Origin of the sequence: Sedimentibacter acidaminivorans (assembly GCF_017873955.1) — a bacterium.
Taxonomy (GTDB): Bacteria; Bacillota; Clostridia; order Tissierellales; family Sedimentibacteraceae; genus Sedimentibacter; species Sedimentibacter acidaminivorans.
In genome coordinates, this window is record NZ_JAGGKS010000005.1 from 230,686 (window position 1) to 288,356 (window position 57,671).

Annotated in this window: 56 protein-coding genes, 3 riboswitches and 1 other annotated feature (2 of these 60 only partly in view); of the genes, 40 read left to right on the forward strand and 16 right to left on the reverse strand. The window is 30.3% G+C overall.

Translation table 11 applies throughout. From position 1 onward, the window contains the following. The 18 genes from J2Z76_RS09905 to J2Z76_RS09990 all read left to right on the forward strand — a co-directional run. Nucleotides 1-77 carry the final stretch of a cob(I)yrinic acid a,c-diamide adenosyltransferase gene (locus J2Z76_RS09905; RefSeq protein WP_209511882.1) on the forward strand. Its footprint begins 472 nt before the window's first position, so 77 of the gene's 549 nt are visible here — the last part of the coding sequence; its start codon lies beyond the left edge, outside the window; the stop codon is at nt 75-77. A gap of 154 nt (nt 78-231) precedes the next feature. Continuing rightward, the gene (locus tag J2Z76_RS09910; protein WP_209511883.1) at nt 232-1,167 is read left to right on the forward strand and encodes an LCP family protein; all 936 of its coding nucleotides are present in this window, start codon (nt 232-234) and stop codon (nt 1,165-1,167) included. A 154-nt stretch (nt 1,168-1,321) separates the two neighbouring features. Then, nucleotides 1,322-3,043, forward strand: coding sequence for an ABC transporter ATP-binding protein (locus tag J2Z76_RS09915; protein ID WP_209511884.1), 1,722 nt, complete (start codon nt 1,322-1,324; stop codon nt 3,041-3,043). A gap of 5 nt (nt 3,044-3,048) precedes the next feature. After that, entirely contained in the window at nt 3,049-4,872 is a 1,824-nt protein-coding gene (locus tag J2Z76_RS09920; protein ID WP_209511885.1) for an ABC transporter ATP-binding protein, read from the forward strand. Between the two features lie 102 nt (nt 4,873-4,974). Beyond that, a riboswitch (cobalamin riboswitch) is annotated at nt 4,975-5,150 on the forward strand. Between the two features lie 127 nt (nt 5,151-5,277). After that, the gene (locus tag J2Z76_RS09925; RefSeq protein WP_209511886.1) at nt 5,278-6,348 is read left to right on the forward strand and encodes an ABC transporter substrate-binding protein; all 1,071 of its coding nucleotides are present in this window, start codon (nt 5,278-5,280) and stop codon (nt 6,346-6,348) included. A 24-nt stretch (nt 6,349-6,372) separates the two neighbouring features. Then, a complete protein-coding gene (locus J2Z76_RS09930; RefSeq protein ID WP_209511887.1) occupies nt 6,373-7,377 on the forward strand; it encodes a FecCD family ABC transporter permease in 1,005 nt (334 codons plus the stop codon). A gap of 1 nt (nt 7,378) precedes the next feature. Further along, a complete protein-coding gene (locus J2Z76_RS09935) occupies nt 7,379-8,161 on the forward strand; it encodes an ABC transporter ATP-binding protein (RefSeq protein ID WP_209511888.1) in 783 nt (260 codons plus the stop codon). 215 nt (nt 8,162-8,376) lie between these two features. Continuing rightward, nucleotides 8,377-8,553: riboswitch (cobalamin riboswitch) on the forward strand. Nucleotides 8,554-8,659: 106 nt separating this feature from the next. Further along, nucleotides 8,660-9,901, forward strand: a complete 1,242-nt coding sequence (gene hemA, locus J2Z76_RS09940) for a glutamyl-tRNA reductase (RefSeq protein WP_209511889.1) — start codon at nt 8,660-8,662, stop codon at nt 9,899-9,901. Further along, complete coding sequence (locus tag J2Z76_RS09945; RefSeq protein ID WP_209511890.1) at nt 9,898-10,530, forward strand: precorrin-2 dehydrogenase/sirohydrochlorin ferrochelatase family protein; 633 nt, start codon at nt 9,898-9,900, stop codon at nt 10,528-10,530. The genes hemA and J2Z76_RS09945 overlap by 4 nt, the downstream gene beginning before the upstream one ends. Before the next feature lie 10 nt (nt 10,531-10,540). After that, on the forward strand, nt 10,541-11,440 hold the full coding sequence (gene hemC, locus J2Z76_RS09950; RefSeq protein WP_209511891.1) for a hydroxymethylbilane synthase: 900 nt from the start codon (nt 10,541-10,543) through the stop codon (nt 11,438-11,440). After that, complete coding sequence (gene cobA / locus J2Z76_RS09955) at nt 11,433-12,917, forward strand: uroporphyrinogen-III C-methyltransferase (RefSeq protein WP_209511892.1); 1,485 nt, start codon at nt 11,433-11,435, stop codon at nt 12,915-12,917. The genes hemC and cobA overlap by 8 nt, the downstream gene beginning before the upstream one ends. 14 nt (nt 12,918-12,931) lie before the next feature. Then, the gene (gene hemB, locus J2Z76_RS09960) at nt 12,932-13,897 is read left to right on the forward strand and encodes a porphobilinogen synthase (RefSeq protein ID WP_209511893.1); all 966 of its coding nucleotides are present in this window, start codon (nt 12,932-12,934) and stop codon (nt 13,895-13,897) included. A 2-nt stretch (nt 13,898-13,899) separates the two neighbouring features. Further along, entirely contained in the window at nt 13,900-15,189 is a 1,290-nt protein-coding gene (gene hemL, locus J2Z76_RS09965) for a glutamate-1-semialdehyde 2,1-aminomutase (RefSeq protein WP_209511894.1), read from the forward strand. A gap of 16 nt (nt 15,190-15,205) precedes the next feature. Then, nucleotides 15,206-15,967, forward strand: a complete 762-nt coding sequence (locus tag J2Z76_RS09970) for a sirohydrochlorin cobaltochelatase (protein ID WP_209511895.1) — start codon at nt 15,206-15,208, stop codon at nt 15,965-15,967. 33 nt (nt 15,968-16,000) lie between these two features. After that, complete coding sequence (locus J2Z76_RS09975) at nt 16,001-16,726, forward strand: energy-coupling factor ABC transporter permease (RefSeq protein ID WP_209511896.1); 726 nt, start codon at nt 16,001-16,003, stop codon at nt 16,724-16,726. Then, nucleotides 16,704-17,021 (forward strand): energy-coupling factor ABC transporter substrate-binding protein, encoded by a 318-nt coding sequence (locus J2Z76_RS09980; protein WP_425347562.1) that lies wholly within the window; start codon nt 16,704-16,706, stop codon nt 17,019-17,021. Before J2Z76_RS09975 ends, J2Z76_RS09980 begins: the two co-directional genes overlap by 23 nt. A 60-nt stretch (nt 17,022-17,081) precedes the next feature. Continuing rightward, a complete protein-coding gene (gene cbiQ / locus J2Z76_RS09985) occupies nt 17,082-17,783 on the forward strand; it encodes a cobalt ECF transporter T component CbiQ (RefSeq protein WP_209511898.1) in 702 nt (233 codons plus the stop codon). A gap of 32 nt (nt 17,784-17,815) precedes the next feature. Further along, nucleotides 17,816-18,601, forward strand: coding sequence for an energy-coupling factor ABC transporter ATP-binding protein (locus tag J2Z76_RS09990; RefSeq protein ID WP_209511899.1), 786 nt, complete (start codon nt 17,816-17,818; stop codon nt 18,599-18,601). Between the two features lie 49 nt (nt 18,602-18,650). On the opposite strand, the gene J2Z76_RS09995 is transcribed toward J2Z76_RS09990, so the two are convergent. The 8 genes from J2Z76_RS09995 to J2Z76_RS10030 form a co-directional block, all read right to left on the reverse strand. After that, on the reverse strand, nt 18,651-18,866 hold the full coding sequence (locus J2Z76_RS09995) for an alpha/beta-type small acid-soluble spore protein (RefSeq protein ID WP_209511900.1): 216 nt from the start codon (nt 18,864-18,866) through the stop codon (nt 18,651-18,653). 164 nt (nt 18,867-19,030) lie between these two features. After that, nucleotides 19,031-19,348, reverse strand: a complete 318-nt coding sequence (locus tag J2Z76_RS10000; RefSeq protein ID WP_209511901.1) for a hypothetical protein — start codon at nt 19,346-19,348, stop codon at nt 19,031-19,033. A gap of 91 nt (nt 19,349-19,439) precedes the next feature. Further along, nucleotides 19,440-20,189 (reverse strand): 4Fe-4S dicluster domain-containing protein, encoded by a 750-nt coding sequence (locus J2Z76_RS10005; protein ID WP_209511902.1) that lies wholly within the window; start codon nt 20,187-20,189, stop codon nt 19,440-19,442. Beyond that, nucleotides 20,186-22,000 (reverse strand): NADH-quinone oxidoreductase subunit NuoF, encoded by a 1,815-nt coding sequence (locus J2Z76_RS10010; RefSeq protein WP_209511903.1) that lies wholly within the window; start codon nt 21,998-22,000, stop codon nt 20,186-20,188. The genes J2Z76_RS10005 and J2Z76_RS10010 overlap by 4 nt, the downstream gene beginning before the upstream one ends. Further along, nucleotides 22,001-22,498, reverse strand: coding sequence for an NADH-quinone oxidoreductase subunit NuoE (gene nuoE / locus J2Z76_RS10015; RefSeq protein WP_209511904.1), 498 nt, complete (start codon nt 22,496-22,498; stop codon nt 22,001-22,003). A 75-nt stretch (nt 22,499-22,573) separates the two neighbouring features. After that, nucleotides 22,574-24,412, reverse strand: coding sequence for an aldehyde ferredoxin oxidoreductase family protein (locus J2Z76_RS10020; RefSeq protein WP_209511905.1), 1,839 nt, complete (start codon nt 24,410-24,412; stop codon nt 22,574-22,576). After that, complete coding sequence (locus J2Z76_RS10025; protein ID WP_209511906.1) at nt 24,412-24,891, reverse strand: 4Fe-4S dicluster domain-containing protein; 480 nt, start codon at nt 24,889-24,891, stop codon at nt 24,412-24,414. The genes J2Z76_RS10020 and J2Z76_RS10025 overlap by 1 nt, the downstream gene beginning before the upstream one ends. A 139-nt stretch (nt 24,892-25,030) precedes the next feature. Next, nucleotides 25,031-25,140: riboswitch (molybdenum cofactor riboswitch) on the reverse strand. 6 nt (nt 25,141-25,146) lie between these two features. Further along, entirely contained in the window at nt 25,147-25,371 is a 225-nt protein-coding gene (locus J2Z76_RS10030) for a MoaD/ThiS family protein (protein ID WP_209511907.1), read from the reverse strand. Nucleotides 25,372-25,658: 287 nt separating this feature from the next. Here J2Z76_RS10030 and J2Z76_RS10035 point away from each other — a divergent pair, with 287 nt between their 5' ends. From J2Z76_RS10035 to J2Z76_RS10060, 6 genes are all read left to right on the forward strand, one after another. Then, the gene (locus J2Z76_RS10035) at nt 25,659-26,870 is read left to right on the forward strand and encodes a sensor histidine kinase (RefSeq protein ID WP_209511908.1); all 1,212 of its coding nucleotides are present in this window, start codon (nt 25,659-25,661) and stop codon (nt 26,868-26,870) included. Next, the gene (locus J2Z76_RS10040; RefSeq protein WP_209511909.1) at nt 26,845-27,492 is read left to right on the forward strand and encodes a response regulator transcription factor; all 648 of its coding nucleotides are present in this window, start codon (nt 26,845-26,847) and stop codon (nt 27,490-27,492) included. The genes J2Z76_RS10035 and J2Z76_RS10040 overlap by 26 nt, the downstream gene beginning before the upstream one ends. A 126-nt stretch (nt 27,493-27,618) precedes the next feature. After that, complete coding sequence (locus tag J2Z76_RS10045) at nt 27,619-28,611, forward strand: hypothetical protein (protein WP_209511910.1); 993 nt, start codon at nt 27,619-27,621, stop codon at nt 28,609-28,611. 15 nt (nt 28,612-28,626) lie between these two features. After that, nucleotides 28,627-29,556: an ABC transporter ATP-binding protein gene (locus J2Z76_RS10050; RefSeq protein ID WP_209511911.1), complete on the forward strand. Its 930-nt coding sequence runs from the start codon at nt 28,627-28,629 to the stop codon at nt 29,554-29,556. Nucleotides 29,557-29,566: 10 nt separating this feature from the next. Then, on the forward strand, nt 29,567-30,949 hold the full coding sequence (locus J2Z76_RS10055) for an ABC transporter permease (protein WP_209511912.1): 1,383 nt from the start codon (nt 29,567-29,569) through the stop codon (nt 30,947-30,949). Continuing rightward, nucleotides 30,912-32,078, forward strand: a complete 1,167-nt coding sequence (locus J2Z76_RS10060) for an ABC transporter permease (RefSeq protein WP_209511913.1) — start codon at nt 30,912-30,914, stop codon at nt 32,076-32,078. The genes J2Z76_RS10055 and J2Z76_RS10060 overlap by 38 nt, the downstream gene beginning before the upstream one ends. A 19-nt stretch (nt 32,079-32,097) precedes the next feature. Here J2Z76_RS10060 and rlmH read toward each other — a convergent pair whose 3' ends face one another. Beyond that, entirely contained in the window at nt 32,098-32,577 is a 480-nt protein-coding gene (gene rlmH, locus J2Z76_RS10065; RefSeq protein WP_209511914.1) for a 23S rRNA (pseudouridine(1915)-N(3))-methyltransferase RlmH, read from the reverse strand. Nucleotides 32,578-32,597: 20 nt separating this feature from the next. Then, nucleotides 32,598-32,861, reverse strand: a complete 264-nt coding sequence (locus tag J2Z76_RS10070; RefSeq protein ID WP_209511915.1) for a hypothetical protein — start codon at nt 32,859-32,861, stop codon at nt 32,598-32,600. Between the two features lie 186 nt (nt 32,862-33,047). On the opposite strand from J2Z76_RS10070, the gene J2Z76_RS10075 reads away from it, so the two are divergent. After that, nucleotides 33,048-34,424 (forward strand): S-layer homology domain-containing protein, encoded by a 1,377-nt coding sequence (locus J2Z76_RS10075; RefSeq protein ID WP_209511916.1) that lies wholly within the window; start codon nt 33,048-33,050, stop codon nt 34,422-34,424. Nucleotides 34,425-34,655: 231 nt separating this feature from the next. Next, nucleotides 34,656-35,360 carry a hypothetical protein gene (locus tag J2Z76_RS10080; protein ID WP_209511917.1) on the forward strand — a complete coding sequence of 235 codons (705 nt, stop codon included), beginning with the start codon at nt 34,656-34,658 and terminating at the stop codon, nt 35,358-35,360. Nucleotides 35,361-35,405: 45 nt separating this feature from the next. On the opposite strand, the gene J2Z76_RS10085 is transcribed toward J2Z76_RS10080, so the two are convergent. Next, complete coding sequence (locus tag J2Z76_RS10085; protein ID WP_209511918.1) at nt 35,406-35,921, reverse strand: cob(I)yrinic acid a,c-diamide adenosyltransferase; 516 nt, start codon at nt 35,919-35,921, stop codon at nt 35,406-35,408. After that, nucleotides 35,914-36,783: a DegV family protein gene (locus tag J2Z76_RS10090; protein ID WP_209511919.1), complete on the reverse strand. Its 870-nt coding sequence runs from the start codon at nt 36,781-36,783 to the stop codon at nt 35,914-35,916. The genes J2Z76_RS10085 and J2Z76_RS10090 overlap by 8 nt, the downstream gene beginning before the upstream one ends. Nucleotides 36,784-36,902: 119 nt before the next feature. Beyond that, nucleotides 36,903-37,100: a binding site (T-box leader), on the forward strand. A gap of 216 nt (nt 37,101-37,316) precedes the next feature. Between J2Z76_RS10090 and trpS the strand changes: the two genes are divergently transcribed. The 3 genes from trpS to typA all read left to right on the forward strand — a co-directional run bounded on the left by trpS (nt 37,317) and on the right by typA (nt 41,628). Further along, on the forward strand, nt 37,317-38,324 hold the full coding sequence (trpS, locus tag J2Z76_RS10095; RefSeq protein WP_209511920.1) for a tryptophan--tRNA ligase: 1,008 nt from the start codon (nt 37,317-37,319) through the stop codon (nt 38,322-38,324). 84 nt (nt 38,325-38,408) lie between these two features. Then, complete coding sequence (locus J2Z76_RS10100) at nt 38,409-39,584, forward strand: amidohydrolase (protein WP_209511921.1); 1,176 nt, start codon at nt 38,409-38,411, stop codon at nt 39,582-39,584. A gap of 220 nt (nt 39,585-39,804) precedes the next feature. Beyond that, a complete protein-coding gene (gene typA, locus J2Z76_RS10105; protein ID WP_209511922.1) occupies nt 39,805-41,628 on the forward strand; it encodes a translational GTPase TypA in 1,824 nt (607 codons plus the stop codon). Between the two features lie 65 nt (nt 41,629-41,693). On the opposite strand, the gene J2Z76_RS10110 is transcribed toward typA, so the two are convergent. Further along, a complete protein-coding gene (locus tag J2Z76_RS10110) occupies nt 41,694-42,173 on the reverse strand; it encodes an S-ribosylhomocysteine lyase (RefSeq protein WP_209511923.1) in 480 nt (159 codons plus the stop codon). Between the two features lie 188 nt (nt 42,174-42,361). Here J2Z76_RS10110 and J2Z76_RS10115 point away from each other — a divergent pair, with 188 nt between their 5' ends. The 8 genes from J2Z76_RS10115 (at nt 42,362) to orr (ending at nt 52,064) form a co-directional block, all read left to right on the forward strand. Next, on the forward strand, nt 42,362-43,759 hold the full coding sequence (locus J2Z76_RS10115) for a sigma-54 interaction domain-containing protein (protein ID WP_209511924.1): 1,398 nt from the start codon (nt 42,362-42,364) through the stop codon (nt 43,757-43,759). 294 nt (nt 43,760-44,053) lie between these two features. Then, complete coding sequence (gene ord, locus J2Z76_RS10120; protein WP_209511925.1) at nt 44,054-45,112, forward strand: 2,4-diaminopentanoate dehydrogenase; 1,059 nt, start codon at nt 44,054-44,056, stop codon at nt 45,110-45,112. A gap of 212 nt (nt 45,113-45,324) precedes the next feature. Beyond that, on the forward strand, nt 45,325-45,630 hold the full coding sequence (gene ortA, locus J2Z76_RS10125; RefSeq protein WP_209511926.1) for a 2-amino-4-oxopentanoate thiolase subunit OrtA: 306 nt from the start codon (nt 45,325-45,327) through the stop codon (nt 45,628-45,630). Continuing rightward, on the forward strand, nt 45,623-47,023 hold the full coding sequence (gene ortB / locus J2Z76_RS10130; RefSeq protein ID WP_209511927.1) for a 2-amino-4-oxopentanoate thiolase subunit OrtB: 1,401 nt from the start codon (nt 45,623-45,625) through the stop codon (nt 47,021-47,023). The genes ortA and ortB overlap by 8 nt, the downstream gene beginning before the upstream one ends. Before the next feature lie 44 nt (nt 47,024-47,067). After that, nucleotides 47,068-47,418: an ornithine aminomutase subunit alpha gene (locus tag J2Z76_RS10135; protein ID WP_209511928.1), complete on the forward strand. Its 351-nt coding sequence runs from the start codon at nt 47,068-47,070 to the stop codon at nt 47,416-47,418. Nucleotides 47,419-47,430: 12 nt separating this feature from the next. Continuing rightward, nucleotides 47,431-49,626, forward strand: coding sequence for a D-ornithine 4,5-aminomutase subunit OraE (gene oraE / locus J2Z76_RS10140; protein WP_209511929.1), 2,196 nt, complete (start codon nt 47,431-47,433; stop codon nt 49,624-49,626). Next, nucleotides 49,626-50,981 carry a GlmL-related ornithine degradation protein gene (locus tag J2Z76_RS10145; protein WP_209511930.1) on the forward strand — a complete coding sequence of 452 codons (1,356 nt, stop codon included), beginning with the start codon at nt 49,626-49,628 and terminating at the stop codon, nt 50,979-50,981. Before oraE ends, J2Z76_RS10145 begins: the two co-directional genes overlap by 1 nt. A 12-nt stretch (nt 50,982-50,993) precedes the next feature. Next, a complete protein-coding gene (gene orr / locus J2Z76_RS10150) occupies nt 50,994-52,064 on the forward strand; it encodes an ornithine racemase Orr (protein ID WP_209511931.1) in 1,071 nt (356 codons plus the stop codon). 67 nt (nt 52,065-52,131) lie between these two features. On the opposite strand, the gene J2Z76_RS10155 is transcribed toward orr, so the two are convergent. Continuing rightward, nucleotides 52,132-53,301 carry a glycosyltransferase family 2 protein gene (locus J2Z76_RS10155; RefSeq protein WP_342455036.1) on the reverse strand — a complete coding sequence of 390 codons (1,170 nt, stop codon included), beginning with the start codon at nt 53,299-53,301 and terminating at the stop codon, nt 52,132-52,134. Between the two features lie 399 nt (nt 53,302-53,700). Between J2Z76_RS10155 and J2Z76_RS10160 the strand changes: the two genes are divergently transcribed. The 3 genes from J2Z76_RS10160 to J2Z76_RS10170 all read left to right on the forward strand — a co-directional run bounded on the left by J2Z76_RS10160 (nt 53,701) and on the right by J2Z76_RS10170 (nt 56,187). Further along, a complete protein-coding gene (locus J2Z76_RS10160) occupies nt 53,701-54,960 on the forward strand; it encodes a hemolysin family protein (RefSeq protein ID WP_209511933.1) in 1,260 nt (419 codons plus the stop codon). A 136-nt stretch (nt 54,961-55,096) separates the two neighbouring features. Then, nucleotides 55,097-55,672, forward strand: coding sequence for a nucleoside recognition domain-containing protein (locus J2Z76_RS10165; RefSeq protein WP_209511934.1), 576 nt, complete (start codon nt 55,097-55,099; stop codon nt 55,670-55,672). Beyond that, nucleotides 55,672-56,187 (forward strand): spore maturation protein, encoded by a 516-nt coding sequence (locus tag J2Z76_RS10170; protein ID WP_209511935.1) that lies wholly within the window; start codon nt 55,672-55,674, stop codon nt 56,185-56,187. The genes J2Z76_RS10165 and J2Z76_RS10170 overlap by 1 nt, the downstream gene beginning before the upstream one ends. Here the strand turns inward: J2Z76_RS10170 and J2Z76_RS10175 are convergent. Both J2Z76_RS10175 and J2Z76_RS10180 read right to left on the reverse strand, forming a co-directional pair. Next, a complete protein-coding gene (locus J2Z76_RS10175; protein ID WP_209511936.1) occupies nt 56,184-56,741 on the reverse strand; it encodes a DUF5317 domain-containing protein in 558 nt (185 codons plus the stop codon). The two genes, J2Z76_RS10170 and J2Z76_RS10175, sit on opposite strands and share 4 nt — an antisense overlap. A 23-nt stretch (nt 56,742-56,764) precedes the next feature. After that, nucleotides 56,765-57,671 carry the 3' portion of an HD-GYP domain-containing protein gene (locus J2Z76_RS10180; protein WP_209511937.1) on the reverse strand. The gene runs 407 nt beyond the window's last position, so 907 of the gene's 1,314 nt are visible here — the last part of the coding sequence; the start codon falls outside the window, past its right edge; its stop codon occupies nt 56,765-56,767.

Consider the following 57,671-nt stretch of genomic DNA (forward strand, 5'->3'; position numbering starts at 1 on the left):
TGTATTCATTTGCTAGATATCTAGAAGAAGAAAGAGTAATTATGGATTTTAAAGCATTTTACGAAGAAAAATTATAGAAATGCGAGTATCCTTATGGTGCGGACAATAAAAAATCCGAACTATAGGGATTTTTTATTTAATGCTTTACAAAAAAATTTTTTGTGCTATTATATAGAATGGTAATACGAAAAGATGTTATTAAATGTTAGCAATATTATGGAGGATTAAAAATTGAAATATTTTTTCAAAGTGTTTTTTACTTCGCTAGCCTGTTTTACGATCATAATTGCAGGTTGTATATATTTATATAGCGAAAAAAACGTAGAAGCAACGGATATATTTAGAATGATAACTGGTAAAACAGAAGAAAATCCAAATGATACACCTTTGCAAAAGGCAATTGTGAAAAAGGGAAGAGTAAATATTTTGTTACTTGGGCTTGAACATGAAAGAACAGATACAATTATGGTTGCAAGTTATGATACAAAAACTAAAGAAATTGATATTATTTCAATACCTAGAGATACATATTGTGAAAGAGATGGATTTGTAAATAGTGCAAATAATAAGATTAATACTGTGTATACTGTTAAAGGTATAGAAGGCCTTGAAGAAGTGATTAAAAGGTTGACTGGTATAACTATAGATAAATATGCTACCATTGATTATGATGGTGTAAGAGCAGCTGTAGATGCAGTTGATGGAGTAGAGGTTGATGTACCATTTCATATGAAATATGCAGACCCATATTCAGATCCACCTCTTTACATAGACATACCAAAAGGTAAACAAACTATTTATGGTGACAAGGCTATGGAGTTTTTGCGATTTAGGAAGACAAATTACAAGGGTTACTCGGGATATGCAAAGGGAGATCTAGGTAGGATAGAAACGCAACAGCAATTTATTAAATCAGCTATTAAAAAAGCTTTAAGCTTTAAGCTTCCTAAAGTTATTAGTGAAGTATACCCATATATAGGAACAGACTTGTCTTTGGCAGAATGTACGTCTTTAGGGGTTAGTTCAATTGGTATGTCAACTGAAAACATAAGCTTACACGTTTTGCCAGGAAGTACGGAAACTAGAAATGGACTATCGTTTTATATGCCAAAATCTGATGAAATATTAAGTTTGATATATGAAATATACGATATAGAACTAGATTAATAAATATTGATTATAGGCCTCACAATGTATTGTATTATTGTTAGGCTTTTTTCAAAATATTGTATTTATAACAAAAGTAAAGGTATTTTTAAGATAGTTTGTATTATAATAATAAAGTTAAGTTAATGTATAGGTTTAATATAGAGGAGCACACATGCTAAAAATATTTAAAAAATTAAAAAAATTCTCAGTTATGATTGCTGGAGTTTTAATATTTGTTTTATTACAAACACTATGTGATTTAAACATCCCATCATTAATGGCGGATATTGTTAATAATGGTATATTAAAAAATAACGTTCCGTATGTAATAAGTGCAGGGATTAAAATGCTAATTTTTACTATAGGAATCGTAGTATTTAGTGTTTTATCAAACTTATTATCTTCAGTTGTATCAGCAAAATTTTCTGAAAAATTGAGAAACGAAATATTTGAAAAGGTTGAAAACTTTTCACTAGATGAATTTAATAAATTTGGTACAGCTTCATTAATTACAAGAAGTACTAATGATGTAACTCAAATTCAAATGGTAGTATTAGTTATATTGCGTATGATGGTTATGGCACCTATTATGACATTAGGTGGTATTTTTATGGCAATAAAAACAGATGCTGGTTTATCTTGGGTTTTAATGATTGCTCTACCAGCAATTGTTGTACTTGTTTTAATTGTATTGAAATTTGGTGGAAAACTATTTGCTTCAATGCAAGTAAAGCTTGATAAGGTAAATTTAGTTATGAGAGAAAATTTAACTGGAATTAGAGTTATTAGAGCTTTTGATAGAATTGATTATGAAAAGGCTAGATTTAAAACAGCAAATGATGATTTAACTGAAACAGCAATAAAGGCAAATAAAATTATGGCAATTTTAATGCCTGGAATATTGATTATATTAAATTTCACAACTATAGCAATAGTGTGGTTTGGTGCAAAACGTATTAATATAGGAGAAATGCAAATAGGATCATTAATGGCATATATTCAATATGCATCGCTAATTTTATTTTCTTTTGTTATGATGTCCATGCTTTTTGTGATGGTACCAAGAGCTGCTGCATCAGCTAAGAGAATAAATGAAGTTTTAGAAACGGAAACAACTATAAAAGAACCATTAGATTTAAAATATTCTAATGATGAATTAAAAGGAGAAGTAGAATTTAGGAATGTTTCATTTTCTTATTCAGGGGCAGATGAACCAGTACTTAAAAATATTAGTTTTAAAGCTTCAAAAGGTGAAGTAACTGCAATCATTGGAGGTACAGGTTCAGGTAAATCAACACTTATAAATCTTATACCTAGATTTTATAATGTTACAGAAGGTGAAATACTTGTAGATAATGTTAATATAAAGGATATGTCACAACATTATCTTAGAAATAAAATTGGTATAGTTCCTCAAAAAGCCGTTTTGTTCTCAGGAACTATAAGGGATAATATAAAGTATGGTAAAGAAGATGCAACTGATGATGAAATTAGTAATGCTTTGGATATAGCAGAGGCAACAGAATTTGTATCAGAAATGGAAAGTGGCGTAGATACATTTATTGCTCAGGGTGGAAAAAATGTATCAGGTGGACAAAAACAAAGATTATCAATTGCAAGAGCTTTGGTTCGTAAGCCTGAAATATATATTTTTGATGATAGTTTTTCAGCCCTCGATTCAAAAACAGATGCTAAGGTAAGAAAATCATTGCTGTCAGTGACAAAAAACTCTGCGGTAATAATAGTAGCTCAAAAAATAAGTTCAATCATTAACGCAGACAGGATTATTGTTTTAGATGAAGGTGTAATATCTGGAATAGGAACACATAATGAACTTATGAAGAACAATGATGTTTATAGGGAAATGGCATCTTCCCAATTAAGAGAGGAGTAACTTTAATGAGCGATAGAAATAATCAAAGGCGTTCTGGTGGTCATGGTCCTATGAGGGGTGGTAGACCAGTTGAAAAAGCTAAGGATTTTAAAAATAGTGGAAAAAGGTTGCTTATTTCTTTTAAGCCTCAGATATATAGAATAATAACAGTATTTATAACTTCTATAATAAGTGTAATTTTTTCTATTCTTAGTCCTAAAGTGTTAGGAAAAGGAACTGATGCATTAGTAGAAGGAGTAAAAACTGGAATTTTTAACTTTGAATATATAAAAACAATAATAATGTATTTGTTTGTATTGTATATAGTTAGTTCTCTATTTTCATATATTCAGGAATATATAATGGCAAGTGTTTCTCAAAATGTTGTTAGAAAAATGAGAGATGATGTATCTGATAAAATTAATAAATTACCACTGAAATATTTTGACCAAAATGCTGTTGGAGATATTTTAAGCAGAGTTACAAATGATACTGAAACTATTAGTACAACATTGCAAAGAGGAGTAACTCAAATAATATCATCATTAGTTACTGTTGTTGGAATCTTAATAATAATGATGACAATAAGTCCATTGTTGACTTTTATTACATTGATTTCTATTCCTTTATCAATGTTTGCTATTATTTTTGTAATGAAGCACTCACAAAAATATTTTAAGGGTCAGCAAAAGAAACTAGGAGAATTAAATGGTCATGTAGAAGAAATTTTTTCAGGCCATATAATTGTTAAAGCCTATGGTAAAGAAAATGATGCAATAGAAAAGTTTAATAAAATAAATCAGGATTTAGCAACAACGGCTTGGAAAGCTCAGTTTTTTTCAGGTATAATAATGCCCATTAACAACCTAATAAGCAACTTAGGCTATGTTTTAATTTCAATAGTTGGTGCAATTTTGGGGATAAGAGGGATAATTTCAATTGGTAGCATTCAAGCCTTTCTGCAATACAACAAACAATTAAATCATCCTATAGCAATGTTGGGTCAAATATCAAATCAGCTTCAATCAGCCGTTGCTGCTGCTGAAAGGGTATTTCAAATAATTGATGAAGTTGAAGAACTTAAAGATGAAACAAATTCTACAGAACTTAAGAGTATTAAGGGAGATGTAGAATTTAAAAATGTAAAGTTTGGATATGACAAAGATTCTGTTTTAATAAAAGATATGAATATATCGGCTAAAGAAGGTCAAACTGTCGCAATAGTTGGACCTACAGGTGCAGGAAAAACAACTCTTGTAAATCTCTTAATGCGTTTTTATGAAGTAAATAATGGGAAAATTACAATAGATGGAACGAATATAAACCACATAAAAAGAAATAGTTTACGACATCACATTGGTATGGTTTTGCAAGATACTTGGTTATTTAATGGAACAATTAAAGAAAATATAGCATATGGACGAGAAAATGCAACTGATGAAGAAATAATAAATGCAGCTAAAGCAGCACAAGCCCATCACTTTATAAAGACTTTATCCGATGGATATGATACGGTCTTAAACGAAGAGGGAACAAATTTATCACAAGGTCAGAAACAATTATTAACAATTGCTAGGGCTTTTCTTTCTAATCCTGGAATATTGATACTTGATGAAGCAACAAGTAGCATAGATACTCGTACTGAAATTCAAATTCAAAAAGCTATGTCAAATTTAGCACATGGAAGAACTAGTTTTATAATCGCTCATAGATTGTCAACTATAAAAAATGCAGATTTGATTATGGTTATGAATCATGGAGATGTTATAGAATCAGGTACACATACAGAACTTTTAAATCAAAGTGGATTTTATGCAGATTTATATAATAGTCAGTTTAGTGTTAATTGATGTACTGTTATTAGAAAATTTCTTGACAATAAAAAACAGTTATGGTAGAGTTTAATTACTCAATATAAGAAATCATAATAATGAATATGAAAATTTGAAAATTAAATAATAAAAATTATAGGTTTTTATGATTAAAAGGGAAAGCGGTTAAAGTCCGCTACAGCCCCCGCTACTGTAATTGGAACGAAATCAAATTATACCACTGGATTATTTCTGGGAAGGTTTTGAGAGTAGGTTAATCCATAAGTCAGGAGACCTGCCTATGAATTTTATGAATAAGTCTTCGGTGGGAAGTTATTATTTTTATGTCTATTCAGCATATTAACCATAGCCGTACGGCTATGGTTTTTGTTTTGTATAACGATTTTGTTTGAGCTAAAAATATATTTAAATTTGGAGGAAAAAATGAATAAAACTAAATTTTTAGCATTGCTAATTATAGCTTTAATGCTAATTATATTAATCACAGGGTGCAGCAAGAATAATTCAGGCGATGCTACTCCTGAAACTTCAGCGCCAAGCACAGAAAATACTGAAGTAAGTAACAAAGAGGAAAACAATGCATCAGAAACACCAGAAAATAATGATGCTGTTTCTGAATATGGAGTTACTATTAATGATGAAGATGTAACTTTTGAAGATTATACAGGAGAAATGGTAACTATTAAAAAAAATCCTGAAAGAGTAGTATGCTTATACAATTCTTACTTAGATATTTATTATAGTTGTGGTGGAGAAGTTGTAGGAAGAGTAAAAGAATCAGAAGAAAAACCAGTTGAAGAATCTCTAAAAGCTGAAGTTGTTGGAACATCAGGAGCTCCAAGCTTAGAAAAGGTATTAGAACTACAGCCTGAACTAGTAATCATGACAAGTGGATTTAGCGGACAAACAGAAATGATTCCTACATTAAAAGAAAACAATATACAAGTTATAGCTATTAAGAATGATTACTTAGAGGATTACTATAAATCAGTAAGGCTATTTACAGCAATTACTGGAAGAGAAGATTTGTACCAAGAACAAATGGATAAAGTAAAAAAAGGCGTAGACAAAATAGTTGAAAAAGCACCAACGGATAAAAAATATAAAGTGCTTATATTATTTGCATCAGCAAAAAGTCTTACTGTGAGAAATTCAGAGTCAATGGTTGGTGAAATGTTAAAAGATTTAAACACAATTAATATATCAGATACACAAACCGATCCATCAAATGCTAAGGTATTTAGTATGGAAAAGATAATTCAAGAGGATCCAGATTTTATATTTGTTCAAACTATGGGAAGTGACCATGAAAAAATAATGGAGAGGCTTAAAAGTGATGCAGAGGATAATCCAGCTTGGGCATCTTTAAAAGCAGTTAAAAATGATAAATATATAGTTTTACCAAAGGACTTATATATGTATAAGCCTAATGATAGATATCCAGAGGCATATAAAGGTTTAGCTGAAATTCTTTATCTAGAGGTATATAAATAACAGTAATTAAGGAGATTAGGCATAATGAATAGCAGCAATACAAAGCAAGAAGGCATTAAGAAAAAGCTTATATTATTAATATTTATGATAATAGCTGTGTTGAGTTTTTTTATTAGTATTGGAAACGGAGCCGTCAAGATATCATTTAAAGAAATATTAAATGCAGTTTTATTTGAAGAAGCTACTGTGAATTATCAAATAATATGGAATGTTAGATTACCAAGAACCATTGTTGCAGCATTGGTAGGAACATGTCTTGCTTTATCAGGGGCGATATTACAAGGGGTGATGAGAAACCCTTTGGCAGGACCAAATATTATTGGAGTTTCTGCAGGTGCAGGTCTTTTGACTTTGATTGTGCTTATAATTTTTCCTAGCTATTACTTTTTGGCTCCTGCAGGAGCATTTGTGGGAGCTTTATTAGCTACTCTTCTAATTTATTTTCTTGCATGGAAAGAGGGAGTGGTTCCAATGAGACTTATATTAGCTGGTGTAGCAGTTTCATCACTTTTAGGGGCAGGAACTAATGCTATTATGACATTCTATCCAGATAAGGTTTCAGGAATAATTGGATTTATGGTAGGAGGATTATCTGCTACTAATTGGAGACATGTCTCGACAATATTTCCATATGCTACTATCGGGATAATATTATTGTTATTTATACCAAATAAATTAAATATACTAATGTTAGGTGATGAGGTTGCAACTGGACTTGGAATAAATGTAGAGAAAACAAGATTTTTATTTATAATAATTTCTTCTTTACTTGCAGGGGCAGCAGTGAGCGTAGCTGGACTACTAGGTTTCGTAGGATTGATTGTTCCACATATTACAAGATTGTTTATTGGGTCTGATTATAGATATTTATTGCCGGCAACAATTTTTACAGGTTCTAGCATAGTAGTTATTTGTGATACCATATCGAGGGTAATTTTTGCCCCTATGGAAATACCTGTTGGAATTATTATGTCAGCATTAGGAGCACCATTTTTTCTATATTTACTTAGAAGAAGGGAGAAGAATTAAAATGGAATTAACAGTAAAGAACTTAGATGTTAAATATAGTGATAAAAAAATAGTTAAAGATGTTAGTTTTCACATTAATACTGGTGAAATCGCTACAATAATAGGTCCAAATGGTTCTGGAAAATCTACGTTAATAAAAGCGGTTAGCAGATGCTTAAAAATATCTCGGGGTGATATTTTTTTAGATAAAATTAATATAAAAGAGAAAAAAACAAAGGATATCGCACAAGAACTAGCAGTGTTGCCACAAGTAAAAAATGTTTCTTCTGATATTTCAATAGAAGAACTAGTTTCTTATGGAAGATATCCACATCTTAAATTTGGTAAAAGATTAGGAAAAGAAGATAAAGATATTATAGATTGGGCATTAGAGAAAACAGGGTTACAGGATATGAGAAAAAGGTTTGTTATAACACTTTCTGGCGGTGAGCGTCAGAGGGCTTGGATTGCTATGTCTTTGGCGCAAAAACCTAAAATCTTAATATTAGATGAACCTACAACTTTTTTAGATATATCTTATCAGTTAGAAGTTTTGGAATTAGTTAAGGAATTAAATGAAACATTAGGACTGACTGTTGTTATGGTTTTACATGATTTAAATCAAGCCGCTAGGTATTCTGATAAAATATTAGTTATAAACAATGGTGAGTTATGTGATTTTGGTGAACCAGACAAAGTAATAAGCAGTTGTTTATTGAAAGATATTTTTAGAATAGATGCAGACATATATGATGATAAGATAAATAAGTGCACGTATTTTATCCCTAGAAAAACTATCGCATGAAATATAGCAGGTGCTTAGTGAATTTCTTAGTTACATCAAAAATTGCTCTATTTATATTAGCAAATCCGAATAAACAGTATCGATGAACAGAATAAAGAATTTGAACAAAGACAAAAAAAATAATTGAAATTTTATATTTATTGACAAAATTATTTATATGTGTTAAATTAAATGTAAATTTGAATTAAGAGAGAATAGATTAAAGTTATAAAATTAAATATATGAAAATTATAGGTTTATATAATTAAAAGGGAAAGCGGTTAAAATCCGCTACAGCCCCCGCTACTGTAATTGGAACGAAATCAAAGTATACCACTGGAATATTTTCTGGGAAGGTTTTGAGAGTAGGATAATCCATAAGTCAGGAGACCTGCCTAGTAATTTTACCAATAAGTCTTCGGAGGGAAGTTGTTATTAAGTGTATTTTATTGCATATAAACCATAGCCTAAGGCTATGGTTTTTTTAGTTTTAAATAGGTTGATTGGAAGTGGTTAAAAATGGATGTAGCAGTTATCGGTATAAATCATAATATAGCACCAATTGGAATCAGAGAAAAAGTTTCATTTAGTGAATCTAAAAAAGTTGAAGCTACGGCAATTCTTTTAGAAAGTGGTATTAAGGAAGTTTTAATATTATCTACGTGCAACAGAAGTGAAATATATGTTGCGTCATTGGATATTAGCAATGCTATTAATGTAGTAAAGGATTTTTATATTAATTTTTTTGGTGATAGGTCGGTTCAAGGATATATTTTTGATAAAAAGGGAAACAATGCGTTGATACATATATATGAAGTGTGCTGTGGATTTGATTCAATAGTAATTGGAGAGGATCAAATACTTGGACAAGTAAAAGATGCACTATCCACAGCAATTGAGCTAAAAGGTAGCAGTAAAATTTTAAATAAACTTTTTAGAGAAGCTATTACAGTTTCAAAAAAAATAAAAACTGAAACAAAATTATCAGAAAATCCTCTGTCTATAAGCTATATAGGTGTAAAACGAATTAAAGAAGAAATATGTGACTTGTCAGATAAAAAAGTTCTTCTTGTAGGGCTCGGTAAAATGGGAGTTTTGGCACTTACTCATCTTAGAGAATATGAAATAGGTAAGATATATGTTTCAAACAGAAATTTATTGAAGTCTATAGAAATATCAGAAGAAATTGATAATATTGAAGTAGTAAAATATGAGAATCTCAAAAACGCTATTAATATTGTCGATATAGTTATTTGTGCAACATCATCGCCTCATATTATTATTAAACAGGAGGATATTGGTTTCAATAGAAAAAAACCAGTTTACATACTTGATTTAGCTTTACCAAGAGATGTTGAGGAAGATGTTAAAAATTTAGAAAATGTTTTATTATATGATGTGGATTCTCTAAAATCAGAATCTGAGGAGAATCAAAGATTGAGGAAAACTTTGATGGAAAAAAGTAGGTATACTATAAATGAAAGTATTGTTGAATTCAACAAATGGAAGAAAAGTATAGGTGTGGATTCTGTGCTAGAGTCTATAAATAACAAATGCCAAAATATAAAAAATGATTCACTTTCATACATATATAGGAAAGTTTCTTTAAATCACAGGGATAAAAAAATCATTGAAAAAATGGTTGAATCTTCTATGAGGAAGCTTTTAAGAGAAGCAATCTTAAATTTGAAAGAGATAGAGGAGGAAGAAAAGTTAGAGGGGTATGTAAAAGTGCTTCAAGAACTATTTGAGTTGAAATGAGATATTATCCATTAGCTATTGATTCAAAAGATAAAAAAATACTAGTTGTAGGTGGAGGCAGAGCTGCCAATTTGAAATTAAAACAACTTGTAAAAACTTTGGCAAGTATTACTGTGGTATCAAAACAGTTTAGTAATGAAGTAATAGAGCTTAAAAAGGTATTTGGTGATAAGATAATACTGGAGTCGAGGACTATTGATATTAATAACATTAATATAGATGTAAATTATACTATTGTTTTTATTTGTACAGAAAATAAAGAACTGAACTTAAAAATATTTAAATATTATAACGATAATAAAGTTATGGCTATGATGACTAATAATAAGGAGGCTTCAGACTTTATAACAATGGCAACCATGGAAAAAGAAAACATAACTGTATCAGTTAGTACCGGAGGAAGAAGCCCAAGTGCTTCTAAAATTTTATTAAATGAAGTTGAAAAAACTTTAAATACAGAATTTATTGAAAAAATAAACTTGCTGTGTGAAATAAGAGAACTTTTGGTAAAAGAAAAAAGTTATAATTATAATAAAGAAAATATTAGTGATATAATTGAAAGCTTAATTTTATATAGTAATGAAGATTTATTAAAAAAGTTAAAGATAATGAGAGAAATAAAGTGTTAGGAGTATCCAGATGAAAATAACCGTTGGTACAAGAGGTAGTAATTTAGCATTAGTTCAGACAAATTTAGTTGTGAATCAGCTTAAAGAAAAAAATCCTGATGTTAATTTTGAAATAAAAGTAATAAAAACAAAGGGAGATATTGTACTTGATGTCCCATTACATAAAATGAATGATAAAGGTATTTTTACAAAAGAAATAGAGAATGAATTATTGAACCATGGTATTGATTTAGCAATACATTCTATGAAAGATATGCCTTCTGAGCACACGATTGGTCTAGCTTTTGGAGCTATTCCAAAAGGTGAAGATTCCAGAGATGTAATTGTTTCAAAAAAAGTTATAACATCACTTTCTGATTTAGAGGGTTGCTTAATAGGTACAGGAAGTATAAGCAGGAGATTTCAACTTCTGAGATTGTTAAATAATATATCTATTAAGGATATTAGAGGTAATATAGAAACAAGGATGAAAAAAATTGATACAGAAAATCTTGATGGTGTAATTTTAGCAGCAGCGGGTTTAAAAAGAGCCAATTATGAAAATAGAATCAGCTATTATTTTGATCCTAAGATATTTATTCCATCACCATGTCAAGGTATTCTTGCTTTACAAATAAGAGAAGATGATGAAAAAATAATAAGTGTTTTAAAAACCATAGAGGACGATGAAACTACAATTAGGGCAAAAGCTGAAAGAGCTTACTTAAAAACTATCGGCGGGGGTTGTCACCTTCCAGTTGGTGCATATACGGAAATAATTCATGATAAAATAACTATGTATGCTATATATGGAGATGAAGAATGTAAGCAATTATTATTTGAGCAAGGTACGGCTGATTTGAGTGATGCTGAAAAACTTGGAGTTGAGATAGCAGAAAAATTGAAAATGGAGCTAAAAAATTATGAGTGATTACGGTAAGGTGTATCTAGTTGGCGCTGGAATAGGAAGTGAAGAACATATAACTGTAAGAGGAAAAAAACTGCTGGAAAAAGCAGATGTGATAGTATATGACAGACTGCTTAATAACAAATTAATAAAAAAAGGTGATAAGTCAAAAGAGTTAATTAATGTTGGTAAGCAATCTTCAAATCATATTTTCTCTCAAGATGAAATAAATGAAATTTTAGCAAAGAAATCTAGAGAAGGAAAAATGGTTGTAAGGCTTAAGGGCGGAGACCCCTATGTATTTGGTAGAGGCGGCGAAGAAGCTTTATATCTCGTTGAAAGAGGTATAGAATTTGAAGTAGTGCCAGGTATTACTTCAGGAGTTGCAGGACTTTGCTTTGCTGGCATTCCAATTACACATAGGGATTACGGTTCATCGCTTCATTTGATAACAGGACACAGAAAAAATGAAGAGGGTTTGGATTTTGCTACATTTGCAAAGCTACATGGAACCATGGTTTTCTATATGGGTCTTGAGAATCTGTCAAATATTTGTAATGGTTTGATTAATAACGGAAAAAATGAAGAAACGCCATGCGCCATTATAAGTCATGGTGGATATCCAGACCAGAAGGTAATAACATCAAATTTAAAAAATATTGCTAAGGATATTGAACTTGAAAAGATAAATAGTCCAAGTCTAATTGTTGTGGGAGATGTTGTTAATTTAAGAGAAAAGTTAAATTTTTTTGAAACTAGACCTTTGTTTGGTAAAAATATTGTAGTTACAAGGTCTAGAAGTCAAGCGAGCACATTAGTTCAAAAACTCGAAGAATTAGGAGCTAATGTAATTGAATTACCAACAATAGCTGTTAAAAGCATAAATCAGGATAAATTAAAATTTGAACAAAATAATATAGAAAAATATACACATATAATATTTACTAGTGCAAATGGGGTAAAAATATTTATGGATTCTCTATTAGAAGATAAAGATGTTAGGACATTAGGAAATATTAAAATTTTTGCAATAGGTGATGGGACATCAAAAGAACTGCTAAAATACAGTATAAAATCTGATTTTATCCCTTCTGAATATGTGGGCGAGAAACTTTATGAAGAAATAAAAAGTCAAATAAAATCAACTGACAGGATTTTGTTGCCAAGAGCGTTGAAAGCTAGAGCGTTTTTACATGATAAGCTTTCTGATATGTGTGAATTATGTGAGGTTCCAATATATGATACCGTTGCAGAAAGTATAGAGGATACAGATTATTTAAAGGATTTAAGAATTGATTATGTAACATTTACCAGTTCATCTACAGTTGATAATTTTATGGAGAATGTAGATAAATCTGTTCTAGAGAATATTAAAGATTCTAAGACAGTATCCATCGGACCAATCACAAGTAAAACTATTGAAAAACATGGATTTAAAGTATACAAAGAAGCAAAAATATATAATATTGAAAATTTAATTAAAGCAATATTAGGACAATAGGAGAACAGGACATTATGAGAATGAGAAGATTGAGAGAAAATGCTTTAACACGAAATTTAATACGTGAAACACATTTGTCAAAGGATGATTTGATTTATCCTATATTTGCAGTAGAAGGTACAAATATAAAAAGTGAAATACCATCTATGCCGGATTGCTATCATTATTCAATTGACAGATTAAATGAAGAAATAGAAGAACTAAAAACACTTGGAATTAACTATGTTTTGATATTTGGAGTTCCTAATGAAAAAGACAAGTTAGGCAGCAGTGCTTATGATGATAATGGAATAGTTCAAAGAGCTGTAAAAGAAATAAAAAGAGTAAATTCCGGCATGTATGTAATAACAGATGTATGTATGTGTCAATACACTTCTCATGGACATTGTGGAATTTTAGATAAGAATGGAAATGTATTGAACGATGAAACTCTTGAATATTTATCTAAAATAGCACTTAGTCATGTAAAAGCAGGGGCAGATATGGTAGCGCCATCTGATATGATGGATTTTCGTATAGCCCATATGAGAAAAGCTCTAGATGACAATGGTTATCTTAATATACCAATAATGGCATACAGTGCAAAATATGCAACTTCTTTTTATGGACCATTTAGAAGTGCTGCAGGTTCAGCTCCGCAGTTCGGAGATAGAAAGAGCTATCAGATGGATATTGCGAATTCTGATGAGGCTGTTAGAGAAATGGCGTTAGATATAGAAGAGGGCGCAGATATAATTATGGTAAAGCCAGCTCTTACATACTTAGATATTATAAGAAGAGCAAAGGATAATTTTAATATTCCTCTGGCTGCATATAATGTAAGCGGTGAATACTCCATGGTGAAAACAGCGGTATTGAATGGAATATTAGATAAATCGGCAATATTTGAATCTGTTTTAGCAATTAAAAGAGCTGGTGCAGATATTATAATTACTTATTTTGCAAAAGATATAGCAAAAATTTTAAATGGTGGGAGATAAGAATGAATAAATCAAATGAATTATTCGAAAAGGCAGTGAAGGTTATACCTGGTGGTGTAAATAGTCCTGTCAGGGCCTTTGGTTCGGTTAATATGAATCCTATATTTATCAGAAATGCCAAAGGTTCATATATATATGACGTAGATGGAAAAAAATATATTGATTACATATCATCATGGGGTCCTATGATTTTTGGTCATTGTGATGAAGAATTAAATAAGGTTGCAATAAATGCTCTTGAAAAAGGTGTATCTTATGGTGTTCCTTCTGATGTAGAAGTAGAGATGGCAGAAATTATAACACAAGCATATAAAGGTTGCGAAATGGTAAGGATGGTAAACTCAGGAACAGAAGCTACTATGAGTGCAATCAGAGTGGCAAGAGGTTATACTGGCAAGGATAAAATAATAAAGTTTGAGGGTTGCTATCATGGACATTCAGATTGTCTGCTAGTAAAATCAGGTTCGGGAACACTTACATTTAATGTACAAACTAGTCCAGGAGTTCCTGTGGATACAGTAAAACACACCTTAGTATGTGAATACAACAATATTGATTCTGTAAAGGAAACGATAGAAAAAAACAAGGGTGAGATTGCTTGTATAATAATAGAGCCTGTTCCAGGAAATATGGGTGTAGTTGCACCTAATATAGAATTTATGAGGGAATTAAGAAAGATTACAGAAGACAATAACATAGTTTTAATATATGACGAAGTAATAACCGGATTTAGATTATCTTATGGTGGCGCAGCTGAGTTATTTGATATAGTTCCAGACATGGTCTGCTTTGGAAAAATTATAGGAGGTGGACTACCTGTAGGGGCATATGGAGGGAAATCGGAAATAATGAGTATGGTATCTCCTGTTGGAAAGGTATATCAAGCAGGTACTCTTTCGGGAAATCCACTTGCAATGTCTATGGGGATAGCAGTATTAAACAGATTGAAAAATAATCAAAAATTATATATTGAACTTGAAAATAAGGCAAAGAAATTAGAAGAAGGATTCAAATCAAATATAGAATTGTCTGGAGTGAAAGCTGTTGTAAGCAGATATAAATCAATGTTAAGTTTGTTTTTCACTGATAGAGAAGTAAACGGTTATTCTGATGTTGTGACTTCGGATACTGAAAAATATGCGAAATATTTTCAAAGCATGCTAAAAAGTGAAATATTGCTTCCACCGGCTCAATACGAAGTAATGTTTATGAATGCTACACTAAGTGATAAAGATATAGAATATACAATAAAAGCTAATTTAAAAGCTTTCATGGAGCTTTCTAAATATTAGTTTGTCAGGAGGAATAATGAAAAAGGCCATAATAAATGCAAGTTTTGGATGTTCAATTAAAGAATCAAGAGAAAAGTATATAGAAACAATTGAAAATAAAGTAAAAGATAAATACAAGGATGTTGATTGCTTTAGGGTGTTTACGTCAGAGATGATTAGAAGAAAAATAAAAAGAGAAGAAAATATTGAAATAGATAATATGAAAACTTGCTTAAGTAAATTAAAAAGAGGCGGATATACTCATATTTCTATTTTAGCAACTCACATAATACCAGGATCTGAGTATGAGAAAATATTGCATGCTGTTGAGGAATACAAAAATGATTTTGCTGAAATAAAAGTATCAAGAACTTTTTTAAATGAGACAATGGGAGAAAGAGAAGTCGACGTTATTAAATCGTATATTAAGATAGATTTGGAAAGTGACGAGGCAGTTGTTCTAGTTGGTCATGGAACAGATCATGAAGCTGATAAATACTATAAAGAATTTGAGGGATTATTGAGGGAAGTACTAAACAATTCTTATATGATAAGCATAGAAGGGAATTTAGTTTTAGATGATGTAATAAAAGAACTTAAGGAAAAAAAGTTTAGAAAAATATATTTGTATCCGTTTTTAGTAGTTGCAGGAGACCATGCTATGAACGATATAGCTTCAGATGATGACGATTCAATTAAGTCATATTTGAAAAAAAATGGTTTTGAGGTCGAGGCATTTATAACAGGGTTAGGTTCTAATGAAAGAGCTATAGAGCTTTTTGTTGATAGAATAAGATAATATAAAAATTATATTAACATAAAGGAGAATAAAATGAAAAAGAGAATTTATTTAGTAATGTCTTTATTATCAGTATTTTTATTAGCTCCAAATTATGTATTTGGAATGCATATTATGGAGGGATTTTTACCTTTACCTTGGGTGATTTTTTGGTTTGTTGTTAGTGCACCATTTGTTATACTTGGCGTTAGGACAATATCTAAAACATTTAGAGAAAACTCAAATCAAAAGCTACTATTTGCCTTGGTAACTGCATTTGTCTTTATTTTGTCAGCACTTAAGATGCCTTCGGTTACAGGGAGCACATCGCACCCTACAGGCACTGGATTAGGCGCTATTTTATTTGGACCACTCCCTATGGCGGTATCAGGGCTAGTAGTGCTTGTATTTCAAGCATTACTATTGGCTCATGGTGGAATTACTACATTGGGAGCTAATGTATTTTCTATGGCGATTGCAGGACCATTTGTTGCATATTTTGTATATAGAATATTCAAAAAAACAAATTTAAAAGTTGCAGTATTTTTAGCAGCAGCACTAGGAGACTTCTTTACATATGTTATAACTTCAATACAACTTTCTCTAGCACATCCAGATGCAGTAACTGGCGTTATGGGTTCTATGGTTAAATTTCTAAGTATTTTTGCAGTAACACAAATACCACTTGCTATAGCAGAAGGAATTTTAACAGTAATAATTTATGATTTAATTATGAACTATCAAAAAGAGGGAGGATATCAACTTGAAAAGATCAAATAAAAATTTATTATTGTTGCTAGTTGTAGTAGTATTAATTACATCACCACTTATATTTGTGAAAAATGCTGAATTTGGCGGTGCTGATGGGCAGGCAGAAGGGGTTATAACTGAAATAAATCCAAATTATGAGCCTTGGTTTAGTCCTCTTTTAGAACCAGCAAGCGGTGAAATAGAAAGTTTATTATTTTCATTACAGGCTGCTATAGGCGCAGGTGTTATAGGATATTTCTTTGGATTAGTTAAAGGAAAAAGAGAATCAAATAGTAAAGATAATTCAAAAGTGAAAAAAGCATAAATAGATGTATGCAATATAACAGTTATGTTGCATACAATTTGCAATAAAAGGAGTGTTAAAATGCTTATAATAGATAAGCTTGCATATACAAATAAATTTTCAGAATCAAATCCTTATATCAAGGTGTGGTGTTCTATTTTAATAATAGTTATATCAATAGTTAATTCAAATATATGGATATTTCTTGTTATGATATTTGTTGTATCTATGGCAACTGTATCTGGGGCACAAATACCAATTAAAATTTATGTAAAAATGCTAATTGCACCTATTATATACCTATTTATAAGTATTTTAACTATAATATTATCATTTGGATTTCATGAAATAAATGATGTTTCAAAATTTATTTATTTAAAAACTTTTAATTTTATGAATTTTTATATAGGAATAACAGTAGGTTCTTTACAAAGAGGAGGAACTATTTCTCTTAGAGCTATTAGTTCTATAATTGGAATGTATTTTCTAATATTGACTACCCCATGTAATCAACAAATAAAAGTTATGAAAAAAATTAAAATTCCATCCGTATTTATAGAAATATACGTTTTGACTTACAGATTTATTGCAATATTTTTTGAAGAAGTATCTCAAATTCATTTAGCTCAAAAAATGAGATTTGGGTATAACAGCTATAAAAACTCTATGAATTCTTTAGCTATTTTAATTAAAATTCTATTTGTAAGGATTATGAGTCGTTATACAAGTATGGTAAATATTTTAGAAATAAAGCATTTTGATGGTACATTTTATGTGGATTAAACAAGATAAATTAAAAAAGCAGGCAAATAATTATGTTGAAAATGGAGAATGTAACTTATATATATGAAGATAAAACAGTTGCACTTGATAATGTTAATATAGATTTAAACAAGGGAAGAAAAATTGGAATAATTGGGTCAAATGGTGCAGGTAAATCAACTGTGTTCATGAATTTTTTGGGACTCTTTAAACCAACAAAGGGAAATATAATTTATAATGATACTGTACTTAAATACGATAAAAAAACTCTCACTTCTCTAAGAATGGACGTTGGATTAGTGTTTCAGGACCCTAATAAGCAAATATTTTTTTCAAGTGTTTATGACGATATAGCCTTTGGACTTAGAAATCTTAAATATGATAAAAAGGAGATAGATGATAGAGTTATTAGCGCAATGGGAAAAACAAATATTTTGGACCTTAAGAACAAACCCGTTCATTTCCTAAGTTATGGACAGAAAAAGAATGTATCAATCGCAGGAACAGTTGCTATGAGCCAAAAACTAATTTTATTTGATGAGCCAACCGCAGGACTTGATTATTTATCAAGGGAGAATATAAAAAATATTATTAATAATATAGCAAATGAAGGCAAGACTATAGTTGTTTCAAGCCATGATATGAATTTTATCTATGAGATATGTGATTATGTATATGTTTTAAATAAGGGACAGGTATTAGCTGAGGGGGAAATACAAGAAGTGTTTTTAAAAAAAGCTATTCTAGATAAAGCTTCATTAGAGGAACCATTTCTAATAAAAGCTTATAAATACCTTGGTAAACCCCTTTGTAAAAGCGAAAAAGAGTTGTTTAACTAAATAAAAAAGAAAGATGCAATGGGGTCTGACCCCATTGCATCTTAATGGTTTAGTAGATATCTTGATCTGTAGGTGTTTTGTTTATTAACATTTTTTCTCCCCTACGTACCATTTCTCTAACACTTAAGCCATTTACCAGAGCTGGGTACATTTCAGATGTCATGCCGTTTATTGTTGGATATCCTATTTCCTGGGCAATTTCCATTTTTAAATCATTTAATGCCTGCTTAGCCTCTGGTACTACTAATTTATTTCTATTACTCATTCATACAGCTCCCTTCGTTTGTAAAAAAAGCTATATGAATATTTTAACCAGATATAAATTATATAGTAATTAAAAATTTGGTAAAGTAATTAAAATTTACACTTTAATATTAGAAAATTTAATTAAAAAATATTTTATTTCTATAATTTATTTATCATATTCAACTATCGTGGGCAACCAGCATTGTCTGATAGCAATCTTTCTAAACATCTTAAGCACCAATTACTGTTGTTTCCACAGTGTCTCCAGTTAGAATTGTTACCTCTATCAGGGCTTACCCAGAAACAATCATCATCAAAACCGCTTTCACCTTGAACAACTTCATTACGTCTTAAACATCGACCTGTTCCGTTTATGCATCCTGGACCTCTTAATGCAATTTCTGTTATACCTCTTACGTTTCCAGGACAAGGATTCCAACAGCTTCTTCTACCTGAATTACCTTGCACATTACCATTATTGTTTGATCTATTACAACACATTAATAACACCTTTTTTATAATAAATTTTTGAGTCAAGCTCATTAGTATTGTATTCTACAAATTAAAAAGTGTTACTATAAAATATGACAAGTTAATATATATTTTGACAAGATTCTTTAAATTTTTCACCAATTATCTTTCTTTTGCAACTATCACATAATGGTTCTTCATTGGTATTTAGTTTTTTATTAACATAGTTTATTGCTTGTTCTGTAGTATAGTATTTTCCACATCTAGAACATGGAACTAAATTAAATTTTTTATTCCATATATTTCTCTCATTATTTTTATCCACTAGTTTTATATTGTTAGTAGGGCAAACATCTGCACATGCACCGCATCCTATACAATCCTTTGAAGCATCATCATAGGGTGTTGATACAGCTTTAGTTGTTCCTCTATTAACAAGTGATATTGCATTTGTACCCATTGATTCACATGCCTTTACACATAAACCACATAAAATACAATTTTCTTTTGAATTAACATCAACAAAACGAGTAGGTGGGACTACATTATACTCTTCTGCTAAGCTTTTTATATATTCATTGTTTGGCGTTCTAAGTAACAATAGCATTATTATGTCTTTTCTTATTTTAATTATATTTTCAGTGCTTGTAGATACTTCAATTCCATTTTTGATAGGGAAAACACATGAAGAAACAATTTTAGTTTTAGTTCCTTCTGTTACTTCTACCATGCATAATCTACATCTACCTTGACCAATTAATCCGCTTTTATGACAAAGGTTGGGAATGTCTATATTATTTCTTATAGCAAGTTCTAATAGTGTTTCACCTAGATTACCTTCGTAATAATTTCCATCTATTTTAATTTTCAAATTATAGCACCTCCTATTATTACAGCACCTGTAGGACAAACGCTATAGCACGAACCACATTTTATACATTTTTTTATATCTATAACATGTGGATTCTTTTTACTTCCTATAATTGCATCTACGGGGCATTTTCTTTTGCATAATCCGCATCCTATACAAATGCTTTCTTCAATAGAATAACTTGTTAAGTTTTTACAAACACCAGCACTGCATTTTTTGTTTATAATATGGTCTATGTATTCATCTTTGAAATATTTAATAGATGTTATAACGGGATTAGGAGAAGTTTTACCTAAGCCACACAATGAAGCTTCTGTAATTGTTTCACCCAACTGAATAAGTAAATCAATATCATCAATTTCACCTTTTCCCTCTGTGATATAAGTTAATATTTTAAGCATTGTATTAATGCCTTCACGGCATGTTGTACATTTACCACAGGATTCTTCTGAAAGAAATTCCATATAATATCTAGCTAATTCAACCATGCAGGTAGTATCATCCATGACGATAACGCCACCGGACCCCATCATTGAACCAATATTATTTAACGAATCAAAGTCAAGAGAAATATCTAAATGTTCTTTAGGTATACATCCGCCAGATGGACCACCAGTTTGAACTGCTTTAAAAGGTCTGTCCTTTATTATGCCTCCACCTATTTCAAAAACAAGGGTGTTTAATTTTGTTCCCATAGGAACCTCAACTAATCCAGTGTTTTTTACCTTTCCAACTAAAGAAAAAACCTTTGTGCCTGTATTATGTTCAACTCCGATCTCTTTAAACCAGCTTGAACCATTTAAAATAATAGGTGGTATATTAGCCCAAGTTTCTACATTGTTTAAAACCGTAGGTTGGTTCCACAATCCTTTTTCAACACTACGTATGTATTTAGCACGTGGCTCTCCTATATTTCCTTCTATAGATGCCATGAGTGCGCTTGATTCACCGCAAACAAATGCACCTCCACCTCTTACTATTTCTAAATCAAAGTCAAAACCACTATTTAATATATTTGTTCCAAGGTACCCATGTATTCTTGCGCTTTCAATAGCAATTTCCATGTTTTTTCTTGCAAGTTCGTATTCATCTCTTATATATAAAAATCCTTTATGTGATTCTATTGCATAACCACATATAATCATACCTTCAATTACTGTATTGGGATCACCTTCCATTATGCTTCTATCCATAAAAGCCCCAGGATCACCTTCGTCACCATTGCACACTATGTATTTAGGATATTGATCATATTTAGAGCATGTTCTCCATTTTAATCCAGTGGGAAATCCTGCTCCACCTCTACCACGAAGATGTGAAGCTTCCACTTCATATATAACCTCTGTAGGGCTCATTTGAAATAAAGCCTTATGCAGTGCTTTGTACCCATCCTGTTCTAAATAGTCTTCGATTATCAATGGGTCAATTTCACCGATATTTCTTAAAGCAATTTTATGTTGAGGTTTATAAAACGTTGCATCTCTATGAGATTTTATTTTTTCCTTTTTATTTGTATCAAAATACAAAAGCCTGTCAATGGTAATGTCATTTTTAATTGTTTTTTCTATAATTTCATCTACATCATTAGTGGATACTTTAAAATATGAAATATCATCTGGCATTATTTTTACAACAGGTCCTTTTTCACACAAACCATTACATCCTGTTGCTTTAATAATTGGCTCAACTGAAATATCAGAATTTTTAAGTCTTTCATTTAACTTGTTATAAATTTCTATACTATTATTTGCGATACAACCGGTTCCGCAACATACTAAAATTTTCTTTTTATTATCACATTTATCATTCATTTAAATTGCCCCCTTATATTCATCAATTACGGCTTTAACTTTTTCTTTATTCATATCTCCATAATATTTTCCGTTAATTACCATAACAGGGGCTAGGGCACAAGCACCTAAACAATTTACAATTTCAATAGAAAATAGTCCATCTTCTGTCGTTTCACCTGGTAATATTTCTAGCATTTCACTTATTTCTTCTATTAATTTATTTGAACCGCGTATATGACATGCAGTACCATTACATACTTTAATTATATATTTTCCTTTTGGTTTTAAACTTAGTGATTTATAAAATGTTGCAATACTATATATATCACTTAGTGGTAAATTTAAATATTCAGATATACTAACCATTATATCTCTTGGTATATAGTTAAATTCTTTTTGTATATCTTGAAGTATCGCTAAGGTATAACGTTTTTCTTTTGGGTAATTTTTTATTATATTAATTGATTTTATTGATTCTTCTGAATCTATAGAATCATAATTGGATTCAATGCTCATAGTTTCACCTTCATAAAAATATTTAGAACACCCATTATATATATAATGGATGTTCTATTATCTACTTAAATTGTATTAAAAATCTGCTTCAGCTACAGCTTTTACACTTATAGATAGTTCATTTACTTTTTCATCAGTAGGAATACCATATTCATCCCAACCTCTAAGTTTATAATATTCATCCAGCATAACATCTAAATCAGCTACTCTTCCTTTTGCAGGACCGCTAGTTAAAGGTTCTAGAAGCAATCTAGGTGGTAGAGTATCATCATTTCTAGTAAATCCAGCTTCTAAATTAAATAATCTTTCTAAATTCCAAATTCTTTCACCTGCCATCAGTACCTCTTCGTCAGTCATATCAACTCCTATAGTGCTTCTTAACATTGCAGCAATTTCAGGCAACCCTAAAGCAAACGTAGTAAATAAACATATATCCGATGAATCAATCATAGCAGTTAAGTCTTGGAATAATTTAAGAAGTGCAGCTTTGCCTTCGGTTTCAAGAGGGTCAGTCTTGATAGGAATTCCTAATACTTCAGGTGAAGTTAAATAACCTCTAACATGACATCCTCCACGGTTGCTAGTTGCATATTCTAAAGCCATACCCTGTATAGCCCTACCATCATATGCTGGCATTTCTTGTTTTTTAACACTCATAGAGTATTCAGGATGACCGAATTTTTCAGCCATTCTGTATGATCCTAAAGCCATTATATCGCCAAAACCATCTCTGTAACCTGTACGTTCAGCCCATTCTATAATACCTTCTGCATCTCCGAAAACTAATTCTTTTCCACCTAAATCATCTTTTGTAATTATTCCTTTTTCATAAAGTTCCATTGCACATGCTATTGTTGCACCCATTGTAATAGGATCCATACCCAGCATATTACATACATGATTTGCTTTATCTATAGCATTCATATCGTTTACGCCACTTGAAGCACCAAAGGACCATCCAGCCTCATATTCTGGACCAGCAACTATTCCTTTATATTTGCCATCAGGGATTTTTATTACTCTTCCACAGCCAATAGGGCAGGCAAAACATGCTTTGTTTCTAATTAAGTAATGTTCTTTTAAATATTCACCGCTAATTTTATCAGCATCTTCAAATCTTGAAGTTTGCCAATTGTTTGTTGGTAGTGCATGAGTTTCATTTAATATATTAACAAGTACTTGGGTTCCATAAGTAGCAAGACCTCCGCCTTTACCTGCAACAGGATTAACCAAAATTTTCTCTCTTGAATCAAGAGTTGCTTTCATAAAGTCGGGTTTATTAGATACTCCTACGCCTTTTGTACCTTTTACAATTACTGCTTTAAGATTTTTAGACCCCATAACAGCGCCTATACCAGATCTTCCAGCTGCTCTATCTTTATCATTCATTACAGTAGCAAATAGTACTTGCTTCTCCCCAGCAGGACCTATACATGCAACCCTTGCATCTTCTTCATTTTCCTGTAATAAGATATCAGTAGTTTCCATAACTGTTTTGCCCCACAAATGATCCGCTTTTTTTAATTCAATTGTATCATCATTAATATGTAAATATACAGGTGCATCAGATTTTCCTTCAAATATAATTCCATCATAACCAGCAAATTTTAATTCTGGTCCAAAATGACCACCTGAATTAGCAGCACCTATTGTACCTGTAAGGGGAGCCTTTGCAACTACATTAAATCTACCTGCACATGAGGCATATGTACCAGTCATAGGTCCAGTCATAAATATAAGCTTGTTTTTAGGACTTAGAGGATCAATTTCAGGGTCAATTTCATCATATAGGTATTTAGAGCCTAGACCTCTGCCACCAATATATAATTTAGCATCATCCATATTTAATTTTTCTACACTTATTTTTCCATCGCACAAATTAACTCTAATTAGTTTTTCAGTCCAACCGTTCATTATTTTGCCCCCTCTCTAAGTGTTTCTACAAATTGGCTAGCAATATTCTTTCTTTTTTGTAAAGAACTATCCAACTCTTTGTAATCTAATGCACCACTAGGACATAATCTAACACATTGAGGATACCCGTCGCATAAATCACATTTTATAACCTTTTTTTGTCTTGAACTATAGGTCATGTTTCCAAAAGGGCAAGCGCTTACACACATTTTGCAGCCAATACATTTTTCTCCATCAACATGAACTATTCCTGTTTTAGAATCCTTTGTAATTGCATTTACAGTACAAACTGTCATACAATGAGGTTCATCGCACTGCAAGCAGGTCATAGGAACCTGTATGCCAGCTTCATCATAAGACAGTACCGAAATTGCTGCATCTTTTGGATTGAACTCATCAATTTTGTAGAATGAACATACAAGCTCGCAGGTTCTACATCCTGTGCATTTTTCTGGTGAAATTACAATACCTTTTGACATTTTACCTCTGGTCACCAATTGGTGCCAGAATCCACCTCCTTTATTTCAATCGCTCGAAAGCAATCGTTTACAATTAATATAAAACTTTAATTTATTTTAACCTTGTTATAAAACAAAGGGATACATATCTATCAAACATGTTTGATAGATATGTATCCCTTTGCCATGGCAGGCGTAAAAATTACTTTTTGCACCCTATCGTTCATAAAGGCCCTTTGAGGTCAGTTATGAATCGGAATACTATATATTCTATTTCTAGCCTCCGCCAACAGGGGGGAATAGGGCTAGTATATCATTATTTTCTAATACAGAATCAATATTGGAATGTCTTCCATTAATTAAGACTATTCCAAGGTCTTTTTCATTAATATAAATTTGTTCAATTATTTTTCGTATAGTTGTTCCTTTATTAATAATTAAATGTTTACTTTTCCAACGATTATCTCTAAAAGAAGCAAACAACCTAACTTCAATATCCATAATAAATACCTCGAATATTATTTATATAAAATATTCTTGAACTATAATAATTATAACATAAAAATTCTGCATACGCAATAGAATAATGAAAATAATGGTAATATAGACGTATAATCGTATTGTTGAAAAAATATTATTATAAAAATATATTGTTTACAGATGAAATGTAATGTAAAATATTGTAAGGACAAGTAGCTTGATTACCGCTGTTTTTCAGATAAACATTCTGAATAATAGCGGTTGGACATATAACAAAGTAAATATTTTAAATAGTATTGGAGTATTCTATGATAAAAAATGAAAAGTATTTGTATGTATATATATTAAAAATTATTGTATCATCAATATTGTTTATATCAGCTTTATATTTTGAAAATGCACAGCAACATAGACTATATGTACTTGTTGCCTTATTTTCTTTTTTTTTGATAAATAGTATTACAAAATATTTCATCAATAAGCAAAGTAAATTATATTTCTTTTCTTTAATTTTAGACATAGTATTGATATATTTTTTAGAATTAAATTCAAGACTTCTTATAAGTTATTTTTTACATTCTCTATATATAATAATCCTTCTTGAAGCATCCATAACGTTACAAATAAAACAAGGAACAATAATAGGTATTTTAATTATTATTGTTTCCATGATTAAATTTATATATCTTGTTTACTACAAATTCAATTTTTCAAACATTTCTCAGATGGTTTTTTTCCTGATAGCAAATGGACTCATACTTGTAATTGGAATATTCGCACAATATAATAAAAAAGAAAAAGAAAAAAAAGGAATTTTATACAAAGAACTTTTAGATACACATAAAAAATTAAAAGAATCTACAGATAGGGTTAAAAGGTTATCCGTTGTGGAAGAAAGAAATAGCATTGCAAGGGATATACATGATAATTTAGGTCATGACATGACAGCCTTAATAATGCAGCTGCAAATGTCAGAACATTATCTCAATCAAAACAACCCACTAAAATCTCAAGAATTTTTAGTTAGGTCTATAAAAACAGCAAAAGATAGTTTATCTGGAATTAGAGATGTTGTAGAAACACTAAGAGGTGAAGATATAAATTATTATGATGATACAGCCATTAAAACGCTTGTTGATAAATTTTCTGAAAAAACTGGAGCAGCAATTGATTTGAAAATATCTGGTAAAATAACACCCAATTATGAAGAAAATCTTGCAATATTTCATATATTGCAAGAATGTCTAACAAATGCAGTAAGGCATGGAAAGGCAACAAAAATTATAATAGAGCTTGATTATTCATATACCACAATTAGATTTAATATAAAGGACAATGGAATTGGAGTAAAACATATTGACGAAGGCTATGGTATGAAAGGAATTAAGGAGAGAGTTAAAAATTTTAACGGAAATGTTGAATTTAGATCACTTGATGGATTATGTGTAACGGGTAGTATTTATTTAAATAAAGGTAATAACGGGGAGGCTAATGATGATAAAATTACTATTAGTAGATGATCAAGATATATTGGTTGAAGGGCTAAAACTTATACTAGGAGTGGAAGATGATATAGAAATATGTGGAACAGCAAATAATGGTAAAAAGGCATATGAATTATGTAAATGGAATAAACCTGATGTAATACTTATGGACATACAAATGCCTGAAATAAATGGTGTTGAAGTTACTGCTATGATAAAGAAAGATTTTCCTAATGTAAAAATAATAGTATTAACAACATTTAACGATGACCAATACATATATGATTCATTAAAAAATGGAGCATCAGGATATTTATTAAAAGATACATCACCTTCAGAAATAGCAAGAGCGGTCCGTACTGTTTATAATGGTGGAGCTTTAATTCAATCAGAAGTTGCAATTAAAGTAGTAAATAAGTTTTCTCAACTTGCTAAAGGGAATTCAAATAAATATATAGATCCAAAAGTAAAACTTCTGACAGAAAGAGAAATTGATATTTGTAGATTACTTGCAGAAGGTAGAAATAACAAAGAAATTGCAGACGAATTATATATAAGTCAAGGAACTGTAAAAAACCATATTACGAAGATATTGGTTAAACTAGATTTCAGAGATAGAACTCAGTTAGCAATATTTACAGTTAAAAATGACCTTTAAATATTTTCAAAAATAATGTGCCAAAAGTCATGGTTAAAATTATAAATATATGTCTTATGGTACTAGAAAGAATAATTTAAAGCTAGTAAAATTATAAATAAAATGATTTATAATTGGAGGTTCATTATGAAAAGAATTGTTATTTTAATATTTGCTGTAATTATTGTATTAGGATTAGTATCGTGTAATACAAATAGTCTAGAAGAATATAAAAATGCGGCAAAAAAGACAGATGAAATTAAAAAGGGCCAAGCTTTAGCTGAATTTTCATTAAATATGAAATTTAATTCTGAAGTTTTAACAGAAGAAGAAATTAAAAGTTTAAATTATATTGAAAATATGAAAGGAACTTTTAATGCGATTTATGACGAAGAAGAGAAAAAAAGTATATTCAAAAACTACATGAATTTTGGAGGATTAGGATTTGATTTTAACATCTATGAAAATGGCGATGATGTAATAATAAAGCTACCCATTGTAGGAAAGTATGTGAATGTAAATCAAATAAAAAATTCTACAACCATAGAGCATGAAGATTTCGAAAAAGAAATAATTTCAAATGAAACTAAAGAAGAAATAATGAAAACTTGGATTGGATTAATGAATGAAGAAGATGTATTTAAAGGAAAGGATATAATTCTTACAACTCCAGACGGTGAAGTTAAAACAACTGAGTATACAATTAATTTGACCAATGAACAAATAAAAATGTTAGCGACTAAGTGTGTTGAAATAATATCAAAAGATAACAGCTTAAAACAAACCTTTGAAAAATACATTAAGATGAATTTGGAGGATCAAGATTATATAAGTTTTGAAGAAATAGTAAACAATATAAAAGATAATATTGATATTTATAATGTAGAAGGATTTAATTATACTGCATTAGTAGATATTGACGGTTATATAGTAAGTGAAAATATGAATTTTGAATTAAAAGCTATTGATCCAGACTTTGTTTTAGAAAAAATTGATTATAATTTAGATATTAAGAATTGGAATATTAACAAATCACAATACTTTGATTTTCCTGTTGTTACAGAAGAAAATATGTACAACATAGATGATCTTGATGAAAATATGCCAAATAATGTGGAAGACTTTCTCAAAAATAATTAAATATGGGGGACAATAATGCTTAAAATTAAAAATTTGTATAAAAATTTTGGTAGTATAAAGGCTGTAGAGGGTGTAAGTTTTGAAGTAAAGAAAGGTGATATATATGGACTCCTAGGCCCTAATGGTGCAGGAAAATCTACTACAATATCAATAATATCAACTCTTTTACAGCCAACAAGTGGTGAAGTTTTATATGAAGGAAGTAACATATTTTTAGATTCAAAGCCTATAAGACGTGATTTAGGTATAGTGCCACAGGATATAGCTTTATATCCAACGCTTACAGGATATGAAAACTTATTATTTTGGGGTAACGTATATGGTCTTAAAGGATCGCAACTTAAAAAGAGAATAAGTGAAATATCAGATATTGTTGGACTAAATGAGAGAATAAAAGATAGGGTAGATAAGTATTCTGGAGGTATGAAAAGAAGATTAAATATAGGGGCTGCGTTACTTCATATGCCTAAACTTCTTATAATGGATGAACCAACAGTAGGTATCGATCCTCAATCGAGGAATCATATACTTGATACGGTTTTAGAGCTTAATAAACAAGGAATTACAATAATATATACAAGTCATTACATGGAAGAAGTTGAATATCTTTGCAATCAAATTTGCATTATGGATGAAGGTAAGGTAATAGCATTAGGACGTAAATCAGAATTAGTTGAACTAGTAAAGGAAAAAACTCAAATTAGCATTAGATTTGATAAAACCGACGTTTGTGTGTTAAATAGCCTTAAGGAAATAAGGGGTGTGTTTGATGCTAATATTGTCGATGAAGGTATCACTTTGTTTGGGGATAACGGGGATACACTGTTGGCAGAAATTATTGCAAAGGCAACCGAACATGGAAGACGTATTGAATCAATTGATGTAAAAAAACCAAATCTTGAGGCTGTATTTCTTCATCTTACAGGAAAAGCTTTAAGAGATTAAGGAGCAGAATATGAAAATAATAAGTATTATCATTAAGGATTTAAAAATAATACTAAGTGATAAAAAGGCTCTTGCAATAATGATTGTCATGCCGATTGTTTTGACTACAATTTTGAGTATGGCTTTAAAAGGTTCGTTTATAAGTGGTGAAGACAATAATATAAAAACAGTTAATATTGCAATTGTTAAACTTTATGATGAAAATATGGATTCTCAAATGTTTAAGACTGCATTAAATAATAATATAATTTCCCAAGGAATGGGAGATAAAACGTTAAAAGAATTAATTGATTCAGGAAATAGCATAAATCCTGAAGAAATGATATTTGAGGACTTTTTAAATAGTAAAGAAGTATCAGAAATTATTAATTATAGATTAGAAAAAGAAGAAAAAGCTATGGAGTTATTAAATAATGGTGAAGTTTCAGCAGTTTTACTTTTTCCTGATAAATTTATATATGATATGAAAATTAACCTACTTACTCCATTTAGGAACAATGTTGAAATCAAAGTTATTACTCATCCTGATAGAAATATAGATGGGCAGATAGTTAAATCAGTTATAGAAGCATATTCAAATGCTATGTCTTCAATAATAATTGGAAAAAATGTAATTATTGAATCAGTGATGGCTAACAACATTAGTTATGATAGTATTAGTAATATGGAAGATACAATGGAAAAAATGAATAAACTTATTAAAGATATTAATGTTAACATTGATAATGTTGTTGTAGAAGGAAAGAAAAATATATCTAGTGCTGACTACTATGCTGTTGCTATGATGACCATGTTTATTCTTTTTGCAGCAGGTCAAGGTGGCAGGATGCTATTAGAAGAAAAGGATAATCTAACATATCAAAGAATGATAGTGGCGGGAACATCTAGTCTTGGAATTCTATGTGGGAAATTAATAACAATTTTTTTAATAGCTATATTTCAAATTGTTACTATGATTATTTTTTCTCATTATGCTCTAAAAGTTCAATGGGGAAATTTAAATTCAGTAATATTAATTAGTTTATCTGCTGCATTTTCTGTTGCAGGATTAGGTACTTTTATTGGGGCAATTTCATATAAAGCTGGTAATTATAAGATAGCTAATATATTTGAATCTGCTATCATTCAATGTATGGCTCTTTTAGGAGGTAGTTTTTTCCCGATTGAAGTATTGCCTAAGATAATGCAAAACTTAAGCTTTTTATCTATAAACGGCATAGCGTTAAGGTCCTATTTAAAAGTTTTAATAGGCTCTGGGACAAAAGATGTTATAAATAATATTTTCATATTGAATATTATAGGATTGTTATTTTCTATTTTAGCAATAATTGTACTCAATAGAAAGGAAGGTTATAATGCTAAGTATAATAAAACTACGGATATTAAGGCTTAAAGATGATGTTTCAGTTTTAATATTAATGACAGTAATGGCATTTGGATTAACTGCAATTTTTGGTATTTCATTTAATCAATACAGACCTACAGTATTAATAGTTGATGAAGATAAAAGTTCATATTCGGAGAATCTTATTGATGAACTTAAAAGAAATAATGCTTTTAATTTTGTTAATTCAGATATAGATAATGCTCAAGTAGGAATTGAGGAAGGAAAAGCAGCAGCTGCTTTGTTAATAAATAAGGGATTCAATGATAATATAGAAAATGGTAAAAATGTAGATTTAGGAATAATGAAAATTAAAGATGATGCAATGATTCTTGCACTTCAAGAAATGCTAACAAGTATAACTATGAAGATGTCTGTTGGAATTCATATATCAAATATTACTTCTGAATTAGTCTATACAGAAAAACCTGAAATAAATAAAGAAGAAATTAAATTAAATGCATATAAAAATATTATGGAATCGTGGAAGTATAAAAATCCTATTAAAGTTACTGCAACAATTGCAAATACAGGAACAAATTCAGGTTATGATAATTTAATGCATTCTATTATTGGGTTTACAATGTTTTTCTCTATGTATACAATGGTATTTTCAATAGGTACTATATTGTATGATAAACAGTACAAAACTTGGGAAAGGATGTTGGTTTCACCAGTTTCTAAATCTTCAATAGTTGGAGGGAGCATTGTAGTTTCATATTTGACAGGTGCAGTACAAATGGGAATACTAATTTTAGGCGGCAAATATTTGTTTAGTGTGGATTGGGGAAATAGTATAGCTGGTGTTTTAATGATATGTGCAGCCTTTATATTTGCTGTAACATCTCTAGGGTTAATGATGTCTAGCTTTATAAAAACACAAGCACAGTTAGGTTCGATAGCTCCAATCGTATTAACGAGTACATCAATGCTTGGAGGTTGTATGTGGCCGTTGGAAATAGTTAATAATAAAGCTTTGTTATTTTTAGCAGAATTAACTCCACAAAAATGGGCAGTGCAAGGTGTAGAAAATATTGCAAGCAAGGGAATGGGTATTGAAGCAGCAGTAATTCCAACTATAGTGCTTTTAACAATGGGGATAATTTATTTTACCATAGGTGTAAAAAGAATATCGTAGGGGCAGGGCAATATGCCCCTTATTTATGATAAGCCTCACCTGAATTAATTTTAAAGGCTCTATAAATTTGTTCTAATAAAATTACTTTGAAAAGTTGATGTGGGAATGTCATTTTAGAAAATGACAGTTTAAAATCAGCCCTATTTAATACTTCGTCTGACAAACCATTGCTTCCGCCTATTACAAAAGTCAAATCAGAATTACCTTCTATACCAAGGTTATTTATTTTTTGTGCTAATTTTTCAGAACTTAATTGTTCACCATTTATATGTAATATAAAAACATATGTATTTGATTTAATTTTATTTAGAATTTTAGTACCTTCTTTTATTTTTACCTGTTCAATTTCCATTTGAGAAAAGCTTTCATCAGCTCTTTCATCGGATATTACTTCTTCTGACAATTTGCAGTATTTGGACAATCTTTTTGCATATTCTTTTATAGCGTCTGTAAAAAACTTTTCTTTGATTTTTCCTACTGAAATAATTGTTATTTTCATATTACCACCTAGATTTTAGTTTATAAAATTGATGCGAAATTTATAAAAATAATCGCAGCTATAAATAAATTTATTATGGCATACACATAATTTTTCTTAAAAAACATCAAATATATTGCAGTAATTGCAGCTGTTAATATAACCAACATAAATGAGTAATATGTTGTGAACAATCCCTTTCCTGAGAGCATATACATGTATATAAGTATAGTAATAGCATAAAGTATTTCTGATACTTTTACCCCTAAGGATAATGATTTAATTTGTTTTATAAAATAATTCATAATTCCTCCGAATTTTAAAATATATTTCATTATTATATTATCATAAATTATGGATGAAATCCATACATTTATACAATTAAAAAGTAAAACGTTTACAAAAAAACATTTGAAATTAATATTACTTTATGTTACAATTAAATCCACTTAAATTAAAGATACGTAAATAATGTAATGAGGTAAATAATTATGAAATTAATACGAAAAATAATATGTATAGCTTTAATAATTAGCTTGATCACATCTTTTGTGCATGCCTTTAGTTTTACTAATGGAATAGTTAGACCTACTGTGTTTGAAATTCAAAAAAGCATTGAAGAAAAATATGGTTTAAATATAATATTGCCGCAAAACAGTAATAAATATATTAATATTGAAGAATGTATGACAGTTGTCGAAAGTAGTCTCAATCGTTTCCCAGATGGTGTAATTAAAGAAATTACAGATTCATATCTTAATAAAGGAATTAAAACTAATCTAGTTATTAATAAAACGGATAATAATTTAATAGAAAGTCCTGCAACTTACAGAAGGACGAACTCATCCGTAAATATTACAATAAATATATTAACAAACAATTTTTATGGAGCTTCTGATGTTGTTTCACTAGATGGTATTATGTTTGAAATTAGTCATTTTATATGCGATTATTTATTTGATGTATATGGTTATGATAATCTTGAATTAGGTTTTAACAAACTAAATCTCGGATATGAATATGGAACTTGGGGTCTTGGATATGATAAGGTATTTATAAATCAAAGCTCTGCAACTAATCTAAGCGAAGATATATCAGATTTGATTTGGTATGCAGAGAATTATCCGGAAAAAGTTCTTAATGTTAGTTTAGGAAAAAAGGAAACAATTCATAATAAAGTAGAATTTCTCGCACAAGTAATGGATATATGCTTTGAATCAGTTACACCTCAAACAAAGCTATGGTTAGATTCAATTCCTGGCAGTCCTGATGTTTGGGCAGAAAATGATATAAATAAAATGTTTGAAGTAGGTTTGATTCCGAAAGATTTTTTAGGAATGTATGAATCTTATATTTCTAGGGAAGATTTTTGTACTTTAGCTTTAAACCTTGTAAAATTAAAAATTGGAGAAGATAAATTTTATCAACATTTTGAAATATCAAAACCACAAAAAAGTTTAGTTATTAATCCTGTTAATGGTGAAATAATTATAGATGATATTATTTCTGATGTTTTTTATGATATTAATTTATGTAAAAATAAAGATGATATATATGAAGCTTATAAAATTGGTTTAATTAGTGATTTCGAAGGTAATAAATTTAATCCAGAAGCTCAAATTACAAGATTAGAAGCTGCTAAAATATCAACGGCAATTTGTGAAAAATTTGGTATTGAAATATCTGAGTATGACTTATCTCATTTTGATGATATGACAGACTTAAGCGAATTAGAGAAACCATATATATATTTTGCTGTAAGCAGAGGAATATTAAGAGGATATAGCAATAAAATTATGCCAAATGAGTATTGCACATACCAAGAAGCATATATCATGCTTAATAGAGTGTATGAGTTGAATAATTAATTAGAGTGTTATAGCAATAAATAAAGTAGGATTTATTATCTGCTTTATTTTTTTGCTATTAAAATTTAATATTTAAATATAGGAAGATTTATGATATAATTAATACACAGATGTTACAAAGACATAAGTCTTTGCCTTGATGTATTTATTGAATCGTTGTGATGCAAGCCGTTATCTGGCTTGCTTTATGATATAATATTAGTAAAAATAACAATAAAGGCTGGTATAATTATGTTTGACTTGCAGAGTCTTATAATAGGTGTTATTTTAATTGTAAAAAAATACACGTGTATTAATATTAAAATTCATTCAGAGTCAAATGATGATGATTATAAAAATGGAATTATACTATTGCCTTTAGTTGGATTAGCAATTGGGTTTGTGGCAAGTTTTATCTCATCATTTAAGATATTTTATGATGGTTTTTTCGTTAGTGCCTTTGTATTGTCTTATTATTGCATTATAACAAAAACAGTAAATTTAAGAGATACATATAGAACCTTAAACTACATAATTAAGCCTAAAAATCAAACAGAACAAATTTCTGGGACAATTGGAATAATAGTAATATGTTTGTTTTACTTTTCCTTGATGAGGATTGTAGATGTTACGGCAGTTTTACTGATGCCAGTAGCAGGGTATAGCGGACTAATTATTTTAAGTAGGGTATTTCATAGAAATAAAAAGGGTACATCTGTAATTAAGTATTGTGATAAGTACCATAGCTTGTCAGCTTTTGGAATATCATTTGCATTGGCAGTCGTTATTAACTATAAATTAGTAATTCCACTTGCCTTGACATATATGATTTCAGGAGCAGCAGTAAATATTATGGATAAAAAAATAAAACTCCTTCCAAATTCTATAGAGGGGTTTATTGTTGAAATAACTCAGTTAATATTTTTAATAGTTACATATATTTTTAAAATAACATAGGTTGATGTAATATATAACAATCAACCTATGTTTTGTTTTGTGAAATTAATGATCGAATCCATCTCTAGATAAAACACCCTGTGAGTAATAGTGCTTTATTTCTACCATTTCTGTAACCAAATCAGCCATATTAATAAGTTCCGTAGGTGAATATCTACCTGTTAAGACTACCTCTGTTTTATATGATTTGTTTTTTAGTATATTAATTACATCATTGGTATTAAATAGTTTAAAATATAGTGCAATTGTAATTTCATCTAATATAACTAAATCATAATCACCACTAGTCAATATACTACCACATTCTTTTAAACCTTCTTTTGCTGATACTATATCTTCGTTATCTGGGACTCTATCTATAAAACAACCATTTCCAAGTTGTTTTATAATAATATTTTCAAAATGTTCATCGAGCTTAGTTTCATTATATTTCATATCTTTAACGAATTGACCAATGAAAACACTTTTCCCTGATAGTAGGGCTCTTACTGCAAGCCCAAAGGCAGCAGTGGTTTTGCCTTTTCCATTACCTGTATATATGTGGATATACCCTTTATCCATTTTTTATCAACTCCTCGTTAAGTAAATAGCCTAGCCCTAATGTACCTTCACCACAGTGGCTAGATATTACACAACCAATTATATAATCTTGAAATTTAGTAATTCCTGTTAATTCTGTTATTTGTTTTTTTAATAAACTTCTTTCTTCTTCATTTCCAACAGTACATCCAACATGAATTTCATCATTGAGAATATTATCTTTGTCCAAAATTATTTCTTCTATCATTAAGTTGATTGCTTTTTTCTTTCCCCTTGTTTTTTTCCAAACATCTAAACCATCCACACACATACTTATAATAGGTTTTATATTCAACATTTTTCCAAATAGTGCTTCAGTACTACTACAACGTCCACCCATATGTAAATAGTCTAATGTTTCAACAGTAAAGTATAATTTATAGTTTGCAATATTTTTTTGAATATTATAAATAATTTCATCTAATGGCATACCACTACTTATATAATTGTATGCTTGCCTAATGAGAGCACCTGTTCCTACACAAAGGCTAAGTGAATCTATAATTATAATAGAATCAGTATTTAGGTTTTCAGCTGCAAGTTTTGCATTTTGTAGAGTAGTAGAAACTTTAGAAGATAGACCTAAATATATGATAGTTTTACCTGCATCTACATATGGCTTAAATGCATTATAAAAATCAGCAGGTGAAGGAGCTGAAGTTTTGGGTAACATATTTTTTTCTTTAACTAAACGGAAAAGGTCTTTTGTATTTATTTCAGTACCTTCTTTGTATGCATCATCGCCAAATGTAACAATCAATGGTATAATATCAATATCCATTTTCTTTATTTCACTTAAAGGCAGGTCACATGTGCTATCTGCAAATAATTTTATGTTGCTCATAGTTTTCCTCCAAATAATCATATGTTACCATTATAATAGTATAAACCTTAAATGTACATAAATAAAAGTCAAATTACTAATTTATTTTTTTGACAAATACAATTGTATATAGTATAATCAAAAAAACTGTGATTGAGAGTAGTAGTTAGTAATAGTGTTTTAGAGAGCTGATGAAGGTGAAAATTCAGTACATTTTAGCTAATGAATGGACTTATGAGTTTCTTGCTGAAATAGTAGTAGGCAAAGACGTTATGTGCGTTAAACATTAAGTGCTGTAATGGAATTAAGGTGGTACCACGGGTTTTCTCGTCCTTTTTAGGGAGAGGACTCTTTTTTATATACTAGGAAAGTTCTTTTCCTAGTATATAAAAAACGAGGATTGCAAAGGACGGGACGTCCTTGCCGTTAAGTGGGGGTGCTCAGTAAAAATGCAAAGCATTTTTACGCCGAAGGGGGACATAGGTCCCCCTAGCGGAAGTTGCGTAGCAACTTTTTTATTATAAATAATTATTTTAATATATAGAGGTGGAAAAGTGGAGAACAACGAAAATAAAAAAGTAATATTTAGTGGGATGCAGCCATCAGGGTCTCTTACCCTTGGCAATTATTTAGGTGCATTGAAAAATTGGGTAAAATTGCAAAGTGAATATGATTGCTACTATTGTGTAGTTGATATGCATGCTATAACAGTTCCTAAAGAGCCAAAAGATTTAAGGAAAAACACTTTTGAAGTATTAGCTAATTATATAGCCGCAGGGTTAGATCCAGAACAAGTAACATTATTTATTCAGTCCCACGTATCTGCACACGCAGAATTAGCATGGATTTTAAATTGCTTTGCTTACTATGGTGAACTTGGACGTATGACACAGTTTAAGGATAAGTCTAAAAAATTAGATAATAATGCAATAACTGCAGGATTATTTACTTATCCAACCTTAATGGTTGCAGATATATTATTGTATCAAGCTGATTTAGTACCAGTAGGAGAAGACCAAAGACAGCATCTTGAATTAACAAGGGATGTAGCAGCAAGGTTTAATAATCGGTTTAGTGAAACATTCAAAATACCAGAGCCTTTCATATCAAAAGAAGGTGCAAAAATCATGAGTTTACAAGAACCTCAAAGCAAGATGTCTAAATCGGATTCAAATGATAATTCATATATATTATTGATGGATGATGCTGATACCATAAGAAGAAAGCTTAAGAGAGCAGTAACAGATTCAGAAGGAGTAGTTAGATATAATGAAAATCAATTAGGGGTCAAAAATCTTATTAATATATATTCTAAAATTACAAATAAAACTACTGATGAAATAGTATCAAGCTACGATGGTAAAGGATATGCAGAATTTAAAAACGATGTAGCAGAAATAATAATCGAAGAACTTAGACCAATTCAAGAAAAAATAGATTATTTGTTAAAGAATAAAGATTATTTAGAAAAGATTTATATTATGGGTGCTGAAAAAGCTGAAAACAAGGCTCGTAAGACATTAAGAAAAGTTCAAAAAAAAGTTGGGTTTATACCAAGATAACAATTGCGGATTTGTTAAATATGTTGTAATATATATAAATATGTAAAATATAATATAAATAGTTATTTTAAGCTTGGAGGGCATATGATTCTTATAAAAAATGGCTATGTTAAAACAATGGCTGGTGATGACATTAAAAATGGTCAGATACTAATTGAGGGCGGAGTAATAAAGGCAGTTGGTATGGATATAGAAGTGCCAGATGATGTGGAAATTATTGATGCAAAAGGTTGTTTAGTTACACCTGGTTTAGTTGAAGGACATTGTCATATTGGTATGTGGGAAGAAGGTATAGGATTTGAAGGTGAAGATGGCAATGAAGATGTTGAGCCAATAACTCCTCAGTTGAGGGCAATAGATGCTATTAATCCTATGGATATGGCTTTTCAAGACGCATTAGAAGGTGGAGTCACAACAGTAGTAACTGGTCCTGGAAGCGCGAATGTAATAGGCGGTCAGTTTCTTGCTATGAAAACTTTTGGTAAGAGAGTTGATAATATGGTTATAAAGGACCCTGTAGCAATGAAAATTGCTTTTGGTGAAAATCCTAAAAGGGTATATGACGAACAGCATAAATCGCCTGTAACAAGAATGGCTATAGCAGCATTACTACGAGAAACATTATTTGAAGCACTACAATATAAGGAAGATTTAGATGCATCAGAAACAGACCCTGATAGAAGGCCTGATTTTGATATTAAGTTAGATGCTCTTATACCTGTTATGAGAAAAGAAATACCATTAAAGGCTCATGTTCATAGAGCGGATGATATTTTTACAGCTTTAAGAATTGCAAAAGAATTTGAATTAGACATAACTTTAGAGCACTGCACAGAAGGACATCTTATAGTTGATGAATTAGCTGAAGAAGGTAAATCTTGTTTAGTAGGGCCAACACTTGGTTCTAGAGCAAAATATGAGTTGAGAAACATAAGTTTTGACACACCAAAAATTTTAGTTTCAAAAGGTATAAAAATAGCTATAATAACAGATGCTGGGGTTATTCCAATACAATATTTAAGTATGTGTGCAGGACTTGCAGTTAAGGCAGGACTTTCTGAACAAGAAGCATGGAAAGCAATTACAATTAATCCTGCAGAAATTATAGGCATTGCCGATAGAGTAGGAAGTATCGAAGAGGGAAAAGATGCAGATATTGTAATATTTAAAGGTAATCCTTTAACAGATTTAGGTTATGAAACAGTAATGACTATGATAGAAGGTCAAGTGGTATATAAAAATAGTAAAACTGCATATTAATTTTTAAAATTTTAATTATTCGTATAATTATATTTAATTAAGCAATACGCATCATTGTATTATTTCAAAGGCGGCGTATTGCTTTTTTGTTTATAAAACAGTATTTTATTTAATATTATAGTATATTTCAAAAAAAAAATAAAAAAATAACAAAAAAAGATTGCAAAATGTATAAAAAAAGACTAAACTAACAGTTGGAAAATATAAAGGTAGGTAAAGAATGAAGAATAAAATAATAAATATAGCGGTAATAGCCCATGTTGATGCTGGTAAATCTACATTAGTAGATGCTTTTTTACAGCAAAGTGGAGTTTTTAGAGAAAATCAGGACTTAGTAGATTGTGTAATGGATTCAAATGACATTGAACGTGAAAGAGGAATAACTATTTACTCTAAAAACTGTTCAGTAATGCATAATGACATAAAGATAAATATTGTGGATACACCTGGTCATGCTGACTTTTCATCAGAAGTAGAACGTATAATGAAAACAGTTGATACAGTTATTTTGCTTGTAGATTCTATAGAAGGTCCTATGCCTCAAACTAGGTTTGTTTTGCAGAAATCACTTGCAGCAGGATTAAAACCAATACTTCTTATAAATAAAATAGATAAGAAGAATAATAGAGCTGAAGAAGTTGTTGATATGGTATTTGATTTGTTTGTTGAGTTAGATGCAAATGATGAGCAATTAGATTTTCCAGTTCTTTATGGAATAGCAAAGCAAGGAATTGTTCAGTATGAATTAGATCAACCTAGTGATAATATTACACCATTATTTGATACTATAACTAATCATGTATCTCCATATCCAGATAAGGATGACGATGATTTACAGTTGCAGGTATCATCACTTGCTTATGATGATTATATAGGAAGACTAGGTATTGGAAGAGTAACATCCGGAACAATTCGCGAAGGTCAATTGGTTCATGTTTCAAAGCGAGATGGTTCTGTAGAACGACAAAAAATATCAAGTATTTTTGTATACCAAGGTTTAAAAAGGACATCTGTTAAAGAAGCTCGTAGCGGTGATATAGTTGTTATTGCAGGTATACCAAATATATCAATAGGCGATACTATATGCAATGAAAACAAAGTTATACCAATGGAAACAATCAGCATAGAAGAACCTACACTTTCAATGAACTTTTTAATTAATACTTCTCCTTTTGTTGGATTGTCTGGAAAATATGTAACAACGAGACATTTAAAAGCAAGATTAGAAAAAGAATTAGAGGTTAATGTAGGGTTGAAAGTTGAGCCTTTAGATGGTGCAATGGATGGATTTAAGGTATCAGGTAGAGGAGAACTTCACTTATCTATACTTCTTGAAAACATGAGAAGAGAAGGTTATGAGGTTGCAGTATCTAGACCTGAAGTTATACTTCACAAAGAGGATGGAGTAGTTAAGGAACCTATTGAAAGAGTTTTAGTTAATGTTCCTGATATATATTCTGGTTCGGTTATATCAAAACTTAATTTAAGAAAAGGTATTATGGAATCTATGTCTCCAGATGGTAACTATGTAAAAATAGTTTATATGGTTCCAACAAGAGGACTTCTTGGATATAGAACCGAGCTTATAAATGATACAAGAGGCGAAGGAACTATGGTTAGAAGCTTCGACCATTATGAAAAGTTTAAAGGTGAAATTCCACAAAGACAAAACGGTGTTTTAATATCTAATGATCAAGGCGATGCAATTGCTTATTCACTCAATACTATTGAGAGCAGAGGTACTTTATTTATAAGTCCTGGTGAAAAAGTGTATGAAGGTATGATAATAGGTATGAATGCACGTGGTGAAGATATGGTAGTAAACCCATGCAAAGCTAAAAAACAATCTAATACAAGGTCTTCTGGTGCAGATGATTCAATAAAATTGGCGCCACCTAGAGTAATGACATTAGAATTAGGATTGGAATTTATAAACGATGATGAATTAGTAGAAGTAACTCCTGATAACATTAGAGTAAGAAAAAGATATCTAACAGAAATAGAAAGAAGAAAAATGGGTAACAGAATAAAAACTGACAACTAATTGATTGAATTATTTAGGGACTGGTACAATGACACATTTTGAGTGTGTTGTACCAGTCCCCTTTGTTATTCTGGATAATTTAAATTTTCTTCTTTTAAGTCGCTTAAAACTTCGTTAAAATATTTTGAAGCTTCATATTTTGCCATTGGAAGATTCATATCAAGGTAATTTCCACAGGAACTAGCATCAGCACCTGGTATGATACCATCAAAATTAATAATAAATTCAAACATTTCTTTCATGATATCAATTATATTTTCTGATTTAAAATTACCCTTGAGAATTAAGTAAAAACCTGTTCTACAACCCATTGGACCAAAGTAAATAGTTAGATTGTCATAAATATTATGATTTCTTAAAAATGTTGCACCAAGATGTTCTATTGTATGAATTTCAGCTGTATTCATAACAGGTTCATGATTTGGTTCTTTCATTCTTATGTCAAATGTTGTAACCCCATCTTCACCAATATAATCTCTTCGAGAAACAAAAATACCTCGATTTAAATTCAAATGATTAACTTGAAAACTCTCTATTTTTTTCATTTATACCCTCCGTAAAACAATATATTATAAAACGTATAGATAAGGTCTTCTTACCTACTGTTATATTTTGTTATAATCTATTGTACACTGTAAATTAATAATTGTAAACTTGAATTTTGTTGTAAAATACGGTTTTATGTGATAATATAAAAATAAATAAATCCTATTAATAAGTTTAGGAGGTTTTCATGAAATCAAAAGAATATACAACTATCATGCAAAAAATTTTGCACCTAGTTGACGATGGAGTACATGTTTTAGATAATAAAGGCAACACTATAATATACAATGAGGCAATGTCTAAATTAGAAAAAATGCAAACTAAAGATGTTCTTAAAAAGCCATTCAGTGAAGTTTTTAAAAATCTTAATAAAGAAAATAGTACATTACTAAAAGCACTGGAAACTAGGCAAAGTACAATTAATGAAAAGCAAACCTACTTAAATAAGGATGGAAAAGAGATAACTACAATAAATTCTACTGTTCCTGTTATAATCGAAGATGAAGTAAGAGCAGTTGTAGAGGTCGCAAAAAATATTACAAAAATTCAAGAAATGTCACATACTATATTAGAACTTCAAAAAGAAATTGGAAAACCAGATAAAGCGAAATCTACAAGAATTAAGAAATATAACTTTAATAATATAGTAGGTCAAAGTACTAAGTTTGTTGAAGTTATTGAAAGGGCAAAAAAAGCTTCAAATAGTTCAGCTTCTGTGTTTATATATGGAGAAACTGGAACAGGTAAGGAATTGATTGCGCAAAGTATCCACTATGACGGTAATAGAAGAGATAAACCTTTTATAGCTCAAAATTGTGCAGCCTTGCCAGAATCATTATTAGAAGGATTGCTGTTTGGTACTACAAAAGGTGGTTTCACTGGAGCTGTAGATAGAGCAGGTCTTTTTGAACAAGCAAATGGAGGAACCTTGTTGCTTGATGAAATAAATTCCATGCCTTACGAACTCCAAGCTAAGCTTTTGAGAGTGTTGCAGGAAAACTATATTAGACGTGTAGGTGGAACAAAGGATATACCAATTGATGTAAGAATAATTACAACAAGTAATGAGCGACCTGAAAATATAATATCTACCGGAAAGGTTAGAAGGGACTTGTTTTATAGATTAAACATAATTCCATTAAATGTTCCATCTCTAAGAGAAAGGGAAGATGATATACTTATTCTTGCAGAAAAGTTCATAAATAAATATAATGTTAAGTATAATAAAAAAATTCTTGTAATATCAGAAGATGCAAAAGAAAAGCTTCTTCACTACCATTATCCCGGCAATGTAAGAGAATTGGAAAACATAATTATGGGTGCGTTGAGCATGGTTGAAGATGATCATATTTTGACTAAAACCCACTTAATAATAGAAGAAATAAATAGAGTTGAAACAGAATATAATACTGATGAAATATGCAAAAATGGAATTTGTGATTATTTAGATAATTTAGAGAAAAAAATTATAATTAAAACATTAGAAAAATGCTATTTTAACATAACAAAATCGGCACAAATGTTGAAAATCAAGCGTCAAACACTACAGCATAAAATAAAAAAATATAATATCGAGATAAAATAAAACTCAAAAACCGCAAATATATTTGCATATGATGCAAATATATTTGCGGTTTTTTAATTAAACTAAAAAATCGTTATCTTAATTATTATGTAAATAATAAATAAGTATAAATACTTTATGTTGGGAAATAATAAGCAAGTGTTGAAATAAGTAGGTATTTTATAAAACATGATATTAAAAATGTGCTAAATATATAGTTAAAATGATAAATAAGTGAGATTGGCATAGTTATTGCTTATTATACTTATATCGATTTAGAAAATAAATATATTATATATTATAGGAGGATTTAAAATGCAAAATGTAAAGGTTATTATTTGGGGACTTGGTGCAATGGGATCAGGAATGGCTAACATGCTTTTAAAGAAAAAAGGTGTAGATATTGTTGGTGCTGTTGGTAGAGGTGCTAAACTTGGAAAGAGCATGTATGAAGTTATAGGTACTGAAAGAGGAGATAGACCAGATGTTATAATTGGAACTCCTGAAGATATTATTAAAGAAAAGGCAGCTGACGTAGTATTATGCTGTACAGATTCTTTCACTAGCAAAGCATTTGACAGATTGAAATTTGTTTTAGAGAAAAAAATAAATGTAGTATCAAGTGCTGAAGAAATGTCTTATCCACAAGCAAAAGAACCTGAACTTGCTAAACAATTAGATGAAATAGCTAAAGCTAATGGTGTATCAATACTTGGAACAGGAATCAATCCTGGTTTAATCATGGACTTATTAGTTGTAATTATGACTGGATGTTGTGAGGAAGTTGAACATATTGTATCAAGAAGGGTTAATAGCTTATCTCCATTTGGACCAGCTGTTATGGAAGAACAAGGTATTGGTATAAGTGTTGATGAATTTAAAAAAGGCGTTGAGACTGGTCATTTAGCAGGACACGTTGGTTTCCATGAATCAATAAATATGATTGCAGATGCTATTGGTTGGAATGTAGAAAAAGTAACACAGTCAATGGATCCTATAGTTACAGATGTAGATAGAAAATCCCCTTATGGATTTGCAAAAGCTGGAGATGTTGCAGGTTGTGCTATGAAGGGCTTTGGATATGTTGATGGCGAATTAAAAATTGAAATGGATCACCCACAACAAATAGAGCCTGAGCAAGTTGGCGTTCAAACAGGTGATTATGTAATAATTAAAGGAACTCCAAATATTAATATGGTTAACTCACCAGAAGTTCCTGGTGGAATTGGTACAATTGCAATGTGCGTTAATATGATACCTCATGTAATCAATGCTAAACCAGGTTTACAGACAATGTTAAGCTTACCAGTTCCAAGAGCAATAATGGGAGATTTAAGAGATCAAATTGATCCAGATTGCAAAATTGTAAAATAATTGATTTTATGTTATAATGAAGAAGTATACTTTTAGATTTAGATAAGATAAAGAATTTGATATTCAAATTCTTTATCTTATAGTTTTATATAATTATTAATAAAAAAAATTTAGAAAATATTATAATTTAATCAATGACAATTTATTAATTATTTAATATTGCTAAAATATTTTTTTGATTGTTTAAAATATATAGACAGGGAGTGTTGAAAGTGATTAAAAAAGGTGAATGGGTTTTAATACATAGGAATGTATTAGAAGTATCAGATAGAGCACCACAAGTACCTGATGATACAAAAAAAGTTCCATTAGAAATGTGGGTAAAAGGTTATTTACAAGGAGATGCAAATATTGGTGATGAAGTTAATGTTTTGACTAGAACAAAAAGGAAAGAACATGGTACTTTATTAGAAGTTAATCCAACGTATAAGCATGATTTTGGAAACTTTGTTCCTGAACTTTTACATGTAAGTGAGCAAGTTAGAGAAATATTGTTTGGAGGTGAGTCTAATGAGTAAGGATATGAGTTATTCAGCAGTGCTTGCTAGAAAACCTGAAATTATGAAACAATCAGTGGGTATAGATTATTCTACTTTTGAAAGTGGTTCGATAGCATTTGACTATGAGAAAATGATGAGAGAAACAGGTTATTCTCTTGAAGAAATACAAAAAATACAAGCTGATACGGGTGTTGGTAACACTCCAATATTAGAACTTAAAAACTTAACAGCATTAGCAAGAAAATGTGCAGCTCCTGGAAAAGGTGCAAGAATATTCATAAAAGATGAAGCTAGTAATCCATCAGGAAGTTTTAAAGCTAGAAGGGCAGCAACTGCTGTATATCATGCTAAAAGACTTGGATATAAAGGTGTTATTTCAGCTACAAGCGGGAACTATGGTGCAGCAGTTGCATCGCAAGCAGCTATGGCTGGACTGAAATGTATAATAGTTCAAGAATGTTATGATTCGAAAGGGTTAGGACAGCCTGAAATAATTGAAAAGGCTAGAAAATGTGAAGCTCTTGGAGCAGAAGTTATACAACTTTCTGTTGGACCAGAATTATTCTATTCATTCCTTGTACTTCTTGAGGAAACTGGATACTTTAATGCTTCCTTATATACTCCATTTGGAATAGCTGGAGTTGAAACTCTAGGATATGAAATTGCTATGCAATTCAGAGAAAAATATGGTAAGGATCCAGATGCAGTTGTTGCAACAAATGCAGGTGGTGGAAACTTAACAGGAACAGCTCGTGGACTTATAAAAGCAGGAGCTGAATCTAAAGTAATAGCTGCAAGTGTTGACTTATCAGGATTGCATATGGCATCAGACTCACAATTCAACAGAAAATCATTCACAACAGGTCATACTGGATTTGGAATGCCTTTTACTACTTGGCCAGACAGATCAGATGTTCCTCGTTCTGCAGGAAGACCACTAAGGTACATGGATAGATATTTGACAGTTCATCAAGGAGAGGTATTCTATATTACAGAAGCTTTAGCAAGCCTCGAAGGATTAGAAAAAGGACCTGCAGGAAACACTGCATTAACTGCAGCGTTTTCATTAGCTCAGGAAATGGATCAAGATCAAATGATAGTTGTCCAAGAAACTGAATATACTGGTGCTGGTAAACATATTCAGCCTCAATTATCTTTTGCTAGAGATAATGGTATTGAAATAGTAATTGGAAATCCAAAAGATGAAGTTCCAGGTAAAAATATAATTTTACCATCGCATCCATCTTTAATAAAAGCAAATGATGCTAATTTAGATAATATGAGAAGGTCGTTAATTAAAAATGCCTTATCAAACTTTAATGTGACACCAACAGAAGATGATATAGAATTTTTAGCAGTTGAAACTAATACGAATATAGAATTTGTTAAGAATGTTTTAGCTTCTTTATAGTAAAATATTAGATATATTATTTGAAAATAGGAGGATTAATAACAATGAAAAGATCAGATGATTATGAACAAAGAAGAGCTCATTTAGCTAATTTATCCGATGAAGAATTATATGATAGATTTTGGAATTTAGCTGAACAAATAGTAGACCCTCTTCTTGAACTAGGTAAAAAAAATACTACACCTTCAGTTGAAAGAAGTGTACTTTTAAGAATGGGATTTTCAAGTGTTGAAGTTAAACCAATAGTTGAAGGAGTTATGAACAAAGGTTTAATGCGTAAAGGCGCTGGAAATGTTGTTTGGAGATTATCAGAAAAACTTGGTGTTTCAGTACGTGAAGCAGGTTTGTTACTTGCAGATGGAAAACACTGGGATGATGTAGATTCATTATTTTAAGGAGGTATGTATATGAAACTTGAGCCTAATAAAAAGTTAGATATAAAAGAACTTTTAAAAGATTTAGATAAATACGAGCCAAAAAGACGTGGTTGGCATTGGCGAGATGGAAAAAATGAACCAAGAAAAATTGGTGACTTTGAATATCATGAAACTTCAGAAAGTTTAAAAAAATCAGTTCCACTCCCAGGTAGTAGGGGATTTGGATATATAGATCCACAACCAGATTGCGTTATTACAACGGAAATTGCTTCAGGAAGATTTGAAGATGATATAAGAAGGATGCGTATGGCTGCATGGCATGGAGCTGACCATATAATGGTTATAAGAACTGCTGGTCAGTCACATATAGATTCATTACTTGAAGGAACTAACCAAGGTATTGGTGGTATCATGGTTACAAGAAAACAAGTAAGAGCATCAAGAAAAGCATGTGATTTAATCGAAGAAGAAGTAGGCCGTCCAATTAACTTCCATTCATATATATCAGGTGTTGCAGGTCCAGATATAGCTGTAATGTTTGCTGAAGAAGGAATAAATGGTGCTCACCAAGACCCTCAATACAATGTATTATATAGAAATGTTAATATGGTTAGATCTTTCTGTGATGCATGTGAAGCTAAAAAAATTATGGCATGGGCAGATATTCTACAAATAGATGGTGCTCATAATGCAAATGCTACAGCTATGCAAGCATGGAAAGTTATGCCTGAATTAATGGTACAACATGCTATTAACTCAATGTTTTCTAGAAAAGTAGGTATTAAACCAGAAAATATTGCTTTATCAACAGTTCCTCCAACAGCACCACCAGCACCTTGTATGAGATTAGACTTACCATATGCAGTTGCTCTTCGTGATTTGTTTAGAGAATACAAAATGAGAGCACAGCAAAATACAAAATATATGGAATCAGATACTAGAGAAGCTGCTGTAACTCATACAATGAACATGATGATTTCTAGGTTAACTAGTGCTGATATTCAATCAACGATTACTCCTGATGAAGGAAGAAATGTTCCTTGGCATTATAATAATATTGCAGGAGTTATGACAGCTAAACAATCTCTTACAGGGATGGATGGCTTAAGAGAAATGGTTAAGCTTGATAGAGAAGGACCATTAGGGAAAGATGTAAGAGAATTAAAAGAAAGAGCAATATTATTTATGGAAGAAATGCTTGAAGTTGGCGGTTTCTTTAAAGCAGTTCAAGAGGGTTTCTTCATAGATAGTGGAAAATATCCTGAAAGAAATGGAGACGGTATTGCTAGAGAAATCGAAGGCGGAATTGGATACGGCTTTGTTTATGAAAGAGATGAAGATTATTTTGCTCCAGTTTCTGTTCATTATGGATATAACAACATTCCAAAACAATTTAAAAAAGCAAGCGATGCTATAGGCGGAGATACTTTTGAAGATAGAAGTAAAATAGTTTATATTGATGAACTAGATGAAAATGATAATGTTAATAAGAGACTTGAAGAATCAGAAAAATATTATGATACAAATCTTGTTAAACCAGAGGTTGAGTGGAGAGCAGATGGAACTGTACTATTATCTATATTCTTGCCTTTAGATGAAAGAACAGCAGAATTTGCAGCAATCAAGTGCGGTGAAAAAATGGGTCTAGATGATGTAACAGTTGTTCACAAACAATGCATGCATCCATCAGAAGGTACTTATGTTGAATTAAAAGGAAAAGTTAACTTTGATATCGATGTAACTGAATTAGTTATCCCAGAAAAGGTTGAAGTCCTTTCACAAGCTGAAATTAGAAAAGATATTCAAGATAAACCAATATTTGTTGTAGCCGCTACTGTTGGTCAAGATGAACACTCAGTTGGTATGAAAGAAACATTAGATATTAAACATGGTGGTATTGAGGGCTTTGGTATTAAATACGAATATCTTGGAACTTCTTGCCCAGTTGAAAAATTAGTAGATGCAGCTATAGAAACAAAAGCAGATGCAATATTGATTAGTACTATTATTACACATGATGATGTTCATGTTAAGAACATGAAGAAAATTAATGACCTTTGTATTGAAAAGGGAATTAGAGATAAAGTTATGATAGTTTGTGGTGGTACTCAAGTTAACAATGAAATAGCAACGGAAGCAGGACTTGATGCTGGTTTTGGTAGAGGTTCTCATGGTATTGATGTTGCTAGTTTCTTGGTTAAGAAAAGAAGGGAAATGAATAAATAGTGAAAGTTAATGTATTGGTAGCCGAGATTGGTAGTACCACTACAGTAGTTAATGCATTTAATGGAATAGGCACACCTTGTCCTGAATTTATTGGGCAAGGTCAAGCGCCTACATCCGTGTTAGAGGGCGATGTTACGGTTGGACTCAAGGGTGCTATAGATAGCTTGAAGGAAAATCTGCATGAGTCAGAAATAACATGGGATGATATGTTAGCTACAAGTAGTGCTGCTGGCGGTTTAAAAATGACCGTTCATGGCCTTGTATATGATATGACTGTTCGTGCGGCAAAAGAAGCAGCTCTTGGAGCCGGTGGTATCATTAAGATGGTCACATCTGGAAAACTCAGAAGAACAGATTTAAAAAAAATTCAAGAAGTAAACCCAAATATAATACTAGTTGCAGGTGGGGTAGATTATGGAGAAAGAGATACAGCACTTAACAACATGGAAATGATTTTATCAATGGGTTTAAAGACACCGATAATTTATGCAGGAAATATTGAAAATCAAGAAGAAATAAAACTAATGTGTGATGAAGCAGGAGTTAAAGTTTACATTGTAGAAAATGTTTATCCTAAAATAGACATGCTAGTTGTAGAACCAACAAGAAAGGTAATTCAAGATGCCTTTGAAGAACATATTATTCATGCTCCTGGTATGACTAAAGTTCGTGATTTAGTAAAAGGACCTATTATACCAACACCTGGAGCAGTAATGGAAGCTGCTAAAGTACTAAAGGAAGATATAGGTGATTTAGTTATCTTTGATGTAGGTGGAGCAACAACTGATGTACATTCCGCTACTCAGGGCTCGGAAGAAGTTAATTCAATTTTAATTAGTCCTGAACCTGAAGCTAAAAGAACAGTTGAAGGTGATTTAGGAGTTTATGTAAATGTTAATCATGTTGTAGAAAAAATCGGCTTGGAGAATCTTAAAAAGGAATTTCCTGATGTAGATGAATTGCTTCAAAATTTCAAACCAATTCCACTAAGCGACAGAGAAAAGCAATTTGTGGAAAGATTAACTAAAGAGGCTGTTGTAACTTCACTAGAAAGACATGCGGGTAGACTTAGAGATTTATATGGTGCTAATGGTAAAAAAACTGTAGCACAGGGCAAAGATTTAACTGCTATTAAGTATATTATAGGTACTGGCGGTGCATTGACTAGATTACCAAATCGTGTTGAAATATTAGAAAAAATTCGTAGTTTAGGTAAAGGATTAGAGCTATATCCTACAGAGCGGGCTAAAATTTTAATAGATAATGACTATATTTTTTCTTCTCTTGGTGTTTTGTCTAAAAGATATCCGGAAGATGCGTTGTTATTAATGAAAAAAAGTTTAAGAATTCTATAATGGGAGAGTGTTATGTATCCACAATTAGTTATTGATTTAAATAAAGTAAAAAATAATCTTGATAAAATATCTGAAATGGTTAAAAGTGTAGGATGCTCTCTGATGATAGTTACTAAAGGATATTGTGCAGATGTAGAAATCTACAAAATGCTTGAAGAATCAGATATAGATTTTTTAGCAGATTCACGTATTCAAAATCTTAAAAAATATGAAGGTACAAAAAAGCAAAGAGCACTTTTAAGATTGCCAATGGGCTCAGAGGCTGAAGAAATAGTTCGCTATGCTGATTTATCTTTAAATTCAGAACTAGTGACAATTAAAAAACTTGATGATGCCGCAAGAAAGCAAAACAAAATTCACAATATACTTCTAATGATCGACTTAGGAGATTTAAGAGAAGGTATATTTTATAAAAATGAAGATGAAATATTAAATGCGGTAGAAGAAATATTAAAGCTAGAAAACATAAAACTTCATGGTATTGGCGTAAACTTAACATGCTATGGAGCTGTGATACCAAAAAATGAAAATTTATCTATATTGGTAGATATAGCAGAAAAAATTGAACAAAAATTTGATATTAAATTAGATATGATTTCAGGTGGAAATTCTAGTTCTGTACATCTTATTGATAAGAATGAGTTACCAAAAAAAATTAATAATTTGAGAATTGGTGAAGCATTTTTGTTAGGAGATGAAACTTCATATAGTCAGATGTTAGATGGATTATATGATGACTGTTTTGTATTAGAAGCAGAAATAATAGAATTAAAAGTAAAACAATCTGTACCAATTGGAGAAACTGGAGTTGATGCTTTTGGTAACAAACCAGTATACGAAGATAGAGGAATTATAAAAAGGGCCATAATAGCAGTAGGTAGACAGGATGTAGATTCTGACAACTTACATCCTATAGACCCTAAAATAGACATATTAGGTGCAAGTTCAGACCATTTGATATTGGATGTAACAAAATCGGATAATGAGTATAAGGTTGGAGATATAATCAATTTTAAGCTTAGTTATTCAAGCTTGTTAAGAGCCACAACAAGTGCTTATGTAAGCAGAACCTATATAAAATAGATACAAAATAAAAACAAAGGACTGAAATTTTCATGCCTTTGTTTTTTTATTGTTAATATTTGTTATATTATCTTACTTCTTCAATTGTTTTGACAACACTATGTGTTATTGGTTTCCACTCTATTTTTTTGAACAATGCCACAATTGAAATAGGAACATATGTAAAAATAAATATGGGGAAAGTAAATGTATATAATATTTTTTTCTTTGCAGTAGCTCTAATTTGTTTCCATTCAGATATAGTTGTTAATAATCCTAATACAAATATAACTAAATAAAAATTAGCAAAAGACATTATAATAGCACTGGTTGTTTCTTGGACTATCATAGGGGACACTTCAATATTAACGAGTGCATATGTCAAAAATATTAAATTTGTAACAGCGCTAAGAATAGAAATTATCATAGCAGGCATTACAGTCATAAACATATCATAGCAACAAAAGCTCTTGTTTTTGAAAATACCTTTAATTAAATCAAAGCCATAATTTGCAAAGACCTGATAAAATCCTTTTGCCCATCTTAATCTTTGATTCCATGATTGTTCAAAGTCATATGGTTGTTCATCGTATATTTTTGCTTTATCACAGTATCCTATTAATTCACCTTGAATTGCATTATCTATTGAGAATTCTATATCTTCTGTTAATAAATGGTGTTTCCACCCATTGTTTTTTTCAATTATATCATCGTGTACTAAAAAACCGGTACCAGATACAGCACATCCAGTTTTAAGTATCATTCTTGAATTGTTAAGAAATCTTGCTTCTCTTAAAAACCAAAGAGAATAACCAGCAGATATCCAATTTGTGTCATAATTTTTAGAATTTCTGTAACTAGTTATTATTTTGTAGTCATTGTCAAAAACTTTGTTCATTTCAGCGATATAATTTTCGTCTAATAAATTATCTGCATCAAAAATAAAATATCCATCGTAGTGATTAAACTTGCTTTTAATTATTTTAAATGCATAATCCAAAGCATAACCCTTACCAACGCGTTGTTTGTTAAAACGCTCAAAAACTACAGCCCCAGCTTTCCTTGCGACTTCTTGAGTATTGTCAGTACAATTATCTGCAACTACGAAAATATCTAATAGATTAGATGGATATTTTTGCTTTTTTATACTTTCTATTAAGTGACCTATTACATTACTTTCATTTCTAGCAGCAATAACTACTGCATATTTGTGATTATTTATTGAAACCATATTTTCACTTTTATAAATTAATGACACAAGCACATAAAATGCTTGATATAAGTAAAAGACTGTGAATATTAACAATATAATTAAATTGAATGTACTTATAAATGATAACAACTTTATTACCTCCGATGTTTAAACTTTATCTATAAAACTAAATCTTTACGCTTTGTTAGTATAGCACTTGAAAAAAATAAAACAATTAATAATTTCTTAATTTTTGTTGAAAACGGTTACTTTTATTTGTCGGATACGTATTTATAATAATTAAGAACTATAGCAATATTATTGCATTTGTAGGCATTCTTTATGCTAAAAAATAGTGGAATAATAACCCAATTCTATAAAGTGATTGACACCAGTGGATAGTTACATTATAATATAAGTATGGATTTATTAGAAAAATTTTCAAATTAGGAGTGAATTGCAATAATGGAAAGTGACGGGATAAGTCAGATTATCATATTTTTTATATTAATTATTTTATCAGCATTTTTTTCAGCTTCAGAAGTAGCATATACAAGCTTTAATAAATTACGTATGAAAAATTTAGGGGAAGGCAATAAGAAAGCTGAATTAGCATTAATTTTATATGATGATTATGATAAACTAATGTCAACTATACTTATTGGAAACAATATAGTCAATATAAGTGCCACTGTTTTAGCAACGATTTTTTTTATGAATGCTTTTCATATTCTAGGTGCAACCGTTTCTGCAGTATTAATGATTGCAGTAATATTATTTTTTGGAGAAATAACACCAAAAGCTATTGCTAAAAAGTCACCTGAAGGCTTTGCAATGTTTTCTGCACCTATAATTAGATTCTTTGAGATTTTATTTTCGCCGTTAAATTTATTATTTGTAATTTCGGTAAAATTTATTAGTTTAATTTTTAAATCAGAAGATTATCCTTTAACTACAGAGGATGAATTGAGGACAATGATTGATGAAGTTGAACATGAGGGCGTTATTAATAAAACTGAAAGTGATTTGATACGTTCAGCTATTGAATTTAATGATGTAGATGTTGAAGATATATTTACGCCTAGAATTGATATAGTTGGAGTAGATGAAGAAGATACACTGGATTCTATTAAAAAAACATTTCTTGTTAGTGGATACTCTAGACTTCCTGTGTTTCAAAATAATATTGATCATATAACAGGTGTAATACATGAAAAAGATTTTTATCAAGCTATAAATCGAAATGAAAGTGATTTTAGGAAAATCATTTCAAGTGTTTTATATGTCACGCCTAACAAAAAAATATCTGAACTTTTAAAAGATTTGCAGGTTTCTAAAGCACATATGGCTATAGTAATAGATGAATATGGGGGAACAGCAGGACTTGTAACAATGGAGGATATTATAGAAGAGCTTGTTGGTGAGATATGGGATGAACATGATGAAGTTATAGAATGGTTTAAAAAAATAGGAGAAGATAAATACCTCATTTCATGTAATGCGGATATAGATGATATGTTTGATTTATTTAATATCGTTCCAGATGAAGAGGTTGATGTTTCAACTGTTAACGGTTGGTTAACTATGATATTTGAAGAAATCCCAGAAGAAGGCGGAAGAATAATATATAAGGATTTAGATATTACCGTTACTAAAGCAGAAGCTAAGAGGGTTTTAGAGATATGCGTTGAAAGAATTCATAATGAATGTGATATTACTGGATAATCAATAACTTTTATTAATCTCTATAGATCAGCAATATAATTATAAATAAATAATGTGAATTTATATATAAAATCAAACATAAGATTTAATAGTATGTTTGATTTTTTTTATGTAATTGCTGAAGGGAATGATATAAGTGAAAAAGGTTTGGTTTGGATTAATTAGCATTGGAATATTATTTTCTTTTTTTAATGGTAAACCTGAAATTGTATCTAATGTCATATTGTATGATTTGCAAAAATCAGTAGATTTAATTTTGAGTTTAGTAAGTATAATGGCATTTTGGTCAGGACTTATGAGAATAGTTGAAAAATCAGGCATCTTAAACAAACTATCAAAGATAATAAATCCTGTTATTAAAATACTTTTCAGTGATATACAAAATAATACAAAAGCTATTAATGCAGTGATAATGTGTATTGCAGCAAATATGTTTGGAATAGGTAATTCAGCTACAGCGCTAGGTATAAAAGCTATGGAGGAAATGCAGAAGGGGAATAAAAACAAAAACATTGCAATGAATTCAATGTGTATGCTTTTGGTTATTAATATGTCATCTATACAATTAATACCATTGACTATAATAAAAATGAGAGCTGATGCAGGGGCGGTTAATCCAAATGACATAATATTGCCTACAATTGTTGCTACTACTTTTACAACTATTGTTGCTATTATATTTGCTAAATATTATGAAAGGAAAAATATATAATGAGATTATCTGATTTAATATTACCCATATTAATTGGAGGAATTTTATTTTATGGATTAATTAAAGGTGTAGATATATATTCAGAATTTATAGAAGGAGCTTTTGATGGCGCGAAATCTGCAGTTAAAATATTACCTTATATAGTAGCAATAATATTTGCAATTAACTTATTTATTCAATCAGGGGCGGAAGAATTTATAGTAAAAACTCTTACACCATTAACTTCATTGATAGGTTTTCCACCAGAATTGTTATCATTAATTATAGTTAAACCACTTTCAGGCGGTGGTTCATATGGTGTGATTAAAACATTATTAGATAGTTATGGAGCAGATTCGTATATAGGTCGCTGTGCATCTGTTATAATGGGTTCTGCTGAAACGGTATTTTACACAGCAGCTGTTTATTATGGTGCAGTAGGTATTAAAAATATAAGATACACTATTAAAGTAGGTCTAATAGCCCATGTAGCATCTATTGTTGCTGCTTTAGTGGTTTGTAAATACATGTTTTAATGATTTGATTTTAGAGCATCTTGCCAGAATATAAAGATACCTGATAAAAGGAATATATCGCCTATGCTTATTGTTTTTGCAAAAGGATATGGTGGTGGAATTGTTACTATGTCACAAAGAATTTTAAAGCGTGTTGAATCCGTTAGAATTGAATGTATTAAATCTTGGTTTGAATTGAGAAAATGTATAGTATCAGAACTATTTGCATATGCTTCGGAAATATAAACAGGCATTTTAAAGTCATTAAATGCAATAGCAATGAAATTTAATAGCGTTCCTACAAAAAATAGCTTCATATAGCTTTTTTTATAATTAATAGCTGTTACATATAACAATACAGGATAAATTAACCAATTTGCAGATAATATTTTAAATACATCATTATTTTTATAAAATTTAAACAAAAATACAGCAGTAATTTGTATTACTGCCATTATGATAAATAATTTATATCCTTTTATATCTATATCAATATTTGAAAAATTAATTTTTTTATTTCTTAAATATATTATAAGTAATGAAACTACAGATAATATTATTATTTCAGCAATCATATTTTCACCTAAAATATAAGATTTTAATAATTATTTATGATATTGTATGATTCTCTTAATGCGATAACAGCAACATCAACTATATCAGGGTTGAATTGGGTACCTGCATTATCTTTGATTTCGCGTAGTGAATATTCAAGATCAAGAGCGTCTCTATATGGTCTATTTGTAGTCATGGCATCAAATGAATCAGCAATTGTCAATATTGATGTTTCAAGTGTTATTTTTTCATGATCTAGTCCATCAGGATAACCACTGCCATCATTTCTCTCGTGATGGTGTCTTATTATATCAGACAAGTTCGATAAAAAGCTTAAATCAGATATTATTGTTGCACCTATTTGAGGATGACATTTTATTACTTCGAATTCATTTTTTTCTAATTTACCTGTCTTATTTAAAATTCCCTTGTCAATGCCTATTTTACCTATATCATGAAGCAAACCAGCACTTTTAATTAAATCAATTTTGCTTTGTGGTAAATTAAGTTTTCTTGCAATGCTTTCGGCATATGCACTTACTCTAACTGAATGTCCACTGGTATATGGGTCGTTGGCTTCTATAGTACGAATGAGCATATTAATTGATTCAAAATAATTTTTTCTCATATCAAGATATAGTTTGAATGTATATCTTGCAAACATTAGAGGGATGAAGAATAGTATTATTCCACCTACACCGTAACTATCACAGCTAAAAGCTATAACTATACCTAGAAGGCTTACAAGAACAACATTATAAAGGATACCAAAAATACTGTTTTTCCAGATATCAATAACTTTCTTATTTAAAATTAATGACATTAATATTGCCATAAATAAACTATTTAGAAAAATATAAATAATAAGCGAGAAGATAGAAGCTATAGGATTAAAAAAAACAAATCCAACATCAATTATTTTATCGGCAATTTCATATACAATGCTGCCA

Excerpts from the sequence above, each read along its gene's own strand:
- J2Z76_RS10115 (WP_209511924.1), top strand. The coding sequence starts at position 42,362 with ATGAAATCAAAAGAATATACAACTATCATGCAAAAAATTTTGCACCTA.
- hemB (WP_209511893.1), top strand. The coding sequence starts at position 12,932 with ATGAGAATGAGAAGATTGAGAGAAAATGCTTTAACACGAAATTTAATA.
- J2Z76_RS10070 (WP_209511915.1), bottom strand. The coding sequence starts at position 32,861 with ATGAATTATTTTATAAAACAAATTAAATCATTATCCTTAGGGGTAAAA.
- typA (WP_209511922.1), top strand. The coding sequence starts at position 39,805 with ATGAAGAATAAAATAATAAATATAGCGGTAATAGCCCATGTTGATGCT.
- J2Z76_RS10100 (WP_209511921.1), top strand. The coding sequence starts at position 38,409 with ATGATTCTTATAAAAAATGGCTATGTTAAAACAATGGCTGGTGATGAC.
- J2Z76_RS09925 (WP_209511886.1), top strand. The coding sequence starts at position 5,278 with ATGAATAAAACTAAATTTTTAGCATTGCTAATTATAGCTTTAATGCTA.
- J2Z76_RS09970 (WP_209511895.1), top strand. The coding sequence starts at position 15,206 with ATGAAAAAGGCCATAATAAATGCAAGTTTTGGATGTTCAATTAAAGAA.
- J2Z76_RS10110 (WP_209511923.1), bottom strand. The coding sequence starts at position 42,173 with ATGAAAAAAATAGAGAGTTTTCAAGTTAATCATTTGAATTTAAATCGA.
- J2Z76_RS09975 (WP_209511896.1), top strand. The coding sequence starts at position 16,001 with ATGAAAAAGAGAATTTATTTAGTAATGTCTTTATTATCAGTATTTTTA.
- ord (WP_209511925.1), top strand. The coding sequence starts at position 44,054 with ATGCAAAATGTAAAGGTTATTATTTGGGGACTTGGTGCAATGGGATCA.
- J2Z76_RS10010 (WP_209511903.1), bottom strand. The coding sequence starts at position 22,000 with ATGAATGATAAATGTGATAATAAAAAGAAAATTTTAGTATGTTGCGGA.
- J2Z76_RS10075 (WP_209511916.1), top strand. The coding sequence starts at position 33,048 with ATGAAATTAATACGAAAAATAATATGTATAGCTTTAATAATTAGCTTG.
- J2Z76_RS10025 (WP_209511906.1), bottom strand. The coding sequence starts at position 24,891 with ATGTCAAAAGGTATTGTAATTTCACCAGAAAAATGCACAGGATGTAGA.
- J2Z76_RS10035 (WP_209511908.1), top strand. The coding sequence starts at position 25,659 with ATGATAAAAAATGAAAAGTATTTGTATGTATATATATTAAAAATTATT.
- J2Z76_RS10170 (WP_209511935.1), top strand. The coding sequence starts at position 55,672 with ATGAGATTATCTGATTTAATATTACCCATATTAATTGGAGGAATTTTA.
- J2Z76_RS09990 (WP_209511899.1), top strand. The coding sequence starts at position 17,816 with ATGTTGAAAATGGAGAATGTAACTTATATATATGAAGATAAAACAGTT.
- J2Z76_RS10160 (WP_209511933.1), top strand. The coding sequence starts at position 53,701 with ATGGAAAGTGACGGGATAAGTCAGATTATCATATTTTTTATATTAATT.
- J2Z76_RS09935 (WP_209511888.1), top strand. The coding sequence starts at position 7,379 with ATGGAATTAACAGTAAAGAACTTAGATGTTAAATATAGTGATAAAAAA.
- J2Z76_RS10080 (WP_209511917.1), top strand. The coding sequence starts at position 34,656 with ATGTTTGACTTGCAGAGTCTTATAATAGGTGTTATTTTAATTGTAAAA.
- J2Z76_RS10135 (WP_209511928.1), top strand. The coding sequence starts at position 47,068 with ATGAAAAGATCAGATGATTATGAACAAAGAAGAGCTCATTTAGCTAAT.
- hemC (WP_209511891.1), top strand. The coding sequence starts at position 10,541 with ATGAAAATAACCGTTGGTACAAGAGGTAGTAATTTAGCATTAGTTCAG.
- J2Z76_RS10090 (WP_209511919.1), bottom strand. The coding sequence starts at position 36,783 with ATGAGCAACATAAAATTATTTGCAGATAGCACATGTGACCTGCCTTTA.
- oraE (WP_209511929.1), top strand. The coding sequence starts at position 47,431 with ATGAAACTTGAGCCTAATAAAAAGTTAGATATAAAAGAACTTTTAAAA.
- J2Z76_RS09995 (WP_209511900.1), bottom strand. The coding sequence starts at position 18,866 with ATGAGTAATAGAAATAAATTAGTAGTACCAGAGGCTAAGCAGGCATTA.
- cbiQ (WP_209511898.1), top strand. The coding sequence starts at position 17,082 with ATGCTTATAATAGATAAGCTTGCATATACAAATAAATTTTCAGAATCA.
- hemL (WP_209511894.1), top strand. The coding sequence starts at position 13,900 with ATGAATAAATCAAATGAATTATTCGAAAAGGCAGTGAAGGTTATACCT.
- J2Z76_RS09920 (WP_209511885.1), top strand. The coding sequence starts at position 3,049 with ATGAGCGATAGAAATAATCAAAGGCGTTCTGGTGGTCATGGTCCTATG.
- J2Z76_RS09915 (WP_209511884.1), top strand. The coding sequence starts at position 1,322 with ATGCTAAAAATATTTAAAAAATTAAAAAAATTCTCAGTTATGATTGCT.
- J2Z76_RS10060 (WP_209511913.1), top strand. The coding sequence starts at position 30,912 with ATGCTAAGTATAATAAAACTACGGATATTAAGGCTTAAAGATGATGTT.
- J2Z76_RS10085 (WP_209511918.1), bottom strand. The coding sequence starts at position 35,921 with ATGGATAAAGGGTATATCCACATATATACAGGTAATGGAAAAGGCAAA.
- J2Z76_RS09930 (WP_209511887.1), top strand. The coding sequence starts at position 6,373 with ATGAATAGCAGCAATACAAAGCAAGAAGGCATTAAGAAAAAGCTTATA.
- J2Z76_RS10040 (WP_209511909.1), top strand. The coding sequence starts at position 26,845 with ATGATAAAATTACTATTAGTAGATGATCAAGATATATTGGTTGAAGGG.
- ortB (WP_209511927.1), top strand. The coding sequence starts at position 45,623 with ATGAGTAAGGATATGAGTTATTCAGCAGTGCTTGCTAGAAAACCTGAA.
- cobA (WP_209511892.1), top strand. The coding sequence starts at position 11,433 with ATGAGTGATTACGGTAAGGTGTATCTAGTTGGCGCTGGAATAGGAAGT.
- J2Z76_RS10045 (WP_209511910.1), top strand. The coding sequence starts at position 27,619 with ATGAAAAGAATTGTTATTTTAATATTTGCTGTAATTATTGTATTAGGA.
- nuoE (WP_209511904.1), bottom strand. The coding sequence starts at position 22,498 with ATGAGCATTGAATCCAATTATGATTCTATAGATTCAGAAGAATCAATA.
- J2Z76_RS09945 (WP_209511890.1), top strand. The coding sequence starts at position 9,898 with ATGAGATATTATCCATTAGCTATTGATTCAAAAGATAAAAAAATACTA.
- J2Z76_RS10055 (WP_209511912.1), top strand. The coding sequence starts at position 29,567 with ATGAAAATAATAAGTATTATCATTAAGGATTTAAAAATAATACTAAGT.
- J2Z76_RS10175 (WP_209511936.1), bottom strand. The coding sequence starts at position 56,741 with ATGATTGCTGAAATAATAATATTATCTGTAGTTTCATTACTTATAATA.
- J2Z76_RS10030 (WP_209511907.1), bottom strand. The coding sequence starts at position 25,371 with ATGGATATTGAAGTTAGGTTGTTTGCTTCTTTTAGAGATAATCGTTGG.
- J2Z76_RS10050 (WP_209511911.1), top strand. The coding sequence starts at position 28,627 with ATGCTTAAAATTAAAAATTTGTATAAAAATTTTGGTAGTATAAAGGCT.
- hemA (WP_209511889.1), top strand. The coding sequence starts at position 8,660 with ATGGATGTAGCAGTTATCGGTATAAATCATAATATAGCACCAATTGGA.
- rlmH (WP_209511914.1), bottom strand. The coding sequence starts at position 32,577 with ATGAAAATAACAATTATTTCAGTAGGAAAAATCAAAGAAAAGTTTTTT.
- J2Z76_RS10000 (WP_209511901.1), bottom strand. The coding sequence starts at position 19,348 with ATGTGTTGTAATAGATCAAACAATAATGGTAATGTGCAAGGTAATTCA.
- J2Z76_RS10020 (WP_209511905.1), bottom strand. The coding sequence starts at position 24,412 with ATGAACGGTTGGACTGAAAAACTAATTAGAGTTAATTTGTGCGATGGA.
- orr (WP_209511931.1), top strand. The coding sequence starts at position 50,994 with ATGTATCCACAATTAGTTATTGATTTAAATAAAGTAAAAAATAATCTT.